We start from the raw sequence: 55,871 nt of genomic DNA on the forward strand, positions 1-55,871 counted from the left end.
GATAGCCCGACCTCGAACTTGAGACGAAGTACTTCGCGAATCTTACGCATGGATAAACGCTCCACGACGACCTCTCTGCTTCGAAAAAGAGGTCGATGGTAGTGAAGAAATCCTGCGTTACTGCCTGCCCGGTTGAGTGGCCGGATGGCCGTGGAATCAGTGGTCGGATACGCGTGGAATGGGTGGCCGGATCACCGTGGAATCGGTGGTCAGATGCTCATGGAATGGGTGGCCAGATGACCGTGGAATCCGCAGGAGCAGATGGATTACCGCAAAGCGTCTGGCCATGCCAATGCCGGCCAGAACTCTCTTTATAGCCCGAGGCGCTTGCACTGGGAATGCACAAACGGGAGGATTGGCGCTTCCGAGGATTCCTTTCCCTTTGATCGATGCCTGGCGGGTGTCCGGGCGCTTGGATGAAGTCACACCATGAGCATGTCGTTGCGCGACCAGTTGCTGAAGGCCGGGCTGGTCAACGAAAAACAGGTCAAGCAGGCCGAGAAGCAGAAACAGAAGCAGCAGCGTCTGGAGAAGAAGGGCCAGGCTGAGGCGGACAAATCCAGCAAGCTGGCTGCCCAGAAGGCGCTCGCCGAGAAGGCCGCCCGCGACCAGGAGCTGAACCGACTGCAGCAGGAAAAGGCGCAGAAGAAGGCCGAGGCGGCACAGATCAAGCAGTTGATCGAGCGCAGTCGACTGCCCAAGCTGAACACCGAGGACTACTACAACTTCGTCGACGACAAGAAGGTCAAGCGCCTGTCGGTCAACGACATGATGCGTGACAAGTTGAGCCGCGGCTCCCTGGCCATCGTCCGCCACGCCGGTGGCTATGAGGTGATCCCGCGCGAGGCGGCGCTGAAGATCCAGCAGCGAGACCCTGCTCGCATCGTCCTGCTCAACACCCCTAGCCAGGCTCCCGATCCGGACGACCCCTACGCCGCCTATCAGATCCCCGACGATCTGATGTGGTGAAGCATCGGGAAGCCGGGCCGGTCGTCCGGCTTTTCCGTTCCGGCCGGCTGCGCCGGAGCCGGGACTGGCAGGTCTTTCGCTCCGCCGGGCTGGTATACTGGCGCGCCTGTTGAAAGGAGTGCCCGATGGCCGACGATATCGAACTCAACCGACTCTTTTGGCACAGCCGCCGCGGCATGCTCGAGCTGGACGTCCTGCTGGTGCCCTTCGTCAAGGAGGTGTACTCGGGCTTGGATGCCGAGGATCAGGCGCGTTACCGCAAGCTGCTGGAATGCGAGGATCAGGACCTGTTCGGCTGGTTCATGCAGCGCGAAGAGCCGGAGGATCCCGATCTGAAGCGCATGGTGCGCATGATTCTGGATCGTGTCCAACCCCGGTAAGAGCTTCGAATGCCGCTGGCGGCCTTCGCGGCTGGTGCTGCTGCTCTATCTAGGTGTGCTGGCGCTGACGGTGCCGGCGCTGCTGGCGGCGGACATTCCCCTCTGGTGTGCCGGGCTGGGACTGGCCCTGTGCCTGGCGCACGCGGCCTGGGTGCTGCCCGGGCCGATTCTCCTTCGCGATGAAGGCGCCTTCCGTGGCCTGCGCCACGACGACTCGGGCTGGCAGCTGTGGAGTCCGCGGGACGGCTGGCAGCCCGTGCAACTGCGCCCGGACAGCCTGGCCCTGCCGCTGGCGGTGATCCTGCGCTTTCGCCTTGAGGGCGAACGGCGCATCCGCTCCCTGTGCATTCCCCGCGATGCCTTGGATGCGCAAACGCACCGGCGCCTGCGCGTGCGCCTCAAGTTCGCTCGTCGGCGGTGGGCGGCACCCTGGCAGGGCTAGCACTCAGTCGTCGTCCGTTTCGAGGCTGTCGATGCTTGGGTCGAGGATGGTGTCCCGCGCCTCCGGAAGCTGCTGCGGGTAGTCGAGGCTGTAGTGCAGGCCGCGGCTTTCGTGGCGGCGCATGGCCGAGTGGATCATCAGCTGGGCGACCAGAGCCAGGTTGCGTAGTTCGATCAGGTCGCGGCTGACCTTGTAGTTGCTATAGAACTCGTCGATCTCGCTCAGCAGCAGGCGGGCGCGGTGATGGGCACGCAGCAGGCGTTTGTTGGTGCGCACGATGCCCACATAGTCCCACATGAAACGCCGCAGCTCGTCCCAGTTGTGGGCGATGATCACGTCCTCGTCGGAGTCGGTCACCTGGCTGGCGTCCCAGCTCGGCAGCGGGCCGGGCATGGCTACCTGGGGCAGTTGCTCGACGATGTCGGCGGCGGCCGAGCGGCCGTAGACGAAGCACTCCAGCAGGGAGTTGCTGGCCATCCGATTGGCCCCGTGCAGGCCGGTGAAGCTGGTCTCGCCGATGGCGTAGAGGCCAGGGACGTCAGTGCGTCCGTGCTGGTCGACCAGCACGCCGCCGCAGGTGTAGTGGGCGGCCGGTACCACCGGGATGGGCTCGCGGGTGATGTCGATGCCGAAGCTCAGGCAGCGCTCGTAGACGGTGGGGAAATGCGCCTTCACGAAATCCGCCGGTTTGTGGCTGATGTCCAGGTAGACGCAGTCGATCCCTAGGCGCTTCATTTCGTGGTCGATGGCTCGTGCCACTATGTCGCGCGGCGCCAGCTCGGCGCGCTTGTCGAAGCGTGGCATGAAACGTTCGCCGTTGGGCAGCTTGAGTAGGGCGCCTTCGCCGCGCAGCGCCTCGGTGATCAGGAAGCTCTTGGCCTGTGGATGGTAGAGGCAGGTGGGGTGGAACTGGTTGAACTCCAGATTGCCGACTCGGCAGCCGGCACGCCAGGCCATGGCGATACCGTCGCCGCAGGCGCCGTCCGGGTTGCTGGTGTAGAGATAGACCTTGGCGGCGCCGCCGCTGGCCAGCACTGTGAAGCGCGCACTGAAGGTGTCTACCTCGTCGGTGGCACGGTTCAGAACGTAGGCGCCCAGGCAGCGCTTGCCGGGCAGGCCCAGCTTGGGCTCGGTGATCAGGTCGATGGCGACGCGCTGTTCCATCAGCTCGATATTCGGCCGCTGCCTGGCACGTTCCAGCAGGGTGTTGAAGATCGCGGCGCCGGTGGCATCGGCGGCATGGATGATGCGCCGGTGGCTGTGCCCGCCCTCGCGGGTCAGGTGATATTCGAAGCCGCCGTCCTCGCGGGAAGTCTTGTCCTCGCGGGTGAAGGGCACGCCCTGATCGATCAGCCACTGGATGGCCTCGCGGCTATGCTCGACGGTGAAGCGCACGGCATCTTCGCGGCACAGGCCGGCGCCGGCGACCAGGGTGTCGGCGACGTGCGACTCGACGGTGTCGGTGTCGTCCAGCACGGCGGCGACGCCGCCCTGGGCCCAGTAGGTGGAGCCGTTGGCGAGGTCGCCCTTGCTGATCACCGCGATGCGTAGGTGCGAGGGGAGGGTGAGGGCGAGCGTCAGGCCGGCAGCCCCGCTGCCGATGACCAGGACATCATGTTGGTGGTGTTGATTCATGCCGAAGCCCCGCAAAAAAGCGGCCTCTAGTATATAGAGGGGGGCGACGGCACAATAGCTTTGCCTTGGTGCGCCGTTTCGGAACTTTCCTTGCCGTCGAGGTTCCTATAGCGAGTTGTCACGAGAGGCGTGGTGTCTGCTTGTCGATGCGGGGCCTGGTGGTTTGCAGGTGCCTTTGTCGGCCGTCCATGTCAGGCGAAAAGATTTCTTGCGCAGCATAGCCAGAGGCCGTGCTGCGCAGTTTCGTGCAGGACTGAAAGCGATCTGCAGGAAGCTTGCTTGGGGGGAGAACTTTTGCGCGGGACCCGAGTCTATCTTGGCAACAAGATGATCGACTTGCTGGCGCAGCGACCCTCCAGGCTCATTGAGGAGAGTTCATGCTAACCCAGGAAGACGATCAGCGGCTGGTCGAGCGCGTACAGCGTGGCGACAAGCGAGCCTTCGATCTGCTGGTGCTGAAGTACCAGCACAAGATTCTCGGGTTGATAGTGCGGTTCGTGCACGATGCCCACGAGGCTCAGGACGTAGCACAGGAAGCCTTCATCAAGGCTTACCGTGCGCTGGCGAATTTTCGCGGCGACAGCGCGTTTTATACTTGGTTGTATCGAATTGCCATCAATACGGCGAAGAACCATCTGGTATCGCGCGGTCGGCGTCCGCCGGATACCGATGTGAGCGCCGAGGATGCCGAGTTCTACGAGGGTGATCATTCCCTCAAGGACATCGAGACGCCCGAGCGGCTGGTGTTGCGGGACGAGATAGAGAATGCCGTTCATCGCACCATCCAGCAGTTGCCGGAGGATTTGCGCACGGCGTTGACCCTGCGTGAATTCGATGGGCTGAGTTACGAGGACATTGCGAACGTCATGCAGTGTCCGGTGGGAACGGTGCGTTCGCGAATCTTTCGGGCTCGCGAAGCCATAGACAAAACCCTGCAGCCTTTGCTGCAGGAAGCCTGAGTCAGCGGCGAAAGCCAAGAGAGGAAACGCCATGAGTCGTGAAGCCCTGCATGAATCGCTATCAGCGGTCATGGACAACGAAGCGGACGAGTTGGAGCTGCGTCGGGTGCTGAACGCCGTCGATGATGCCGAAGTGCGTGACAAATGGGCGCGCTATCAGCTCGCCCGGGCCGTCATGCACAAGGAGCTGCTGGAACCGCGCCTCGACATCGCCGCGGCGGTATCGGCGGCTCTGGCCGAGGAGCCGGCTCACCATGTCACGCCCCCGCAGGCCGTGGCGAAGCGCTGGCGCCTGCTTGGTCGCGTGGCGATCGCCGCTTCGGTGACCGTGGCGGTGCTCGCCGGGGTGCGTTTCTACAACCAGGACGGTCTTGGCGAAGGGACACCGCAGTTGGCCCAGCAGGCCGTCCCTCACTCGTCGGTGGCGTCGGCCGTGCAGGGGGCCGCGGTGCTCGCCGGCTACAGCGAGGAAGCCGTCGAGCTGGCACCGTCCATCACCGCACCGCTGCAGAGCGGGCCGACCTGGCAGGAGCAGCGTCTGCCGTCATACCTGCGCCAGCATGCCCAGCAAGCGGCGATGAGTGCCGGAGGTGAGGGCGCCCTGCCTTATGCCCGCGCGGCCAGTCTCGAGGCTCGATAAGGATCGTCATGCGCGCCATTTCCTTATTGTTGCTGTTGGGGGGGTGGCTGGTGTCGCCAGCCCATGCTACCGAAGCGCAGGACTGGCTGCTTCGCATGAGCGCCGCGGAGCGCACTCAGAGCTTTCAGGGGGCTTTCATCTACCAGCGTAGCGGTAGTTTCTCCTCCCACCGTATCTGGCACGGTGTCGACGCTTCCGGACAGGTGCGCGAGCGCCTGCTTCAGCTCGACGGTCCGGTGCAGGAGGTCCTGCGCATCAACGGCCGGGTTGCCTGTGTCAAGGGCGCGCTGGCCGAACAGGTGGCCGCCGAGCAGGCCTGGCCGGTCCGGGAGTTCGATCCCAAGCAGCTGCAGGAATGGTACGACCTGCGCGTTGCCGGCGAGTCGCGTGTCGCCGGGCGACCGGCCGTGGTCCTCGCCGTCGCGCCGCGTGATCAGCATCGCTATGGCTTTGAGCTGCACCTGGACCGCGAAACCGGCCTGCTGCTCAAGTCCCTGTTGCTCAACGAAAAGGGGCAGTTGCTCGAACGCTTCCAGTTCTCCACCTTCGAACCCGGCCAGCCGGCCGACGCCGACCTCCAGGGTGGCGCGGACTGCCGGCAGGTGCAGATCGCCGAGACGAGCGAAATGCCGCCGAACAACTGGCGCTCGGAATGGCTGCCGCCAGGCTTCACTCTGAACAGCGTGCTGGAACGCAGGAGCGCCGTTTCCAAGGAGATGGTGTCCTGCCTGGTGTACGGTGACGGCCTGGCGCGCTTCTCCGTATTCCTTGAGCCCTTGCGCGGGGCTGTCGCCGAGGATGCCCGCAGCCAGCTTGGGCCGACCGTGGCGGTTTCCAAGCGCATGTCGACCGACGAGGGTGACGTGATGGTCACCGTGGTCGGCGAAATTCCCCTGGGGACTGCCGAAAGGGTGGCCCTGTCGATGCGTTCCGGACTTGCTCAGAACACGCCATGATCGAAGAGACCGGACGGGTGGTTGCGGTGGAGGCCGGTGCTGTCTGGGTCGAGACGCGACGCCGGAGCGCCTGTTCCGGATGTGCGGCGAATGCCGGTTGCGGCCACGGGCTGATGGATCGTTTGGGCGTCAGCGAGCGGCGGGGGCATGTGCGCGCCCTCTGTGATCTCCAGCTGGCCATCGGCGATACGGTGGTCATCGGCGTGCGCGAGGAGCTGCTGTTGCGAGCTTCGCTGCTGGTATACCTGCGGCCGCTGCTGGCCTTCTTCGCTTTCGCCCTAATGGCCTATTGCCTGAGCCTGTCCGAGCCGCTGATCATTCTGTCCGGTCTGGGTGGTTTCGCCCTGGCCCTGATCACCGTGCGCATGCGCAGTCGGCGCATGGCTAACGATCCTGCGTCGCAGCCGGTAGTGCTGCGCGCTTTGCTCACCGGACCAGCCGGCCCGTAGTGGGTTTCCTTCGCTAGAAATGACGGGGAGTGGTATGTCGATTCCGAGATTGAAATCCTGTTTGTCTGTAGTGGCCGGGCTGGTTCTGCTTGGTCAGACCCTGGTTGCCAATGCTCAACTGCCCGACTTCACCCCCTTGGTCGAGCAAGCTGCACCCGCGGTCGTCAACATCAGTACCCGACAGAAGATTCCGGATCGCCTGGCGGGAGCGCAGATTCCCGATCTGGAGGGGCTGCCGCCGATCTTCCGGGAGTTCTTCGAGCGCAGCTTCCCGCCGGGACTGGGTAAACCCGGTGGCGGTCGCCAGCGCGAGGCGCAGTCCCTTGGTTCGGGATTCATCATCTCCCGCGACGGCTACGTGCTGACCAACAACCACGTGGTCGCCGACGCCGACGAGATCATCGTGCGCCTGTCCGACCGCAGCGAGCTGCAGGCCAAGCTGGTGGGCGCCGACCCGCGCAGCGACGTGGCCCTGCTCAAGGTCGACGGCAAGAATCTGCCGACCGTCAAGGTCGGTTCGGCGAATGACCTCAAGGTCGGCGAGTGGGTGCTGGCGATCGGCTCGCCGTTCGGCTTCGATCATTCGGTGACCGCCGGTATCGTCAGCGCCAAGGGGCGCAGCCTGCCGAACGAGAGCTACGTACCCTTCATTCAGACCGACGTGGCCATCAACCCCGGCAACTCCGGCGGTCCGCTGTTCAACCTGAACGGCGAAGTGGTGGGTATCAACTCGCAGATCTTCACCCGTTCCGGCGGCTTCATGGGGCTGTCCTTCGCCATTCCGATCGACGTGGCCATGGACGTCGCCAACCAGCTGCGCACCGAGGGCAAGGTCAGCCGCGGCTGGCTGGGCGTGGTGATCCAGGAGGTCAACAAGGATCTCGCCGAGTCCTTCGGCCTGGACAAGCCGGCCGGTGCCCTGGTGGCGCAGATCATGGAAGGCGGCCCGGCGGACAAGAGCGGACTGCAGGTGGGTGACGTGATCCTCAGCATGAACGGCCAGCCGATCGTCATGTCCGCCGACCTGCCGCACCTGGTGGGCGCCCTCAAGCCGGGCAGCAAGGCGAGCATGGAGATCGTCCGCAAGGGTTCGCGCAAGACTCTGAACGTGACCGTTGGCGCCCTGCCGGCGGAAGGCGAGGAGCTGGCCAGCATCCAGGGTGGCGAGCGCAGCAGCAATCGCCTGGGGGTGGTGGTCGCTGAGCTGAGCAGTGAGCAGAAGCGTGCCCTGGACATCCGCGGTGGCGTGGTGATCAAGGAGGTGCAGAACGGTCCGGCGGCGCTGATCGGCCTGCGTCCCGGCGACATCATCACCCATTTGAACAACCAGGCCATCGACTCCACGGCCACCTTCGCCAAGGTCGCCCAGGCCCTGCCGAAGAACCGCTCGGTGTCGATGCGCGTGCTGCGCGAAGGGCGTGCCAGCTTCATCACCTTCAAGCTGGCCGAATGACGCCAGATCCTTGACGTGGAAAGGGCGGCCCTGGCCGCCCTTTCTTGTGTCCGGCGGTCACGAGTGGACGTGACGGGGTGCCTGCCATTCAGGTAGAATCCCCCGCTATTTTGGGTGGGCAGCCTGCCCCTCTTGGCCTTTCGAGTGTCTGATCCGTGAGTGACCTGAGTCATATCCGCAATTTCTCCATCATCGCCCACATCGACCACGGCAAGTCGACCCTGGCAGACCGTTTCATCCAGATCTGCGGCGGTCTTTCCGACCGCGAGATGGAAGCACAGGTGTTGGACTCCATGGATCTTGAGCGTGAACGCGGAATCACCATCAAGGCCCATAGCGTGACCCTGCACTACAAGGCGCAGGACGGCAAAACCTACCAGTTGAACTTCATCGATACCCCCGGCCACGTGGACTTCACCTACGAGGTGAGTCGCTCCCTGGCCGCCTGCGAGGGCGCGCTGCTGGTGGTGGATGCCGGCCAGGGCGTGGAGGCGCAGTCGGTGGCCAACTGCTACACCGCCATCGAGCAGGGCCTCGAGGTCATGCCCGTGCTGAACAAGATGGACCTGCCTCAGGCCGAGCCGGAGCGGGTCAAGGAGGAGATCGAGCAGATCATCGGCATCGATGCTTCCGAAGCGGTGCCCTGCAGTGCGAAGAGCGGCATGGGCGTGGTGGACGTGCTGGAGAAGCTGGTCCAGGTGATCCCGCCGCCCGAGGGTGAGATCGAGGCGCCGCTGCAGGCACTGATCATCGACTCCTGGTTCGACAACTACCTGGGCGTGGTCTCCCTGGTGCGGGTCAAGAACGGCCGGGTGAAGAAGGGTGACAAGATCCTGGTGAAGTCCACCGGGAAGATCCACCAGGTGGACAGCGTCGGCGTGTTCACCCCCAAGCACACCGTCACCGAGGACCTCAAGGCCGGGGAGGTGGGCTTCATCATCGCCGGCATCAAGGACATCCACGGTGCTCCGGTGGGCGATACCCTGACTCTCTCAAGCACCCCGGACGTGGAAGTGCTGCCGGGCTTCCAGCGCATCAAGCCGCAGGTCTACGCCGGGGTGTTCCCGGTTAGCTCCGACGACTTCGAGGACTTCCGCGAGGCCCTGCAGAAGCTGACCCTCAACGACGCCGCCCTGCAGTACGAGCCGGAAAGCTCCGAGGCCCTGGGCTTCGGCTTCCGCATCGGCTTCCTCGGCATGCTGCACATGGAGATCATCCAGGAGCGCCTGGAGCGCGAGTACGACCTGGATCTGATCACCACCGCGCCCACTGTGGTCTACGAAGTGTTGATGAAGAACGGCGAGACCGTCTACGTCGACAACCCGTCCAAGCTGCCGGACCTCTCCTCGATCGCCGAGATGCGCGAGCCCATCGTGCGCGCCAACATCCTGGTGCCGCAGGAGCACCTGGGCAACGTCATCAATCTGTGCATCGAGAAGCGCGGCGTGCAGCGCGACATGCACTTCACCGGCAATCAAGTGCAGGTCAGTTACGACCTGCCGATGAACGAGGTGGTGCTGGACTTCTTCGATCGCCTGAAATCGGTGAGCCGTGGCTATGCTTCGCTGGACTACAGCTTCGACCGCTTCCAGGCTGCCAACCTGGTCAAGCTGGACGTGCTGATCAATGGCGAGAAGGTGGACGCCCTGGCCCTCATCGTCCATCGCGACCAGGCCCACCACAAGGGCCGGGTGCTGACCGAGAAGATGAAGGAGCTGATCCCCCGGCAGATGTTCGACGTGGCGATCCAGGCGGCGATCGGCGGGCAGATCGTCGCGCGGACGACCGTCAAGGCGCTCAGGAAGAACGTTCTGGCCAAGTGCTATGGTGGTGACGTGACGCGCAAGCGGAAGTTGCTGGAAAAGCAGAAGGCCGGTAAGAAACGGATGAAGCAGGTCGGCAGCGTGGAAATCCCGCAGGAAGCCTTCCTCGCTGTGCTCAAGGTGGATAGTTAGGTTCTATGTCGATCAATTTCCCGCTGTTGTTGGTGCTCGCCGTGGCCGTCTGCGGCGCACTCGCCCTCATCGATCTGCTGGTGCTGGCGCCGCGCCGGCGCGCCGCCGTCGCCGCCTATCAGGGGCAGGTCGGCGAGCCCGACCCGGCGGTGATCGACCGTCTCAACAAGGAACCGGTGCTGGTCGAGTATGGCAAATCGCTCTTCCCGGTGCTGGCCATCGTCCTGGTGCTGCGCTCCTTCCTGGTCGAACCCTTCCAGATCCCTTCCGGCTCGATGAAGCCGACCCTGGAGGTGGGCGACTTCATCCTGGTCAACAAGTTCGCCTACGGCATCCGTCTGCCGGTGCTGGATACCAAGGTGATCGAGGTGGGCGATCCGCAGCGCGGCGACGTCATGGTGTTCCGCTACCCGAGCGACCCGAACATCAACTACATCAAGCGGGTGGTCGGTCTGCCCGGCGACGTGATCCGCTACACCAGCGACAAGCGCCTGTTCATCAACGGCCAGCTGGTGGCCGAGACCCTGCTCGGCGAGGAGCCGGGCAGCCTGGGCACCAGCGTGCTGTACCGCGAGAAGCTCGGCGAGGTGGAGCACCTGATCCGCAAGGAGATGGGCCGCTACCGCATCGAGCCGGGCCGTGAATGGCGGGTGCCGGCGGGGCACTACTTCATGATGGGTGACAACCGCGACAACTCCAACGACAGCCGCTATTGGAGCGACCCGCAGATTCCCAAGGAGCTGCTCGGCATGGTTCCGGACCAGAACATCGTCGGCAAGGCCTTCGCGGTCTGGCTGAGCTGGCCCGATCCCAAGCTGCGCAACCTGCCGAACTTCTCTCGTGTCGGCCTGATTCACTGATTGGCTGGCGGCAGGTGAAGAAATGCGGCGCTGTTCACCCCGGCGCCGCCTGCCATATATAGTCTTGAGATTCCAATAACACAGACATCGAGGTCGACCATGGCATTTGCTCGTTCTCAGCGGGGGTTGTCGATTCTGGGCTGGCTGGTGGTGCTGGCGGTAGTGGCGTTCTTCGCCAGCGCGTTCTTCAAGATGGTGCCGCACTACATCGACTTCATGGCGATGGAAAAGGCCATCTCCTCGGTGGAAACCGACAAGGTCGCCGACGTGCGCAGCGTCCCCGACTTCTACAGCCATGTCAGCAAGGCCATGCAGGTCAACGGCATCCGTGACCTGAATCTGGAAGAGGCCCTGGCGGTGAAGCTCGAGAACAACGAGTTCCGTGCTCACCTCAAATATGAAAAGCGTGAACCGCTGATCCGGAATCTCGATCTGGTGGCGCGGTTCGATAAAGAATTCCGCGTGCGTCTACCGTGAGTCCATCTTCTTCAGCATTGAATCGTCTCGAGCGTCAGCTCGGTCATCATTTCAACAACCAGGACCTGATGGTCCTGGCCCTGACCCATCGCAGCTTTGCCGGGCGCAACAACGAGCGCCTAGAGTTCCTCGGTGATGCCATCCTCAACTTCGTGGCCGGCGAGGCGCTCTTCGCGCGCTTCCCGCAGGCCCGCGAAGGCCAGTTGTCGCGGCTGCGTTCGCGGCTGGTCAAGGGCGAGACCCTAGCCCGCCTGGCCCGCGGCTTCGAGCTGGGCGAGTACCTGCGCCTTGGCTCCGGCGAGCTGAAGAGTGGCGGTTTCCGCCGCGAGTCGATCCTCGCCGATGCCCTGGAGGCGCTGATCGGCGCCATCTATCTGGACGCCGGCATGGACGTGGTCCGCGAGCGGGTCCTGGCCTGGCTGAGCAACGAGCTGGACGGTCTGACCCTGGTGGACACCAACAAGGACCCGAAGACCCGCCTGCAGGAGTTCCTCCAGTCGCGCGGCTGCGAACTGCCGCGCTACAGCGTGCTGGATATCCAGGGCGAGCCGCACTGCCGGACCTTCGTGGTGGAGTGCGAGGTCGCCCTGCTCAACGAGAAGACCCACGGGCAGGGTGGCAGCCGGCGCATCGCCGAGCAGGTCGCCGCCACCGCCGCCCTGATCGCCCTTGGCGTGGAGAACGGCCATGACTGATGCACCTGTGTCCCGCTGCGGCTTCGTGGCCATCGTCGGCCGTCCCAACGTCGGCAAGTCCACGCTGCTCAACCACATCCTCGGCCAGAAGCTGGCGATCACCTCGCGCAAGCCGCAGACCACCCGCCACAACATGCTGGGGATCAAGACCGAGAACGGTGTCCAGGCCATCTACGTGGACACCCCCGGTCTGCACAAGCACGACGACAAGGCGCTCAACCGCTATATGAACCGCAGCGCCTCCTCGGCGCTCAAGGATGTCGACGTGGTGGTCTTCGTGGTCGACCGCCTGCGCTGGACCGAGGAGGACCAGATGGTCTTCGAACGGGTCCGCCAGGTGCGCTGCCCGGTGCTGCTGGCGGTCAACAAGACCGACCGGCTGGACGACAAGACTGTGCTGATCCCGCACCTGGCCTGGCTTCAGCAGCAGCTGCCGGAGGCTGAGATAGTGCCGATCTCCGCGCTGCACCAGCACAACCTGGACACCCTGGAGCGCCTGGTCAACGAGCGCCTGCCGGAAGGCGAGCACATGTTCCCCGAGGACCAGATCACCGACCGCTCCAGTCGCTTCCTGGCTGCCGAGCTGGTCCGCGAGAAGGTCATGCGCCAGCTCGGTGCCGAGGTGCCCTACCAGGTCACCGTGGAGATCGAGGAGTTCAAGCAGGAAGGCCGCCTGTTGAACATCCATGCGCTGATCCTGGTGGAACGGGAAGGGCAGAAGAAGATCATCATCGGCGAAGGCGGCGAGCGCATCAAAAGGATCGGCACCGAGGCCCGCAAGGACATGGAGAAGCTGTTCGACTCCAGGGTGATGCTCAACCTCTGGGTCAAGGTCAAAGGCGGCTGGTCCGACGACGAGCGCGCCCTGCGCTCGCTGGGCTACTCCGACTTCTGACGCTATGCGGGCCAGCCCGTCGCCGGCGTTCGTCCTGCACACCAGGCCCTACAAGGAAACCAGTGCGCTGGTCGATTTGTTCACTCCCGGCGGGCGCCTGCGCGCGGTGCTGCGCAACGCCCGCGGCAAGACCGGCAGCCTGGCACGGCCCTTCCTGCCCCTGGAGATCGAGCTGCGCGGGCGTGGCGAACTGAAGACTCTGGCGCGCCTGGAAGGCGCCGGGATTCCTCACCTGCTGGCCGGTGAGCCGCTGTTCAGCGGCCTCTACCTCAACGAGCTGCTGATTCGCCTGCTGCCGGCGGAAGACCCCCATCCCGGCTTGTTCGAGCACTACGCCATGACCCTCCAGGCCCTGGCCGTCGGCCGGCCCCTGGAACCCTTGCTGCGTGCCTTCGAATGGCGCCTGCTGGACGAGCTGGGCTATGGTTTCGCCCTGGACCGCGATATCCACGGCCTGCCGGTGGCCGCCGACGGTCTCTATCGACTGCTGCCGGAGGCCGGCCTGGAGCGGGTCGAGCTGCTCCAGCCCGGGCTGTTCCATGGCCGCGAGTTGCTGGCCATGGCCGAGGCGGACTGGTCTGTGCCCGGCGCCCTGGCAGCGGCCAAGCGGCTGATGCGCCAGGCGCTCGCCCCCCAACTCGGCGGCCGGCCGCTGGTCAGCCGTGAACTCTTCATGACCTTCAAGGAATCACCCCGTGACTGATGCCAATCGAATCCTCCTCGGCGTGAACATCGACCACGTCGCCACCCTGCGCCAGGCGCGCGGCACCCGCTATCCCGACCCGCTGAAGGCGGCCCTCGACGCCGAAGAGGCCGGCGCCGACGGCATCACCCTGCACCTGCGCGAGGACCGCCGGCACATCCAGGACCACGACGTGCGCCGCTTCAAGGAAGCGCTGCAGACCCGCATGAACCTGGAGATGGGCGTCACCGAGGAGATGCTCGCCATCGCCGAGAGCATCCGTCCCGAGCACGTCTGCCTGGTGCCGGAGAAACGCGCCGAGCTGACTACCGAGGGCGGCCTCGACGTATTCGGCCAGGAGGAGCGCATCCGTGCCGCGGTAGAGCGTCTGAGCCGGGCCGGCTGCGAGGTGTCGCTGTTCATCGACCCGGAGGAGCGACAGATCGAGGCGGCCAGGCGGGTCGGCGCGCCGGTCATCGAGCTGCACACCGGCCGTTACGCCGACGCCCACGACAAGGCCGAGCTGGCCCGCGAGCTGGCGCGCATCCGCGACGGCGTGGCCTGCGGGCTGGCTCACGGCCTAGTGGTTAACGCCGGCCACGGCCTGCACTACCACAATGTCGAGGCGGTGGCGGCCATCCCCGGGGTCAATGAGCTGAACATCGGCCACGCCATCGTCGCCCATGCACTGTTCGTCGGCTTCAAGGCCGCGGTGGCGGAGATGAAGGCGTTGATCGTCGCGGCCGCCGAACGCCGCTGAGCGCCCGCCGCGCTCAGCGGCGCAGCAGATTGACCAGCAGGCTGAGGACCAGGCTGATCACCAGCATCGAGGTGATCGGGATGAACACTCGGCTGCGTTCCGACTCGATACGGATGTCGCCGGGCAGCCTGCCGAACCAGTTGAGCAGCCAGGGTGTGTAGTGCAGGGCGACGCCGAGCAGGAGCAGCGCGGCGCCGATGATCATCAACCAGCGGGCCATGGTGATCCTCCGCAGTCTTGCCTGCCTGCGACTATAGGCCGGGACGGTCCCTTGCTCAGGGTTTGCGGGCGACCAGCACGGCACGCGCCGGCGCCGGCAGGCCTTCGATGGTGCGTGTGTGATCGCGTGGGTCGAGGAAGTCGGGCAGCGACTGGAAGCGCATCCACTCGGTGCTGCGCTGCTCCTCGACGCTGGTGTAGCTGACGTCCACGCAGCGCACCTCGACGAAGCCGGTGCGCCGCAGCCACAGTTCCAGAGCCGGCACCGAGGGCAGGAACCAGACGTTGCGCATCTGCGCGTAGCGATCCTCGGGGACCAGCACCTGCTGGGCATCGCCTTCCACCACTAGGGTTTCCAAGACCAGCTCGCCGTCGCGGCGCAGGCAGTCCTTGAGGGCCAGCAGGTGGTCGATGGGCGATCGGCGGTGGTAGAGCACGCCCATGGAGAATACAGTGTCGAAGCCTTCTAGGCGCGGCGGCAGGTCCTCCAGGGCCAGTGGCAGGTGCCAGGCCGGCAGCTCGGGGAGGAAGCGCTTGACGGCGAGGAACTGGCAGAGGAACAGCCAGTTGGGGTCGATGCCGATCACGCTGTCGGCGCCGGCGCCGAGCATGCGCCACATGTAGTAGCCGTTGCCGCAGCCGACGTCGAGGATGCGCTTGCCGGTCAGCTCCAGGTGCGGGGCGACCCGCGCCCATTTCCAGTCCGAGCGCCATTCGCTGTCGATGTGTACGCCGAACAGCCCGAAGGGACCCTTGCGCCAGGGGGTCAGCCCTTGCAGGGCGGTTTTCAGCGCGGCGCGGTCGGCTTCGTCGCAGGGGCCGTCGAGGGTCACGGCCTTGTTCAGCTCCACCTGCTCGGCGGTCAGCGGCGGCAGGGCGTCCACTGCGGCGCTCCAGCGCGCCAGGTCTCCGTGACCGTTGGCGAGCTTGCGGTCGAGCTGCTCGGGCAGGTCGGCGGCCCAGTCGTGCAAGGGGGTACCGAGCAGGCTCTGCTGCAGGGCGTCCAGATCGAGTTGGCGGATCATGGCAGGGCGATCAGCGAGGCGAAGTTCAGGCACTGGAACCAGGGCAGCACCTTGCTGAAGCCTGCGGCGCTGAGGCGCTCGCGATGCTGTTCGAGGCTGTCCGGCTTCATCACGTTCTCGATGGCGTTGCGCTTCTGGGCGATCTCCAGCTCGCTGTAGCCGTTGGCGCGCTTGAAGGCGACATGCAGCTCGGTGAGCAGTTCCTGCTCCTCGGCATCCTCGAAGCGCAGCTTCTCGGAAAGGATCAGCGCGCCGCCGGGCAGCAGGCTCCGGCGGATGTGGGTGAGCAGGGCGAGGCGTTGCTCCGGTGGGATGAACTGCAGGGTGAAGTTCATCGCGATCAGCGAGGCCGGCTGCAGCTCCAGGGCGAGGATGTCTGCCTCGATCGCCTCGGCCGGCAGTAGTTCCTGGAACATGGCGTCCTGGGCGTGCAGGTACTCGCGGCAGCGCGCCACCATGGCCGCCGAGTTGTCCACCGCGAGGATCCGGCAGCCCTCGGCCTGCACGTGGCGGCGCAGCGCCTGGGTGACTGCGCCGAGGGAGCAGCCGAGGTCGTAGAGGAGACTGTGTGGCTGGGCGAAGCGGCTGGCGAGCACGCCGATGTTCTCGACGATGGTCGGGTAGCCGGGCACCGAGCGCTTGATCATGTCCGGGAACACGCGCGCCACGTCCTCGTTGAACACGAAGTCGGGCACCTGATCGAGGGGCTGGGCGAAGAGGCGGTCGGGTTCCTGGCTCACGACGGCTTGCTGGGCTGAGGACGAGGGCCGGCATTGTAAGCCACGGGCGGCAGGCTTCAAGCGGCAGCGGATCTTGCGCTCACTTCAGTTGGTCGGAAAAGAACTCGCCGGCGCCCTGAATCGGCCCGAGCGGGTTCTTCTTCACTACCATGCGGCGTATGTTGGGTTCGCCGTTGCTGACCTTGTGTACCAGCACGTCGTCGACCAGTACGAACACGGTACGGAACGACCAGCCCTTCACCTCGCGGCGCTTGCTGAAGTTGAACAGGTCGGCCCAGAAGCTGCCGACCCGTTGGGTGTCGGTCTTGGAGAACTCGAAGGCGTAGCCGACGCAGCGATCCTTGGCCTCCAGACACTGGATCAGGCCGTCCGGCAAGTAGGAGATGGGGATGTTGGGCTGCACGAACATCAGCCGCACATCGACGAAGGAGAGCATCTTGCCGTTGCCCTGGCTCAGCGGGTCGAAGCCCAGCTCGAACAGCTGCGAGCGGGTGGTCTTGCCGGGAATGGCTTGGGAATAGCGGATCTCGGTGTCCAGATAGTCGCCGAACGGCGAGAGCGTCTCGTCGCGTTCGCTGGGCAGCAGGCTGCCGCACCCGGCAAGCAGAAGTGCGATCGGAGCCGCCATGCCACGCCATACCCTGTTCATTGTGCTTGTCTCCATGGGCTTCCCTCTTTCCTATAGTCGATAGGCGAGGGTTCTGCCGCCCGCTCGGACGGCAGCCTTCAGTCCGTTCGGCGACCGAAGACGGAGGCGGCGATGCCCCACTGGCCGAGCCAGTAGGTGAGGATGATGGCGTAGGGGGCGGCGGCGAAGGGGTGGACGAATCGGTTGACGCCGATCAGGGTGTCGGACAGCACGAACAGGGCGGCACCGCCGATTGCCAGCCAGGCCGAGTCGCGTCCGACGAACGGCGCGCCGAGGCGGGCCAGGGCGCGCCAGAGCATGGCGCTGATGGTCAGGCTGTAGAACGCCACCGGGAGCGCCAGATTCCCCAGGCCGTGACTGGCTAGGGTGGCGAAGATCGCCGTGCCGGTGAGCGCCGCGAGGAGCAGGAACGGCATGGCCAGGCGGCGCGTGTCGCCGAGGTAGGCGGTCAGGTAGGCGAGATGGGCGACTAGGAAGGCGCCTAGGCCGAAGACGAACAGGTCGCCCGGCCAGGCCAGCAGTAGGTCGCCGAGCAGCGACAGCAGCAGGCCGACGGCGATCCAGCGCCGGTAGGCGCCGGCCGGGGCGCCACGCAGCCAGAGCAGCAGGGCGATCACCGGCAGGGGTTTGGTGAACAGGCAGAGCAGGGCGTTTTCGGTCGCCGCGCCGTAGAGGAAGGCGGTGCCGCCGAGCAGGGCCAGGATCAACCAGGGCATTGCAGTCTCCTCAGCAGGGAAATGTCCGCACTATGCCCAAGGCCGCGGCCGCCTGCCCAGGCGGCAGGCGCCAGGACGAGGCGCATTTCGCGCCGACGATCACTGGCGCACGTTGACCGTACAATCGACGGTTCGCGCTGGCGGCACGTCGGTTTCCCAGGGGCGCTGGTAGGTGAGCAGCAGGCGCCCCTCGCCGGGGGCGCTGGCCTGGAAGCGCCAGGTGGATTCGCCGGCGCCACCGACCAGACCGGCGTCTTCTGGAGCGCTGTAGACCTCCGGGCTCAGGCTGCCCAGCACACCCGGAGCGGCTTCGTGGAGCTGCCAGCGGAATCCCGTGGTGGGATTGCTCGGCAGGATGAGGGTCAGGGTTTGTCCAACGACGAGGCGTACCGGCGAGCAGCTCTGGCGCTCGCCGGGTTGCAGGGTGACGTTGTTGGCCGGCTGTTGGGCGCAGGCGGTGAGCAGGGCGAGGCCGAAAGGCAGCAGCAAGCGGTGCACGGGCACAGGTCCTTTTCCGGTTGAGCGAGTGGCGAGAATAACCGGATTGTCGGGCTGGTGGGCAAGCCTGGCGGGGCGCTCGTACCTTGGTATGCATACCTGAGGCGCAGGACGGCTTCGACCTTGGTGGTATGGGCGGTCGTAGGGAGCTGACGTAAAACGGCTCCGTCCAGCTCCTGCGTGGTTACTGGATGGTGTTTTCCCATTCCTCTTTCGGAATGTCTGGCAAGGCGGTCCCGATGGGCCGCCTTTTTTTCTTGCAGACCGTTTGCCACGGGGCCTGGAGAGGTTTTCCGCAAGCCCGTCATCCGGCCTTGCGGGCCTACCCGGGTGACCATGGGGGGGAGGTGCTGGCCGCCGCCTGCCGCGAACATCCCTGGAAGCCTTCGGCTGCGCGGCCTGGCCCCCGGTCTGCAGGCCTCCGGAGCCTGGTGCATTTGCGTTAAGACCTTTGTCGTATGGTTGCGGGAGGGGGGTGTGGTTACAACTGTGCCCAGTCACAAGAACAACTGTCACCGAGGTTCAACCCCATGAGTGCTGCTTCCCTGTATCCCGTCCGTCCCGAGGTCGCCGCCAATACGCTGACCGACGAGGCCACCTACAAGGCCATGTATCAGCAGTCCGTGGTCAACCCGGATGGCTTCTGGCGCGAGCAGGCCAAGCGCATCGATTGGATCAAGCCGTTCACCAAGGTCAAGCAGACCTCTTTCGACGACCACCACGTGGATATCAAGTGGTTCGCCGACGGCACCCTCAACGTCTCCGCCAACTGCCTGGACCGCCACCTGGAAACCCGTGGCGATCAGGTGGCGATCATCTGGGAAGGCGACGATCCGTCCGAGCACCGTGAGATCACCTACCGCGAGCTGCACGAGCAGGTCTGTAAGTTCGCCAACGCCCTGCGCGGCCAGGACGTGCACCGCGGCGACGTGGTGACCATCTACATGCCCATGATCCCGGAAGCCGTGGTGGCCATGCTCGCCTGCACCCGCATCGGCGCCATCCACTCCGTGGTGTTCGGCGGCTTCTCGCCTGAGGCCCTGGCCGGGCGCATCATCGACTGCAAGTCCAAGGTGGTGATCACCGCCGACGAAGGCGTGCGCGGCGGCAAGAAGACCCCGTTGAAGGCCAACGTCGACGAGGCGCTGACCAACCCGGAAACCGCCAGCGTGCAGAAGATCATCGTGGTCAAGCGCACCGGCGCCGACATCAAGTGGCACACGCACCGCGACGTCTGGTATGAGGACCTGATGAAGGTCGCCAGCAGCACCTGCCTGCCCAAGGAAATGGGCGCCGAGGATCCGCTGTTCATCCTCTACACCTCCGGTTCCACCGGCAAGCCGAAGGGCGTGCTGCACACCACCGGCGGCTACCTGGTATACGCCTCGCTGACCCACGAGCGGGTGTTCGACTACCGTCCCGGTGAGGTGTTCTGGTGCACCGCCGACATCGGCTGGGTCACCGGCCACACCTATCTGGTCTACGGCCCGTTGGCCAACGGCGCCACCACCCTGATGTTCGAGGGTGTGCCGAACTACCCGGACGTGCGCCGTGTGTCGCAGATCGTCGACAAGCACAAGGTCAACATCCTCTACACCGCGCCGACCGCCATCCGCGCCATGATGGCCGAGGGCAAGGCCGCGGTGGAGGGCGCCGACGGCTCCAGCCTGCGCCTGCTCGGCTCGGTGGGCGAGCCGATCAACCCGGAAGCCTGGCACTGGTACTACGAGACCGTCGGCCAGTCGCGCTGCCCGATCGTCGACACCTGGTGGCAGACCGAGACCGGTGCCTGCCTGATGACCCCGCTGCCGGGCGCCCACGCGCTCAAGCCGGGCTCCGCCGCGCGGCCGTTCTTCGGCGTGCAGCCGGCTTTGGTGGACAACTTGGGCAACATCCTGGAAGGCGCCACCGAGGGTAACCTGGTGATCATCGACTCCTGGCCGGGGCAGGCGCGTACCCTGTACGGCGACCACGACCGTTTCGTCGACACCTACTTCAAGACCTTCAAGGGCATGTACTTCACCGGCGACGGCGCGCGCCGCGACGAGGACGGCTACTACTGGATCACCGGCCGCGTCGATGACGTGCTCAACGTCTCCGGCCACCGCATGGGCACCGCCGAGATCGAGAGCGCCCTGGTGGCTCACCCGGACGTCGCCGAGGCCGCGGTGGTTGGCGTGCCGCACGACATCAAGGGTCAGGGCATCTACGTCTACGTGACCCTGAATTCCGGGGTCGAGGCCAGCGAGCAGCTGCGTCAGGAGCTGCGCAACTGGGTGCGCAGGGAGATCGGCCCGATCGCCACGCCGGACGTCATCCAGTGGGCTCCGGGGCTGCCGAAGACCCGCTCGGGCAAGATCATGCGCCGCATTCTGCGCAAGATCGCCGTGGCCGAGTACGACTCCCTGGGGGACATCTCCACCCTGGCCGATCCTAGCGTGGTCCAGCACCTGATCGACACTCACCGCAGCATGCAGGCTGCCTGCGCCTGATCGGCCCCTGCAGCGCGACGCCCCGTCCGGTTCCTCCGGGCGGGGCGTTGTCGTTTTCGCGCGGGGGATTAGTTGGCGGAGGGCTGGTCGGCGGCTATGGCCACCAGGCTGAGTAGCTGATCGTCGAGACGGGCGAACTGCCCCTGTAGCTCGCGGCCTCTGGGCCAGTCTGCCGCTAGATCGCTAAGCAGGCGCAGGCGTGCCTGGCCGTCTTCCGACCAGTCCAGCAGCTCGGCGTGTTCGAAGTAGAAGCGCCTGCCCACCAGGGGGTAGAGGGCCTTGAACAGGCTCTCCTTGAGGGAAAAGCTCAGGGTCACCAGCAGCGCCTGGCGCTCCTCCGGCAGCCCGGCCAGGCGCTGCTGCTCGGAGGCGGTGAGCACCTCACGGGCCAGCAACCGGGCGCGCTTCGCCTCCAACAGGCGCTCCAGATCCAGGCCGAGTCCCAGCCAGTGTTCCTGGTGGGCCACCACGGCAGCGGCCCGGCCGTGACTGTGGGTGATGGAGCCGCTGATACCGGCCGGCCACTGCGGGGCACGGTCGTCGCCCACCGCCGGTACCGAAGCCGTGCCGGTCAGCCGCTGCAGGGCCGAGCGGGCGCACAGGCGGCCGGCGAGAAATTCCGCCTGGCGCTTGCTGATCCCGCGTGGGCGGGGGATGCCGCAGGCGGCGAAGTCTTCCTCGGCGAGCAGCGCCGGGTCGAAACAGGTGCTGACCAGGCAGGCGCCGGTCAGCGGACGGGGCAGCGGCCAGTGCTCGCGCAGCGGGGTGCAGCAGGCGGGGAGGGCGTTCATCGTGGCAGTTGGCCGGGGTCAGCCGCAGGACACCCGGGTGATCACCCCCTGCTGGTCGGTGAGCAGGTTCAGGCGCTGCGAGTTGTACTCCAGGGTGACGATGTCGTGCGGGCCGAGGGCCCGAGCGGTTTTCGCACCGGCACGCTGCATGGCCTGATCGAGCAGCTCGCGGCTGACCGGCTGGCCGACCAGCTGCTGCACCCGGCTGGCGTCGCAGCTGTCCGGGCGGGCGGCCAGGGTATCGGCGTCGCGGCCGTCCTGGCTGGCGCAGCCGGCGAGCAGGCCGGCGAGGAGGAGGGGGCCGAGGGTGAAGCGCGTGCTGGGCATGGGAACTCCTGATGAAGCAAGGAGTGTCCACCATAGCAGATCGGCCGGCCCGCGGGCGCTCACTCGGCGCGGTGCGCGCGGTAGGCTCCGGGGGTCAGCCCGGTCCACTTCTTGAAGGCGCGGTGGAAGGCCGAGGCCTCGGAGAAGCCGAGCTGCTCGGCGATGGCCTGGATGCTCAGGGCGTCGCGGCCCAGGTGGTAGATGGCCAGGTCGCGGCGCAGCTGGTCCTTGATTTCCTGGAAGCTGGTGCCTTCCTCGCGCAGGCGGCGGCGCAGGGTCTGCGGGCTGGCGTGCAGTTGGCGGGCGATCTGTTCCAGATCCGGCCAGTGGCGGCAGTCGCGGCCGAGCAGGCGGCGGATCTGGCTGGTCAGGCTGTCGCCGCTGTCTGGGCGGGCCAGTAGGTCGGCTGGGGAATTCTGCAGGAAGCGCTTGAGGGTGCGCTCGTCCTGCAGCAGCGGCATGTCCAGGTAGCGGGCCTGGAAGCGCAGGCAGGTGTGCGGCGCCGCGAACCGCCGCGGGCCGGGGAACAGCAGATCGTACTCGCCGGCGTGGGGCGGTTCGGGGTAGCGGAAGCTGCTTTCGAGCAGGCGGATGCGCTGGCCGATCAGCCAGCTGCCCAGACGGTGCCAGATCACCAGCAGGCTTTCGGTGAGGAAGTGGTCGGGGTCCCAGAGGGGGCTGGCGTCCAGCACCAGGCGGGCCTGCTCGCCGTCGCGCTCCAGGTGCAAGAGCGGGGCGTCGGGGAACAGGGCGTAGAACAGGGTGCCGCGTTGCAGGGCCTTCTCGAGGGTCGGGCAGTGGATGATGCTGTGACACATCATGGCGAAGGTGCCGCGCTTGCTGGGCTGGCGGCCGAAGCCCATGTACTCGTCGTCGAGCAGCTCCCAGATGCGCTGCACCAGGCAGGTGAACTGCTCCGGAGTGACCCGCGCGCGCGGCTCGTCGAGCAGCTCCGGGTGAATGTTCAGTTCGGCCAGCAGCGGGCGGCTGTCCAGCCCCCGGCGTGCAGCGCCCTGCAGGGCTGCCCGGACGAAGTGGCTGGCGATGGTGCGTTCGCGCATGAGGGACCATCCGGCAACTGGACCCGGCGATGGTACGCAGGCCGGCGCCGGGCCGACAACCCGAGCCGTGGTGGGGGGAATCCGCCACCTGCGCTTCCGGGCTTGGCGGGAATCCGCCGGAAAGGCCCGGTAGGACCTGCGCGATGCTTTCTCATCTCGTTGATTCACAAGGGTTTTATTCATTCTTGCGGGTGTGGCACGGGGCTTGCGATGGGGGCCCGACCTGCTCCGGCAGGTAAGGACAACAAATCCCTCCAGTGAGGAGGGTTAGCGTTTTGGTGGCGCGGCATCTGGACGGATGCCGGAGCGTCGCCCTTGAGGAAGCCTGTCATGACCCGTACCCCACTCTACAAGAGTCTGTACATCCAGGTTCTGGTGGCCATCGCCATCGGCATCATCCTGGGGCATTTCTATCCGGAAACCGGCGTCGCCCTTAAGCCGCTCGGTGACGGGTTCGTCAAACTGATCAAGATGGTCATCGCGCCGATCATCTTCTGCACCGTGGTCAGTGGCATCGCCGGCATGCAGAACATGAAGGCGGTGGGCAAGACCGGCGGCTACGCGCTGCTGTACTTCGAGGTGGTCTCCACCATCGCCCTGGTGATCGGTCTGGTGGTGGTCAACCTGGTGCAGCCCGGCGTCGGCATGCACGTCGACCCGGCCACTCTGGACGCCAGCAGCATCGCCGCCTACGCCAAGGCCGGCGAGCAGCAGACCACCGTCGGCTTCCTGCTCAACGTGATTCCGGGCACCGTGGTCGGCGCCTTCGCCAGCGGCGACATCCTCCAGGTGCTGTTCTTCTCGGTGCTGTTCGCCTTCGCTCTGCAGCGCATGGGCGAGTTCGGCAAGCCGGTGCTGGACTTCATCGACCGCATCGCTCAGGTGATGTTCGGCATCATCAACATGATCATGAAGGTCGCCCCGCTGGGGGCTCTCGGCGCCATGGCCTTCACCATCGGCCAGTACGGCGTCGGTTCGCTGGTGCAGCTCGGCCAGCTGATGCTGTGCTTCTACATCACCTGCCTGCTGTTCGTCCTGCTGGTCCTCGGCGGCATCGCCCGCGCCCACGGCTTCAGCATCCTGCGCTTCATCCGCTACATCAGCGAGGAGCTGCTGATCGTCCTCGGCACCTCGTCCTCCGAGTCGGCGCTGCCGCGCATGCTGGCCAAGATGGAGAAGCTGGGCGCCAAGAAGTCCGTGGTCGGCCTGGTGATCCCCACCGGCTACTCCTTCAACCTGGACGGCACCTCCATCTACCTGACCATGGCCGCGGTGTTCATCGCCCAGGCCACCGACACCCAGATGGATCTGGTCCACCAGTTGACCCTGCTGGCCGTGCTGCTGGTCGCCTCCAAGGGCGCCGCGGGCGTCACCGGCTCGGGCTTCATCGTCCTGGCGGCGACCCTCTCCGCGGTCGGCCATCTGCCGGTGGCCGGCCTGGCGCTGATCCTCGGCATCGACCGCTTCATGTCCGAGGCCCGCGCGCTGACCAACCTGATTGGCAACGGCGTGGCCACCATCGTGGTCGCCAAGTGGTGCAAGGGCCTGGACGAGCAGCAACTGGCCCGCGAGCTGGCCGGCGAGAGCCGTGCCGACGGCGTCGAGCAGGCGTCCGCGGACTCCAGCAAGCTGGCCTGACGACGGGCTGCTCCCGGCCGGGGCAGCCCCCGAGATGACCGACACCCTGCGCGGGGCGACCCTCGCAGGGTGTCGTCGTTTTCGGGCTATGCTCAGGCGCCGGCCAGGGGGACTTCCAGCACCCGGATACGCCCCGGCTCGGGGTAGTGCCAGCGCACCTCCACGTCCCACAGACGGGTGCCATAGCGGCGCTCGGGAGCGGGCTGCTGGTAGGCCGGGCGCGGGTCCTGGGCCAGGCACTGCTCGATCAGCTCCGTCAGGGGCTCGCCCAGGCGCGCGCCATGCGCCTGCGCGGCGGCCAGGGCGGCGGCGTCCCAGTCCACCGGAATGGCCGCCGGGGCCTGTTCGGCGATGGCGTTGCGGGCTTCCGCGAGGCTGTCGGCGTAGGGCACGTAGGGCTTGATGTCGAGCACCGGGGTGCCATCCAGCAGATCGATGCCGGACAGCCAGAGGCGCCCGGGTTCCACCTTCTCCAGACGCACCACCGACTGGCCGATGCCGTTGGGGCGATGGGTGGAGCGGGTGGCGAACACCCCCAGCTGGCGGTTGCCGCCCAGGCGCGGCGGGCGCACCTTGAGGCGCGGCTTGTCCTCCAGCGCCTGGTGGAACAGGAATAGCAGCCAGACGTGGCTGACCTGCTCCAGCCCGGCTACCGCCTCGGCGCGGTCGAAGGGCGCCAGCAGCTCCAACACGCCACGAGCGGCCGGGGCCAGGCGCGGCTGGCGGGGGATGGCGAACTTCTCCTTGAAGCAGGAGCGGACGAAGCCGATGGGGGTAACAGAGAAAGGCATAACGGCACACGTGCAGGGAGGTCCGCGCATGTTAGCGAGCGTGACCCCTGGTAAGCCATCCTGCTACAACGGCGCGGATTGGGCATAAGCAAAGCGTGCGGCCTGCCGCGGCCTGGTGGCTGTGTGGAAAGCAGCCATCTAGACATGCGCGGCAAGGTTTCGGCTTGGATGCTCATTCGACCGTGCATAAAAAAGCCCCGCAGCGGCGGGGCTTCCTTTGGGGGCGTCGATCAGACCGGCTCGGCCCAGAGGTCGTACTCGTCGGCGTCGGTGACCCGTACGCGGATTTTGTCGCCGGGCTTCACCGTGGTGCTGTTGACGAACACGCTGCCGTCGATCTCCGGGGCGTCGGCCCAGGAGCGGGCCACCGCGCCCTGTTCGTCCACCTCGTCGATCAGCACCTCGATCTCCTTGCCGATCTTGCGCTGCAGGCGCGCGGCGGAGATCGCCTGCTGGTGGGCCATGAAGCGTTCCCAGCGCTCCTGCTTGACGTCGTCCGGCACCTGCGGCAGGCCCAGGTCGTTGGCCGGCGCGCCCTCCACCGGGGAGTACTGGAAGCAGCCGACGCGGTCCAGCTGGGCTTCACTCAGCCAGTCCAGCAGGTAGAGGAAGTCCTCTTCGGTCTCGCCGGGGAAGCCGACGATGAAGGTGGAGCGGATGGTCAGCTCCGGGCAGAGTTCGCGCCAGCGCTTGATGCGCGCCAGGGTCTGGTCCTCGAAGGCCGGTCGCTTCATGGCCTTGAGCACTTTGGGGCTGGCGTGCTGGAAGGGGATGTCCAGGTAGGGCAGGATCTTGCCCTCGGCCATCAGCGGGATGACGTCGTCGACGTTCGGGTAGGGGTAGACGTAGTGCAGACGGACCCAGGCGCCCAGGCCGGAGAGCGCCTCGCAGAGCTCCTTCATGCGGGTCTTGACCGGCTGGCCGTTCCAGAAGTCGGTCTTGTACTTGAGGTCGACGCCGTAGGCGCTGGTGTCCTGGCTGATCACCAGCAGTTCCTTGACGCCGGCCTTGACCAGTCGCTCGGCCTCGCCGAGCACCTCGCCGACCGGACGGCTGACCAGCTTGCCGCGCATCGAGGGGATGATGCAGAAGCTGCAGCTGTGGTTGCAGCCCTCGGAAATCTTCAGGTAGGCGTAGTGGCGAGGGGTGAGCTTGACGCCCTGTGGCGGCACCAGGTCGATCAGTGGGTTGTGCTCGGCCTTCGGCGGCACCACCTCGTGCACCGCGCTGACCACCTGCTCGTACTGCTGCGGGCCGGTGACCGCCAGCACGCTGGGGTGCACGCCGCGGATGTTGTTCTCGTCCACGCCCATGCAGCCGGTGACGATCACCTTGCCGTTCTCGGCGATGGCCTCGCCGATCACTTCCAGGGACTCGGCCTTGGCGCTGTCGATGAAGCCGCAGGTATTGACCACCACCACGTCGGCGTCCTGGTAGGTGCCGACCACCTCGTAGCCCTCCATGCGTAGCTGGGTCAGGATTCGTTCGGAATCGACCAAAGCTTTCGGGCAACCGAGACTGACAAATCCGACTTTCGGCGTGGCGGGGGTGGACATGCTGGCTAACCTCTGGGCGCTCACGAGGCGCCTTGATCAAAAAACGCGCGATTTTAGCGACCGTCCCGAGCCTTGACCAGAGCCGGCTCGGCAGCTTCCGGCGGGGCCTGAAGCCGTGCCAAGTGTAGGCGGCCAAAAGCCTGGGGGCGCTTGCGGGGTGGATTGTCCGGCGGCGCTGTGACGCCCTTCTTGACACCGGTCATGGTCGATGGCGGGCAGGCCGGCACAATGGGAAACGACAAGGAGGGAAAATGACCTATCTGCTGCTGAAGTTCCTGCATATCAGTGCCGCCGCCTTCTTCATCGGCGGGGTGTTCTTCGAGGTGATGATCCTCAGCCACGCGGCGCGACAATTGGAGACGGGGCCGCGCGAGCAGTTGTCCCGGGCGCTTGGCCAGCGCGCCAGCCAGGTGATGCACTGGGTGGTGCTGGTGCTCTACGGCGCCGGTCTGGGGCTGGCCTGGCAGTATCGCGCAGCGCTGCATGCGCCTTTCGCCAGCAGCTTCGGCACCCTGCTGAGCCTGAAGATCCTCCTGGCGCTGAGCATTCTCTGCCACTTCCTTGGCGTGGCCTACCTGCTGCGCACGGGGCGCATGACTCCGGCGCGCTCGCGGCTGATCCACGTGAGCGTGCTGGTGCAGATGATCGCCATCCTGTTCCTCGCCAAGGGCCTGTTCCTGCTCACCTGGTAGGCTGCAGCGACCGACTGTCGCACGGGGGCGGCGGCGCCGATTGATCCCGGTCAAGGCGCGTCCGCCACGGCTGGCTAGAGTGGCCGGCGTTCCGGTCGCGGCTTGCGGCCGCGACTATCCCGAACTGCACGAGGAGCTGTTATGCACCTGGTATGTCCGGCCGGCAGCCTGCCCGCGCTCAAGGCCGCTCTGCGACAGGGGGCGGATGCCGTCTACGTGGGCTTCCGCGACGACACCAACGCCCGCCACTTCGCCGGGCTGAATCTCGATGAGCGCCAGCTGGAGAGCGGTCTGGACCTGGTGCGCAAGGCCGGTCGGCAGCTCTACGTGGCGGTCAACACCTACGCCCAGCCGGATGGCTGGATACGCTGGCAGCGCGCCGTGGATCGCGCCGCCGAGCTCGGCGTGGATGCCCTGATTGCCGCCGACATCGGCGTACTGGCCTACGCCAGTCGGCGGCATCCCGATCTCGCCCTGCACCTCTCGGTGCAGGGCTCGGCCACCAACCCGGCGGCCCTGGAGTTCTACCGCTCGCGCTACAACATCCGCCGTGCCGTGCTGCCGCGGGTGCTGTCCCTGGCCCAGGTGCGCCAGGTGGCGGAACGCACCTCGGTGCCCCTGGAGGTGTTCGCCTTCGGCAGCCTGTGCATCATGGCCGAGGGGCGCTGCCACCTGTCCTCCTACGTCACCGGCGAGTCGCCCAACCTCTGCGGGGTCTGCTCGCCGGCCAGGGCGGTGCGCTGGGAGCAGACCCCCCAGGGCCTCAATTCGCGGCTCAACGGCGTGCTCATCGACAGCTACGCCGACGGCGAGGCGGCCGGCTACCCGACCCTCTGCAAGGGCCGCTTCCTGGTGGACGGCCAGCGCTACCACGCCCTGGAGGAGCCGACCAGTCTGAACACCCTGGAGCTGATCCCGCAGCTGGCGGCCATGGGCATAGATGCAGTGAAGATCGAGGGCCGCCAGCGCAGTCCGGCCTATGTCGAGCAGGTCACCCATGTCTGGCGCCAGGCCTTGGATGCCTACCGGCGCGCGCCCGAGACCTTTGCCGTGCAGTCCAGCTGGCGCGCCGCCCTGGGCGGTCTGTCCGAAGGCAGCCAGACTACCCTGGGCGCCTACCATCGTTCCTGGCAGTGAGGGCTGCATGAAGCTCAGTCTAGGTCCCGTGCTGTTCTACTGGGAACGCAGGAAGCTGCTGGATTTCTACGCCGAGATGGCCCAGCTGCCGCTGGACATCATCTATCTGGGCGAAACCGTGTGCGCCAAGCGCCGCGCTCTGTCCCTGGACGACTGGCTGGGTCTGGCACGCGACCTGCGCGAGTGCGGCCGCGCCGAGCTGGTGCTCTCCGGGCTGACTCTGGTGGAGGCGGCGTCCGAGCTGTCCAGCCTGCGCCGCCTGTGCGACAACGGCGAGCTGCTGGTGGAGGCCAACGACATGGGGGCGGTGCAATTCCTCCACGAGCGGGGCCGGCCCTTCGTCGCCGGCCCGGCGCTGAACCTCTACAATGCCCATGCTCTGGCCGAACTGCAGGACTGCGGCATGCTGCGCTGGGTGCCGCCGGTGGAATGCTCGGCGCGCCTGCTGCGCGACTGCCTGGTACAGATGGATATGCTTGGCCGGCGTCGCCCCGCGGTGGAGGTGTTCGCTTACGGCCACCTGCCGCTGGCCTATTCGGCGCGCTGCTTCACCGCGCGGGCACGCAACCGCGCCAAGGACGACTGCCAGTTCGTCTGCCAGGAATACCCGGAAGGCATTCCACTGCTCAGTCAGGAAGGCGAGCGGCTGTTCACCCTCAACGGCATCCAGACCATGTCCGGCCAGGTGGGCAACCTGCTGCCCGAGTACCCGAAGTTGAGCGGCCTGGGTGTCGAGGTGCTGCGTCTGAGCCCGCGCGCCGAGGGCATGGCCGAGGTGGTGCGAGCCTTCGACGAGGTACGCTGCGGCGCGCTGCCACCGTTGGCGGTGGACGGCTGCAACGGCTACTGGCACGGCAAGCCGGGGATGCTGCGGGTCGAGGAGGTGGAGCTGTGAACTGGGCGCGGCTGGCCCTGCGCCTCGGCGAGCCGCTACTGCCCCTGGGGCGCCGGGTGCCCTTCGCGGTGCAGAAGCTGGTGCTGGAGAAGGCCTTGGCGCGGATCTTCGCCAGACCTTTGCAGGATGGCGCCTTCGACCTCCTGGAAGGCCGCTGGCTGCGTCTGGAGATCAGCGACCTGGGCCTCGCCTGGTGCCTGACCCGCACGCCCGGGGGGCTCAGGCTGGCCAGGCGGGCTCCGGTGGACGTGTGCATCCGCGGCAACTGGCGGGAATTCCTGCTGCTGGCCAGCCGCCAGGAGGACCCGGACACCCTGTTCTTCCGCCGCCGCCTGGTGATCGAGGGCGACACCGACCTGGGCCTGGCGGTAAAGAACCTGCTCGACTCTCTGGATCCCGAGGAACTGCCGCCGCAGCTGTGGCGGGCGATGCAGGAACTGGGAGCGGCGCTGCGCCAGTAGCGCCCCCATGCCAACCCTCTCTTCGGAGGGGCAGAGGTATTCGTGTTGCCGGTCGGGCTCTGGTGGCCGTCAATTTCTCCCCGTTTCCGCCTGCGGGAGCGGGGCCGGGAGAGAGGGCCGCTCCGGCACCTACCGCAGGCGCCGCTCGCGGAACTGCCCGGGCGTCAGGCCGAACTGCTGGCGGAAAGCGGCGATGAAGGCGCTGACGTTCTCATAGCCCAGGGCCCAGGCCACCTCCTTGACCGATTCGCCCTGCTCCAGTCGCGCCAGGGCCTGGATCAGGCGGGCGCGCTGGTACCAGCGGGAGAACGACAGCCCGGTCTGCTGCTGGAAGTGCCGGGTCAGGCTGCGCGGGCTCATACCGATGCGCCGCGCCCAGTCCGGCTGGCTGATGCGCTCGCCGGGGGCGGCGAGGATGGCGCGGCAGAGGTTGAGCAGGCGCGGGCTGCCGGGCAGGGGCAGGGCGTATTCGTGGCGTTCGGCGCCTTGCAGCTCGTCGACCAGCACGGCCAGACGCCGGTGCTGGGCCGGGGCGTCCCCGTCCGTGGCGGCGATCCGCTCGATCAGCGCGCAGGCCAGGGTGCTGGCCGCCACCAGGCGCGGCTCCGCCGGCAGGGCCGCCGCCTCCTCGGCGGAGAACCACAGCGCCAGGCCGCGCACCGCACCGCAGGTCAGAGCCTGATGGGCGCAGCCCGGCGGCAGCCAGCCGAGGTTGCCGGCGCTCATCGCCAGCTGCCGGTCGGCCAGCTCCAGCAGCAGAACCCCCTGTTCCAGCCAGTACAGCTGGCCCCTGGCATGGCTGTGCCAGGGCGTGAGGTGGCGCCCCGGGTGGTCGATCCGTTCGCTGCGCATCCTGGCCGAATAGCGTTATTGACTGGCGGAGTGCCGATACTACGCCAGGCTTCCCTGCCTGCACACTGGCCGCAGCCAAAGCGAGAGGAGTCAATCATGTCGCCCATGCAACTGATCAGTGAAACCCTGAAGTGTCTGGGCCGCCTGCATGCGCTCGCCCTGGAGGAGTTCGGTGCCGCCTTCGCCGCCGATTACCGGCAGTGCGTGGACGGCGTGGAGCTGGATCGGGCCGGCTTCCTGCGTCACCTCGAAGCCCTCCGGGCGGCTACCCGGTACCTGGAGGTACGGATCCTCGCTGCGGCGTCGGAGGGCGGCCAGGTGTTCACCCACCATCTGGTGGAGGTGGAGAAGACCGACGGCCACCGCGCCCGGGTGGAGGTGCTGGCCCGTTTTCAGGTGGCGGATGGGCTGATCCGCCGCTGCGACGAGCTGACCCGGTTGCTCGCCGGCAGCGCGGCGGATCGCGACCTGGGCTCGCGCTGCTGAAGACCCGCGCGCCTAGGCGAAGGGTGGCGCCTCCGGCACCTCGATCAGCAGTGGCCGGTCGGCCGGTGCGCCGCGCAGCAGCTCGGCCAGGTGGGCATGGTCGCGGGCACGTTCGGCGGCGCAGCCGAAGCCGCGGGCGATGGCCAGGAAGTCCGGGGTGTGGATGTCCACGCCGATCGGCGGGATGCCGCGGCGTTCCATGTAGCGCTTGATCTCGCCGTAGCCGCGGTTGTTCCACAGCAGCACCACCAGGCCGACTCCGGCCTCCACCGCGCTGGCCAGCTCCGGCAGGGTGAACTGCAGGCCGCCGTCGCCGATCAGGCAGACCACCGGGCGCTGCGGCTCGGCCAGCTTGGCGCCGATGGCCGCCGGCAGGCCGTAGCCCAGGGTGCCGTAGCCGGTGGAGGAGTTGAACCAGCGGCGCGGGCTGTCCAGCTCCACCAGGTGGTTGCCGCTGTACACGGTCTGGGTGGAGTCGCCGACGAAGCGCACCTCGGGCAGCGCAGCGAGGATGCAGTCGAACAGCCGTCGGTAGTGGGCCCAGCCGGCGAGGTCCTCGGCCAGCCGGGCGCGGACGGCCGCGGCACGGCGGGCGCCGGGGCTGTCCGGGTGCGCTTCCCCGGCCGGCAGCTCGGCCAGCAGCATGCGCATCGCCAGCCGCGCATCGCCCTGGATGGCCAGTCGCGGCAGCTGGTTGCGCGGCAGCTGACGGGCGTCGATGTCGATGCGGATCAGCGTGCCGCTAAGGGCGAAGCCGCCGTCGAACACCACGTCGTAGTCGGTTTCGCCTAGCTCGGTACCGATCGCCAGGATCACGTCGGCGTCCCGCGCCAGGGCGCGCACGGGGGCGAGCGACTGGTTGCTGCCGAGCAGCAGGGGATGTCCGGGCGGCAGCAGGCCCTTGGCGTTGATGGTCAGGGCGGTCGGCGCATCCAGGGACTGGGCCAGGGCGCGGGCCTCGGCCGGGGCCTCGACGCAGCCACCACCGAGCAGCAGCAGGGGCCGTTCGGCGTTCTTCAGCAGCGCCAGGGCCTCGCGGATCAGGCTGCGGTTCGGCGCCGGGCGGCGCAGCTCCGGCAGGGCGGTCAGACGCAGGTGGTCGGCCGGGGCGGTGATGATGTCCAGCGGCAGCTCGATGTGTACCGGGCGCGGCCGCTCGCTGGCGAACACCGTGAAGGCGCGGGCCAGCACCGCCGGCAGTTCGTCGACGTTCATCAGGGTGTGGCTGAAGGCGGTGACGCCGGCGGTCAGGCCGCGCTGGTCGGGCAGCTCATGCAGATAGCCGTTGCCCAGGCCGAGGCGCTCGCGCTCGTTGACGCTGGAGATCACCAGCATGGGGATGGAGTCGGCGTAGGCCTGGCCCATGGCGGTGAGGATGTTGGTCATGCCCGGGCCGGTGATGATGAAGCACACCCCGGGCCTGCCGGTGACTCGCGCATAGCCGTCGGCCATGAAGCCGGCGCCCTGCTCGTGGCGCGGGGTGACGTGGCGGATGCGGCTGCCGGGCAGGCCGCGGTACAGCTCGACGGTGTGCACGCCGGGGATGCCGAACACGGTGTCGACGCCCCAGGCTTCCAGTTGCTTGACGAGGAATTCGCCGCAGGTGGTCATCGCAGGTAGCTCCCTGTGGAATCGGGAAGGATGGCGGTGATTCCGCCCGCGAGAGCGGAATCACCGGTGCGGGGTTCAGGCCGGGCTGGCGGCCGGGGCCTGCCTGCGGCGGCTCAGCAGGCTGATCGCCACGAAACTCGCGGCTCCGGCGGCCAGGCCGTAGTAGATCGGGGTGTTGGCGTCCAGACCGTCCTTGAACATGAAGATCGCCGCGGCCAGGCTGCCGAGCAGCATGCTGGCGATGGCCCCGGCGGTGCTGGCTCGCTTCCAGTAGATGGCGCCGAGCAGCGGGATCAGCATGCCGCCGACCAGCAGGTTGTAGGCCATGGTCAGGGCGCCGATCACGTCGCTGACCACCAGGGCGATGGCCAGGGTGGCGACGCCTAGCAGCAGGGTGAAGGTACGGTTGACGTGGGCGCTGCCGTCGCCCTGCTCGCGCCCGCTGAGCAGCGGCCAGAGGTCCTGGGCGGCGGTGGTGGAGGCGGCCAGCAGGCCGGCGCTGGCGGTGGACATCAGCGCCGCCAGGGCGGCGGCCACCACGAGGCCGCGCAGGCCGTCCGGCAGGCCCAGCTGTACCACGCTGGCGAAGGCGTTGTTGACGTTGTCCAGATCCGGCAGCAGAACCCGGGTGGCCATGCCGATCAGCGCCATGGCCAGGCCGTAGAGGATGCAGTAGAGCCCGGCGGCGCTACCCGCAACCTGGGCGACCCGCGCATTGCGCGCGGTGAACACCCGCTGCCAGATGTCCTGGCCGATGAAGATGCCGAAGAAGTAGATCAGGAAGTAGGTGACGATGGTGTCCCAGCCGATCGCGGTGAAGTCGAAGGCGCTGGCCGGCAGGGCGGCGACCAGGGCGTCCCAGCCGCCGGCATCGTAAATCGACAGCGGCATGAGGATGAACACCAGACCGACGGTCATGACCAGGAACTGCACGATGTCGGTGAGGGTCAGCGACCACATGCCGCCGATGGTCGAGTAGAGCACCACGATGCCGCCGCCGATCAGCACCGCAGTCCAGAACGGCAGGCCGAACAGCACCTCCATCACGGTGCCGATGGCGATGGTCGAGGTGGCGGCGATCATCAGCGCGTAGACCAGCATGATGGCCGCGCTGGCGTGCCGGGCCGCCGGGGTGTAGCGGCGTTCCAGCACCTGGGTGACGGTGTAGATCTTCAGTTTCAGCAGCGGCTTGGCGAGCAGCAGGCTGATGCCGATGATCCCCAGGCCGAGCGCGGCGCACAGCCAAAAGCCGGAGATGCCGTGCACGTAGCCGAGGCGCACGCTGCCGATGGTGGAGGCGCCGCCGAGCACGGTGGCGGCCATGGTGCCGAGGTAGAAGCCGGGGCCGAGGTTGCGCCCGGCCACTAGGTAGTCCTCGCGGGTCTTGGCGCGACGCATGCCGTACCAGCCGAGGGCGAGCATGGCGGCGACGTAGAGCAGAACGACGAAAAGATCCAGAGCCATGGGAAGTGTCTCTCTTGTAATTGTGCAGGGTAGGGCGGGCCGGCCGGCCCGCTCACGGTACTACGGGAAGGGTCAGGTCGTCTGGCCCAGGCCGGTCGGCTGACGGGCGACGCCGCGCGACCAGCGCGGGCCCTGGGGGCCGTACACCTCGGCGGGTTCCGGGAACAGGGCGAGCAGCGTCAGGTAGAGCAGGGCGGCCAGGCCGAGGGTCAGCGGCAGGCTGATGTCGATGCCGCCGGCCAGCTCGCCGAGCGGCCCGACGAACTGCCCCGGCAGGTTGACGAAGCACAGGCCGAGGGCGGCGCTGGGAATCCAGGCGCCCAGGCCGCGCCAGTTCCAGCCGTGGTGGAACCAGTAGAGCCCGCCGCGCAGGCCGCGGGTGAACACCTGCAGGTCGTCGGCGCAGTAGAAGCCGCGGCGGTCGAGCAGGCCGATGAGCATGATCACGATCCACGGGCTGGTGCAGGTGACGATCAGCACCGCGAAGGTGGAGACGCTCTGCACCAGGTCGGCGACGAAGCGGCCGATGAAGATGAAGGCGATGGCCGCCAGGCCGATCAGCACGGTGGCGCGCACCCGGGTCAGCAGGCGTGGCAGGATGCTCGACATGTCCAGGCCGGTGCCGTACAGCGCGGTGGTGCCGGTGGACATGCCGCCGATCACCGCAATCAGGCACACCGGCAGGAAGTACCAGGCCGGGGCGATGGCCAGCAGGCCGCCGACGTAATTGTTCTGCTCGATGTACTCCGGGGCCTGTACGGCGACGATGCTGGCGGTGGCCAGGCCGAACACGAAGGGGATCAGGGTGGCCAACTGGGCGCCGATCACCGCCGCCATGATCCGCGGCTTGGCGGTTTCGCGGGGGATGTAGCGCGACCAGTCGCCGAGGAAGGCGCCGAAGGATACCGGGTTGCTCATGGCGATCAGCGCGGCGCCGAGGAACGCCGGCCAGAAGCCCTCCTGGCCGAGCTGCACGCTGCCCGCGTAGCCGCTGTCGAAGGGCCCGGCGAAGGCACCGATGCCGAGCAGGAACAGCAGGCTGGCGCTGACCACGGCGATCTTGTTGACCCACAGCATGAAGCGGAAGCCGTAGATGCACACCGCCAGCACCAGCACGGCGAACAGGCCGTAGGCCAGGCCCAGGTAGAGGTCGGTTTCCGGCAGGCCGAACAGTCGCCGCGCGCCGCCCACCAGTGCGTCGCCGGAGCTCCACACCGACAGCGAGAAGAAGGCTACCGCGGTGAGCAGCGACAGGAAGGAGCCGACGATGCGCCCGTGCACACCGAAGTGGGCGCCGGAGGACACCGCGTTGTTGGTGCCGTTCAGCGCGCCGAACAGGCCCATGGGGGCGAGGATCAGCGAGCCGACGACGACGCCCAGCACGATCGCCCAGAGGCCGGCCTCGAAGGACAGCCCGAAGAGCACCGGAAAGCTGCCCAGCACGGCGGTGGCGAAGGTGTTGGCGCCGCCGAAGATCAGGCGGAACAGGTCTAGGGGGGTAGCGTGGCGTTCGTGGTCGGGGATCTGTTCCACCCCGAAGGTCTCGATGCGGGTGATGGCCTGCGGCCCGTGGTTGGACGACATGATGGTTTCTCCCGGGGGACGCCCGTCAGGTTGGCGGCAGGTTCCGGCAGGGCCGACAAGTCAGCGTCCGGGCCGCCGCCGGGCGGCCCTGATTGTTGTTATGGGTGCAACCAGTGAGTGCGTTCAGCGGCGCTGCACGCCGGGCAGAGCGCAGAGCATCTCGTACAGCAGATTGGCGCCGAGCAGCGAGGTGCTGCCGGTGGTGTCGTAGGGCGGCGAAACCTCCACCAGGTCGCAGCCGACCAGGTCCAGGCCCTGGCAGCCGCGGATGATTTCCATGCCCTGGATGGTGGTCAGTCCACCGATCTCCGGGGTGCCGGTGCCGGGCGCCCAGGCTGGGTCGATGCCGTCGATGTCGAAGGACAGGTACACCGGCCCGCCGCCGACCTTCTCGCGCACCTCGGCCATCAGCGGCTCCAGGGACCGGTGCCAGCACTCCTCGGCCTGCACCACACGGAAGCCCTGGCGGCGACTCCAGTTGAAGTCGTCGGCGGTGTAGCCCTGGGCGCGCAGGCCGATCTGCACCACCCGCTGGCAGTCCAGCAGGCCTTCCTCCACGGCGCGGCGGAAGGTAGTGCCGTGGGCGATCTTCTCGCCGAACATCTCGTCGTTGACGTCGGCGTGGGCGTCCACGTGGACCAGCCCGACCTTGCCGTGCTTCCTGTGGATGGCGCGGAGGATCGGCAGAGTGATGGTGTGGTCGCCGCCCAGGGTCAGCGGCTTGATGCCGTAGTCGAGGATCTCGTCGTAGGCCGCCTCGATGATGCGCACCGCCTCGGCCAGGTTGAAGGTGTTGATCGCCACGTCGCCGATGTCGGCCACGTTGAGGGAGTCGAAGGGCGCGGCGCCGGTGGCCATGTTGTAGGGGCGGATCATCACTGACTGGGCGCGGATGTCGCGCGGCCCGAAGCGGGTGCCGGAGCGCAGCGAGGTACCGATGTCCAGGGGCACGCCGACGAAGGCGGCATCCAGCTGGCGCTTGTCTTCGGCGGACTGGATGTAGGGCAGGCGCATCATGGTGGCGATGCCGCCGAAGCGCGGCATTTCGTTGCCGCCCAGGGGCTGATGGAAGGTCTTTTCCACGGCTGGCCTCACGGTTTGTTGTGATTGTTGAAAGGTCGTTGAGCGGATTCTTGGCCGGGCGCGCGCCGGGAAAAATCGCCGGAGGAAAATAATCACTTCAGGAATTTCTAAACTAACTGGCGTGGGGTAGGCTGGAGCGCAGTCCGTCTTCCGCCCGGAGTCGCCCATGCAGAGCGCCCTGCCCGATCTCAAGCTGCTGCGCATCTTCGCTGCCGTGGTGCGCCACCAGGGCTTCGCCGCCGCGCAGCAGGAGCTCAACCTGTCCACTTCAGCGATCAGCACCTACATGAGCCAGCTGGAGAGCCAGCTCGGCATTACCCTCTGCCATCGCGGTCGCGGCGGCTTCAGCCTGACCAGCAAGGGCGAGCTGTTCCACCAGGAGACCCTGCGTCTGCTCGGCGAGCTGGAGGGCTTCGAGCGCTACGCCGCGGCGCTCAAGGGCGAGCTGCGTGGCACCCTGAACCTCGGCGTGCTGGATTCCACGGTGAGCGACCCGGCGCTGCCCCTGGCCGAAGTGATCGGTGCCTACAGCCAGGAGCACCCCGGCGTGCACCTGCACCTCTCGGTGATGAGCCCCTACGAGCTGCAGCTGGCGGTGCTCGACAACCGCCTGGACCTAGCCATTGGCGCCTTCTCCACGCGGATGAACGGGCTGGTCTACCAGCCGCTGTACCGCGAGCAGCACTGGCTGTACTGCAGCGAGCGCCACCCGTTGTTTGCCCAGCGCCGCGTTCCGGCCGAAGTGATCACCCAGCAGCGCATGGTCGGCCGCGGCTACTGGAGCCAGGCCGAGCTGGCCCGCCACGGCTTCAAGCACAGCGCGGCGACCGTGGAATCCATGGAGGCACAGCTGATCCTGGTGCTCTCCGGCGCCTACATCGGCTACCTGCCCGAGCACTACGCACAGTCCTGGGTGGAGCAGGGCCGCCTGCGCGTGCTGCTGCCGGCCACCTTCGGCTACCAGGCGCCGTTCTCGCTGATCCTGCGCCGTGGCCGCAGCAGGGAGACGCTGATCCAGACCTTCCGCGACCTGCTCAAGGCACAGCTCAACCAGCCGCGCTAGGGCGGATACTTCAGTTTCCTCTGAAGTGAGCGAGGCCTGGTTGCGGTGCCCGGCTCACGGCGGGATGGGACTGCTGCCGGAAACCTCTCGTGAGTCGGCGCGGCCCGCTCCGTCAGGCGTTCCTGCCTGCCGGCTGCCCCGCAGTTGATTCTGGAGGAGTGCGCCGCCTGTCGCTGGCGGCGCGCCCCCCGGCTCGACTGTCTCATGAAGCGTGCGTGCGCAGCCGTCGGACTTAATGGCGCTCAGCCGAGCAACTCGTAGGGACCGCCCCGGTCCAGTGCCCGCTGGTAGGCCGGTCGCGCGTGGATGCGCTGCAGAAAACCGAGCAGCCGCGGGTAGCGTTCGTCCAGCCCGCCGCGGGCCCGCGCCGCCTCCAGGGGGAAGCTCATCTGGATGTCGGCGGCGCTGAACTCGTCGCCGGCGAACCAGGCGCTGCCGGCCAGGGCGCCTTCCAGGTAGGCCAGGTGGCTGTCGATCTGCGGCTGGATGAAGCTGCTCTTCGCCTTGCCGGCGATGAGCCTGGCGAAGGGCTTGACGAAGAACGGCAGCGGGCCGTTCTCGATGCGGTCGAACACCAGCTTGAGCAGCAGCGGCGGCATCGCCGAGCCCTCGGCGTAGTGCAGCCAGTAGCGGTACAGCAGGCGCGCGCCGGGGTCGGCCGGCTGCAGGCGGCCTTCGCCGTAGCGTTCCACCAGGTACTCGATGATCGCCCCCGATTCGGCGAGCACCAGCGGACCGTCGCTGATCACCGGCGACTTGCCCAGTGGGTGCACGGCGCGCAGCTCCGGCGGGGCGAGCAGGGTCCTGGGGTCGCGCTGGTAGTACTCGACGTCGTAGGGCAGCTCCAGCTCTTCCAGCAACCAGAGCACGCGCTGCGAGCGGGAGTTGTTGAGGTGATGGACGGTAATCATCGCGGCTCCAGGGAAGATCAGCGGCCTTCCAGCGGTGTCCTGAGGGTTTCCAGATTGCGCCGGACCCAGTCGGCGGCGAAGCCGGCATCGTCCATGTCCGGTTGGCGAAACAAAGTAAAGACCAGATCGCAGCCCTCGCCATTGGCGAGCACTCGCATGGGGACGCAGACATCCACCCCGCGGCGGTGCGGACAGGGTGGCCGAGCACGCCGTATTCGCTCTCTGCACAGAAGCGGATGCGCACCTCGCCGCCGGGCGTGCCGGCGAGCCACTCGCCGTCCGGCTCGCGTGGCGCGGAGCCGAGGCCGGAGGCCCTGAGGCGGGACGCCGTGAGACAAAGGCACGCGGACCGGGTGGCGGAAGTACGCGCCGAGGGTGAGCGACGGATGCATGGGCTGAGCACTGGGGCTGTGGCACACTGAGTGCCATGCCCCGCCCATCCTGTAGCCGCTGCTACCGCCCCCTGGACCGCTGCCTGTGTGCGCTGATCCCCGCGCTGGACAGCCGTACCCGGGTGCTGATCCTCCAGCACCCCAGCGAAACCCGCCATGCCCTGAACACCGCACGGCTGGCGGCGCTCGGTCTGCGCAACGCCGAGCTGCTGGTTGGCGAGCGTTTCGCCGGGCTGGTCGAGCGCCAGGCCCGTCCCGGCCTGCGGCCCTGCCTGCTGTTTCCCGGTGACGGGGCGCAGCCCCTGGGCGGCCTGGCGACGTCGGCGGCGGAGCCGCTGCTGCTGGTGGTGCCGGACGGCACCTGGCGCAAGGCGCGCAAGCTGCTCTACCTGAATCCCGAGCTGGCGGCCCTGCCGCGGGTCGCCTTGCCGGAGGGGCTGAGCTCGCGCTACCGGCTGCGCAAGGCGCCCATGCCCGGTGCGCTGTCCACCCTGGAGGCGATAGTCGCGGCGCTGGAGATCGTCGAGGCGCCGCAATCCTTCCAGTCCCTGCTGGTGCCCTTCGATGCGCTGATCGACGGGCAGATCGCTGCCATGGGCGAGGATACCTTCCGTCGCAACCACCAGCGCTGAAGCGGCCGCCTCAGCGCTCGCGCAGGGCTTCCCAGCGGGCCTTCAGCACCGGCTTGAGGAGGTAGTCGAGGACGCTCTTGCGGCCGGTGATGATGCCGACGTTGGCGACCATCCCGGGGATGATCAGCAGCGGCTTGTCCTCGGTGCCCAGGTGGCTCTTCTCGGTGCGCAGCTGGATCAGGTAGAAGCTGTTGCCCTTGTCGTCGGTGACGGTGTCGGCGCCGATCAGTTCCAGGCGTGCCTTGAGGCCGCCGTAGATGGTGTAGTCATAGGCGGTGAACTTGACCATGGCCTCCTGGCCGGGGTGCAGGAAGGCCACATCCTGCGGGCGCACCCGCGCCTCGATCAGCAGGTTGTCCTCCAGCGGGACGATTTCCAGCATGTCGCTGCCCGGCTGCACCACGCCGCCGATGGTGTTCACCTTGAGCTGCTTGACCACCCCGCGCACCGGAGAGACCACGGTGGTGCGGCTGACCCGGTCCTCGATGGCGACCCGCGAGGCGGTGATCTTCTGCAGCTCGGTGCGCGCCTCGTTGAGTTCCTTGGCCGCCTCGGAGCGGAAGGTCAGGTCGCTGCTCTCGATCTTGCTCCTGATCTCGGCGATCGCCGCCTCGGCGCGGGGAATCGCCAGGTTGGTGGCCTCCAGCGAGCCGCGCATTTCCACGGCGCTGCGTTTCAGGCGGAGGATCTCCACCTCGGAGATGGCCCCGGCGCTGACCAGCGGGCTGGACATGTTCAGCTCCTGCTGGATGAGGCCCAGGCTGGAGCGGTACTGGGCGGCCTTGGACTTGAACTCGGCGAGTTCCTGGGTCTTCTGGCGCAGCTGCTCGTTGAGGGTGCGCTTCTCGCTCTCCAGGCGACGCTGCCGCGATTCGTAGAGGGCCAGCTCGTCGGCGCCCAGCTGCGGCGCCTCGCGCTCGATCTCCGCGGGCAGGCGCATCGGGCGGCCCTCGCTTTCTGCCTCCAGGCGCTCGATGCGGGCGATCAGTGCCAGGCGTTCGGCCTCGGTCTCGTCCTTGTTGGACTGGAAGCGGGTGTCGTCGAGGCGCAGCAGGCGGTCGCCCTTGTCCACCACCTGGCCCTCGCGCACGTAGATCTCGCTGACGATGCCGCCCTCCAGGTTCTGGATCACCTGCACCTTGCTGGAGGGGATGGCCTTGCCCTCGCCGCTGGTGACCTCTTCGAGCACCGCGAACCTGGCCCACAGCAGCGCCACCACGAACAGCGCGGCGATCGCCCAGATGGTCAGACGTGCCAGGCGCGGCGAGTCCTCGAAGACCACGCCGTGCACCTCGGACATGAACTCGGTGTCCTCACTGCGACCGCGGAAGCGGGACAGGAACTCGCGCATCTCTCTTTCCTCAGCTGGCGACCGGGCGGATGTGGCCCTTGCGCAGCGCCTCGATCACCGCTTCCTTGGGCCCGTCGGCGACCAGGCGGCCGTTGTCGAGGACCAGCAGGCGGTCGACCAGAGCGAGCATCGAGGCGCGGTGGGTGATCAGCAGCAGGGTCTTGTCCTGGGTGCAGCTCTGCAGGCGGGCGCGCAGCTGTTCCTCGCTGGTGTTGTCCATGGAGCTGGTCGGCTCGTCGAGGAGCAGGATCGGCGGGTCGAGGAGCAACGCGCGGGCCAGCAGCACGGCCTGGCGCTGGCCGCCGGAGAGCAGCTGGCCGCGCTCGCCCACCGGGCGGTCGAAGCCCTGCGGATGCTGGCGGGCCAGCTCGGCCACCCCGGTGATCTCGGCCACCTCGAGCATGCGCTCGTCGCTGACGTGGCGGGCGCCGAGGGTCAGGTTGTCGCGCAGGCTGCCGGCCAGCAGCGGCAGGTCGTGGGCCACGTAGCCGATCTGGCTGCGCAGGTCGGCGACGTCGAGCTGCCGCAGGTCGAGGTTGTCGATCAGGATCTGCCCCTCATCGGGGGCGTAGAAGCCCATCAGCAGGCGCGCCAGGGTGCTCTTCCCGGAGCCGCTGCGGCCGATGATGCCGACCCGCTCGCCGGGCTTCAGGCGCAGGCTGATGCCGGCCAGCGCCGGAGTGCTCTGGCCGGGGTAGCGGAACACCACCTGGGCGAGGTTCAGCTCGCCGCGCAGACTGGTGCGCTCCAGCGGCCGCTGGCGGCTCTCCCGTTCCTGGGGCAGGGCCATCAGCGCGTCGGTGCTCTGCATGGTCAACTGGGCCTGCTGATAGCGGGTGATCAGCCCGGCGATCTGCCCGAGCGGGGCCAGCACCCGGCTGCCGAGCATGTAGCAGGCGACCAGGGCGCCGACGCTCAGCGCGCCGTCGAAGATCGCGTAGACACCGGCGACCAGGGTGGCCATGCCGGCCAACTGCTGGATGAACAGGGTGCCGTTGCTGGCCAGCGCGGAGAGGAAGCGGGCGTGGGTGTCCAGACGGGTCAGAGCGCCGTGGGTCTGTTCCCAGCGATGCTGGCGCTCGCCCTCGGCGCCGCAGCTCTTCAGGGTCTCCAGGCCGCCCAGGGTCTCGATCAGCAGGGCCTGCCGCTCGCCGGCCAGGGCCAGGCTCTTCTTCACGGTGTCGCGCAGGCGTGCCTGGATCAGCCCGGCGAACAGGATGGTGATCGGGAAGGCGAGCAGCGGAATCATCACCAGCCAGCCGCCGAGCAGGCCGATCACGGCGATCATCAGTAGGACGAAGGGCAGGTCGATCAGGCTGGTCAGGGTCACTGCGGTGAGAAATTCGCGCAGGCCCTGGAAGTCGTGGATGCTCTGTGCGAAGCCGCCGATGGTTCCCGGGCGGGCCTTCATGGCCATGCCGGTGATGCGCTCGAACAGGGTGGCGGAGAGCACCACATCGGTCTTCTTGCCGGCGATGTCCAGTAGCCGGGCGCGCAGTACCCGCAGCAGCAGCTCGAACAGGGTAGCGAGCAGCAGGCCGAGGGCGAGCACCCAGAGGGTCGCGGTGGCCTGGTTGGGTACCACCCGGTCGTAGGTTTGCATGACGAACAGCGGCAGCAGCAGGCCGAGCAGGTTGATCAGCAGGCTGGCCAGCAGGGCGTCGGCGTACAGCCAGCGGGACAGCTTGAGGGTATCGCGGAACCAGGCCTCGACCCGCGGTACCAGCGGTGTGCGCAGCTCCTCCAGCTCGTGGCGGGGGCGAGCGAACAGCGCCTGGCCGGTGTAGTCGGCGGCCAGGGCGTCCAGATCCACCCACTGCTCGCCGCCATCCGCCTCGCTGGGCAGGATCAGCGCCCGGCCGTCCGTGCCCATGCGGGTGAGCACCGCGCTGCGGCCGTCCTTGAGGAGCAGCAGTACCGGCAGGCTGAGTGGCGCGATAGCGGTCAGTTCGCGGCGCAGCAGGCGGGCCTGCAGGCCGGCTCGGGCCGCGGCGCGCGGCAGCAGCTCGGGGCTGAGGCGCTGCTGCGGCAGCGGCAGGCCGGCGCTCAGGCTGCCGCGGCTGGCTACCCGGCCGTGCAACCGGCAGAGCAGCAGCAGGCCATCGAGCAGCGGGTCGTCCTGGCCGAGGCACGCCCCCGTGCCCACGGCTGCTTGCATGCTGGTCACTTCGCTATCTCCCGCAAGGGCCGAGTGCCGGACCGGAGCGTCAGCGCATTTCCGGCAGGCGGGCGTCGGTGCGGACTTCGCTCAGGGCCACCGCCTCGGCCGGCAGGGTGATGTTGTGCCGGCGCAGCAGTTCGCCGGTGGCGGCCAGCAGGCGGTACATGGAGTACTCCTCGGTGTAGCGCACCTCGACGTAGCGGCGATTGGCGGTGAACAGTTCGTTCTCGCTGTCCAGCAGGTCGAGCAGGGTGCGCTGGCCGAGGCTGAACTGCTGCTGGTAGGCCTCGCGGACCCGCGCGGTGTAGTCGGCGTACTCACGGGCCTTCGGAGTCTGCCGGCGGGCGTTCTCCATCGCATTCCAGGCCAGAAGGACGTTCTCGTTGATCTGCCGCAGGGCGTTGTTGCGGATGTCCATCGCCTGGTTGATCTGGTGGGCGGCGGACTGCAGGCGGGCCTTGTCGCGCATGCCGTTGAACAGGTTGTAGTTCATCGCCAGCCCGGCGCGCCAGCCGGTGTCGTGGCCTTCCTGGCCGCCGATGTCGTTGTTGGCGCGGGTCGCCAGTTCGGCGTCGAAGCGCGGGTAGAAGGGCGACTTGGCCGCCTCGTACTGCTTCTCGGCGGCCGCCACGTCGGCCTGTGCGGACTTCAGCAGCGGGTTGTTGTCGAGCACGGCCTGCCGGGCGCTCGCCAGGTCGGCGGGAATCGCGCCGCGGACGCTGGCCGGGATGACCAGCTCGTCGGGCATGCGGCCGACCACGCTGAAGAAGTTGGCCTCGGCGTCGGCCAGGTTGATCTCCTCGGTGTAGAGGTTGTTCTGGGCCAGGGCCAGGCGCGCCTCGGACTGGTCGAAGTCGGCCGTGCTGCCGACGCCACGTTCCTTGCGCAGGCGGATTTGGTCGTTGATGCGGGTGTGGGCCTGCAGGTTGTTCTTCGCCAGGTCGAGCATCTCGCGGCGCTTGAGCACCTCCAGGTAGACCTCCACGGTGCGCAGCGCCAGGGCCTCGGCGGTGCCCTGGATGTAATAGGCTCGAGAGTTGGCCACCGCCTCGGTGCGCTTCACCTCGTTGGGGGTGTTGAAACCGTCGAACAGCATCTGCCGCAGGCGCAGCTCGGCGGTGCCGTAGTTCAGGGTTTCCTTGTGGTGATCGCCGCGAGCGCGGGTGTCCGGGGTGTCGCTGCGCTCGCGGCCGTAGCCGGCGAGCAGGTCCACGGAGGGGAGATAGCCGCCGCGTGCGTAGCGGATGTCCTCGTCCGAAGATCGCCGGCTGTTCACGCTGGCACTGATTTCCGGATGGTTCTCGACGGTGGTCTGGATGGCCTCGGCGAGGGTCATCGCCTGGGAAGAGGCGCACGACATCGTCAGCAGCATTGCGCTGCAGATGGGGGTCAGGACGCGCATGGACTACTCCCTCCTTGTCGGTGCTCTTAAATCCTGTTGCCAATTTTTTGGCTTTTTTTGTTGGGCTGGTGTTGGCTTCCGTAAGTACGTATCTAAGAACAGTTTCTCTCGTATCTCATAAGAACAATTGTCTATGCGTGTTATTCAGAAAAAGTCTTATGCGATTTGGTAAAGCCGGGACATTGTTTTTAGGGAATGGGCCAGGATTCACAAAATTCGTGGTCTTGCCCGTGAACAACAAGGTGGTCGACACGATTCTGGAGCGATTGGGCGGGGTGCGAATCGGCTGGTGGCGTGCGACGTTTCGGGTGAGTCATGTTTTTGACTGTTGACGAAATTGCCCGGACCATGCCGCCGGCTTCAGCCGGTAGTCGTCTTCTCCGGACCCACTGTTTCGAGGGATGAGCCGACCTTATGCAGGAGTGCCGGCCACAGCCGGCAGCAGCGAGGGAGGAACGGGCCATGGCTACTTCGGTCGGAGTCGTCAGGCAGGTCATTGGTGAGGTCTATGCGGTTGCCGGCGATGGAGCGCGGCGACTGCTGATCGAGGGAGATCGCGTCTATCTCGGTGAACAGCTGGTGACCGGCGCCTCGGGAGCCGTCGCGGTGGTGCTCGGTGATGGACGGGAGCTGACCCTGGGACGTGACAGCAGCCTGGCCCTGAGCCGGCAGCTGCTGTCCGGGGATCAGGCTGGCGCAGCGGCGGCCACCCCCAGCCAGGACGGGCTCAGCGAGGTGGAGCGCCTGCAGGCGGCCATCGAGGCCGGCGCCGACCCGACCCTGGAGGCCGAGGCTACTGCCGCGGGTCCCGGCGAGACCGGTTCCGGCAAGGCCGGTGGCGGCCATTCCTTCGTGATGCTCACCGAAGTGGGCGGCGCGGTCGATCCGCAGATCGGCTTCCCCACTGCCGGCTTCGCCACTGTCCCGGAATTCCTTGTCGGCGAGGTTCGTGACTTGCCCGACCCCGAGGCACCGGTGCTGGTACCGCCGAGCGAGCCGCCGGTCACGCCTCCGGTCAATCCTCCCGTGAATCCCTTGGAGCCGCCGGTCAACGGGCTGCCGACGGCGGTCAACGATTTCCTGGTGCTCAACGAGGGCGATGCGGGCGGCTCCGGCAACGTGCTGGACAACGACGACAGCGGCCCCGACCTGCCGGCCAGCTTCGTGAGCTGGAACGGCTTGCCTCCCGATTCCGGGCTGGCCGCCGCGGCCGCTGGGGACGGCATGCGGGTCATCGAAACCCCCTACGGCGTGGTGTGCCTGGGGCCGGACGGCAGCTACAGCTTCGAGCTGGCCAACGGCTCACCGGCCGTGGAGGAGCTTGACGACGGCGAAGAGGTGCGGCTGACCTACGACTACAGCATGCAGGACGGCAACGGCGACCGTAGCAATGCCCAGCTGATCATCATCATCCGTGGCACCAACGACGTGCCCGAGGTGAAGGTCGGCTACGACGACCCGAAAGGTGACGGCGACCGCGCCTACGTCTACGAGGCGGGGTTGAATCCGCACGGCAGCGACGCCGATTCGGACCGCGAATTCACCGGCGGCACCTTCACCCTGAGCGACCCCGACGGCCTGGATGACCTGACGGCGGTGACCATCAACGGCATCACGGTGCCTCTGCAGAACCTGGTCGGCGCCAGCTTCGCCGGCACCTACGGCACCCTGACGGTGACCGGCTACGACGCGACCACCGGCGTGGCCACCTACCGGTACGAGCTGACCTCGACCAGCGTCGACGGGCCGGGCGCCGAGACCGACGTGTTCACCCTCACGGTGACCGACGGCAGCGCCACCTCGGCGCCGGCGGCCATCACCATCGAGATCATCGACGACGTGCCCCGGGCCTGCGACGTCTGGGCGCCCGAGCTCCTTGACGACGAAGGGCTGGCCGGCGGTATCCAGGGCGGTCCCGGCGATGGGCCCGGGCGGGTCACCAGCTTCAGCGGCCAGCTGGATTACCAGGGTGGCGCCGATGGGGTGCAGTCGGTGACCCTGAGCGGCCCGGCCATGCTGGGTACCGAAGAGGTGACCGACTCCCACTGGGATGCCGCGACTCACACCCTGACCCTGTCCACCGCCCGAGGCGAAGTGATCAGGATGCAGGTCACCGACCTGTCCACCGGTGCTTATACCTTCGAGCTGCTGCAGCCGATCATGCATGCCCCGGGCGAGGGCGAGAACGACTTCGTTCTGGAGATCGGCTACCAGGTCACCGATGGTGATGGCGACAGCGCCTCGGCGGTGATGAGGGTCCGGATCGACGACGACAGCCCGGTGGCCTGCGACGTCTGGGCGCCCGAGCTCCTTGACGACGAAGGGCTGGCCGGCGGTATCCAGGGCGGTCCCGGCGATGGGCCCGGGCGGGTCACCAGCTGCACAAACCAAAGGGAGAACCAGGGTGGCGCCGATGGGGTGCAGTCGGTGACCCTGAGCGGCCCGGCCATGCTGGGTACCGAAGAGGTGACCGACTCCCACTGGGATGCCGCGACTCACACCCTGACCCTGTCCACCGCCCGAGGCGAAGTGATCAGGATGCAGGTCACCGACCTGTCCACCGGTGCTTATACCTTCGAGCTGCTGCAGCCGATCATGCATGCCCCGGGCGAGGGTGAGAACGACTTCGTTCTGGAGATTGGCTACCAGGTCACCGATGGCGATGGCGACAGCGCCTCGGCGGTGATGAGGGTCCGGATCGACGACGACAGCCCGGTGGCCTGTGATGACCATGCCGAAGCTGAGGTCGGCTCCAGCCTGCAGATCGCCCAGGGTAACGTGCTGGCCAACGACCATGCTGGCGCCGACGGCCTGGGCGGCATCCGCTCGGTATCGGTGGACGGCAAGACCTACAGCCTGGTCGATGGCGGCATCGAGGTCAGCGGCTCAGGCAGCGGGGCGAGCAGCTACAGCTACCACGACGGCCTGCTGACCCTGGTCACCGACGCCGGTACCCTGAGCCTCCGCCTGAAGGCCCGTGATGGCCAGGCGGTGGGCGACTACCGCTTCGAGCCCCGCGCCGACCAGCCGTTCGACGAGCACGGGCTGTCCAGCAAGGTGTTCAAGTACACCCTGGTCGACGGCGATGGCGACCCATCCACCGCGAGCCTGGAGATCTGCATCCGCAGCGACCTGTCGCTCCTGGTGGTGGGCACCAATGCCAGCGACAAGGGTGGCAGCAGCGTGCCGCACCACATTCCCAGTCCCCTCGATCCGGACGGGGCCGGCCCGGTCGGCGGCGCCCATGGGGATGACGTGCTGATCGGCGATGTCGGAGGCTCGCGGATCCAGGTACAGCCGGGACAGAGCTACAACATCGCCCTCATCCTCGATCACTCCGGCAGCATGGGCGACTCCTCGGGCACCATTTACGGTAGCCGGCTGTCGCTGCTCAAGGCGGCGGTGAAGAACTTCATCAATGGCCTTGAAGGGCATGCCGGCCAGATCAACCTGGCGCTGATCGGTTTCAATGCCTCCGCGGCGCTGCTGTTGTCCGGTGCCTTGGACACGGTGCTGGCCAAGCTGGACGAGACCGGCAATGCTCTGGACAGGCTGACCGCCAGCGGCGCCACCAACTACGAGGCCGCCCTGCAGGAGGCCAACGCTTGGTTCGCTGAGCACGAAAGCAACGGCTACCAGAACCAGGCCTACTTCCTGACCGACGGTAACCCGACCGTGCGCAACGCCAGCCCCAATAGCTCGGGCAGCACGGTCAATTTTTACGACGTCTACGATGCGATCGACGATGCGGCCGAGCTGATGGCTCGCGCCGAGCTGCATGCCATCGGCATAGGCACAGGGGTTTCCGAACGGATCCTGAGCTTCTTCGATAACACCAATAGTGCCGGTACGGCCACCTACTACTCCGAGGGACGCTCCTTCACTGCGGCCGTCGGCCAGCCGGCCATAGTCACCACCGATAAGCAGCTGTTCGCCGAGCTGGACAGCGGCGGCACCATCCAGGTGCCGGCTCCTCTGGGCAACGATCTGCTGACCGGTGCGGAGGGTGACGACTTGCTATTCGGCGACTCGCTGAACACCAGCTGGCTGCCGGGCGAGCATGGCGCGAAGATCCCCGGTTACCAGGTGCTGGTCGATTACCTGACCGCACAGAAGGGCAACGTGGCGCCGACCCAGGCCGAGCTGATGGACTTCATCCGCGCCAACGCCATGAAGCTGGGCTCCTCGGTGCCGGACTCCGGGGGAGACGACACCCTGATAGGCGGCGCCGGCAACGACTGGCTGTTCGGCCAGGGCGGCAACGACCTGCTGATCGGCGGGGCGGGCGACGACCTGTTGTTCGGCGGTACCGGCAAGGACGTGTTCAAGTGGCTGGCCGGGGACAGCGGTCACGACCGGGTCGTCGACTTCACCCTGAGCGGACCGGACAAGGACGTCCTCGACCTCAGCGACCTGCTGCAGGGCGCCAACCCGCTCGACGGGCTGCTCTTCAGCATCGTCGGCGGCAACTCGGTGATCAGCGTGAGCACCTCGGCCGGCGGGCCAGCGGTGCAGACCATCGAACTGGAGGGCGTCGACCTGGCCACCCGCTACGGGGTCACCCCGGGCAGTGGAGGTCTGGTTACCGATACCGCGACCATCATCAACGGCATGCTCGACGACCAGATCCTGAAGGTGGATACGGTCTGAGTCCGGGCTGAACGCCGGCCCGGTCGGGGTTGGTGGACGAGGCGGCCAGGGTGTCTCTGCACCCTGGCCGTTTTGTTTCGGGCTCCCGCTATTCCGCCCGGAGCTGCGGCGTGCCGATCGCCCGGCCCATGGCGCCGTGGATGCCCAACCGTTCCAGCACCTGCAGCTCGCCCTCGGTTTCCACCATCTCCGCGATCAGCGGCAGGTCGATGCTGTGGGTAGCGCGGCGGATCGTCTCGATGAACAGGCGCTTGTCCGGCTCGCGGTCGATGGCACGGATGTAGCTGCCGTCGATCTTCAGGTAGGCGAGGCCAAGGCGGGTGAGGTTGCCGATCAGGCTGAAGCGTCCGCCGAAGTGCTGCAGGCCCAGCCTGTAGCCGGTGCGGCGGATCGCCTGGCAGAGCTGCTCCAACTCGTCGGCTGGTGGCAGGTGGCGCTCGTCGATCTCCAGAGTCAGCAGGTGGGCGCAGGCGGGCTGTTTGTCCAGCATGGCCAGCAGGCGCTCCAGGTTTCCGGCGTCCTGTAGGCTGGCGGCCGACAGGCTGAGGGCCAGCGGTTGCGGATACCGCTGCAGGTGTTCCAGGCAGCGCTCGAGCATGGCCATGTCGAGACGTGCCGCCCAGCCGAAGCGCTCCACCCAGGGCAGGAAGCGGCCGGCCGGGACGGTCTCGCCCTGAGCGTCGTGCAGGCGGGCCAGCACCTTGTGGTGCAGCAGTTCGCGTTCGCCCGCGCAGCGCCGCACCGGCTGGAAGAACAGCTGCAGATGGCGTCCGGCAAGCGCAGCGTCCAGCCAGGTGCGCCAGTGCTCGTGGCCGTGGGCCGGAGCGGCGCTGAAATCGTCGATGCGCGCCCAGGGCCGCTGCGCATGGCGCTGTGCCTCGGCCAGGGCCTGGTCGGCGCGTTCCAGCACCTGTTCGGCGCTTTCCCCGGGACGGAACGCGGCGAGGCCCAGGTGTGCCACCGGGCTGCAGTCGCTGGCGCCGGTCCGCCCCAGGCTATCGAGGGCATCGCAGAGTTGCGCGGCGAGGCGTTCGGCTTCCTCGGCGCTGAGGCCGGGGGCGAGCAGGCTGAATTCGCCGCCGCGGTTGCGCGAGGCCTGCCAGTCGCCGTGCCCGGCCTCGACGCTGCACTGCCGCAGGCGCTCGCCGATGGCTGCGAGCAGGGCGTCGCTGTGCTGGGCGCCGAGGCGCTGGTTGAGGCCGGCGAGGTCGTTGACCCGCAGCAGTAGCAGGTAGCCCTCGGCGTTCTGCTCGTTGACGATCAACTGGTTGGCCAGGCGGATGTCGAACAGCCGGCGGTTGGCCAGGCCGGTCAGGCTGTCCTGATAGGCGCTCTCGCGGAGCTGCTCGCTGCGCGCGGCCTCCTCGGCGAACAGGGTGCGTAGCTTGTCGACCATCTGGTTCATGGCCAGCACCACGCGCTTCAGTTCCGGGGTGCGTGGCACTTTCGGCAGGCTGTGGAGCTCGCGGCGGCTGATCGCCTGGGCCTGCTGCACCAGGGCGTCCAGCGGGCGCAGCTGGGCGCGCAACAGCCAGGCGCCGAGCAGGGCGCTGACCAGCCCGCAGCCGAGCAGCCAGAGCAGACTGGCCAGCGCGCTGTCCCACAGCCGGGCGAGGGCGAATCGCGGGTGGCTGAGCACCTCGACCCGCGCCGCCTGCTCCCAGCCGCGCATGATCAGAGCATCGCCGCCCTGGGGCTGGAGGTCCACCAGGCGGGCGAACCAGTCCGGCACCTTGTCCGCCGTGGTCGTGCTACGCCGTTCCACCAGCACCTCACCGCTGGGGATGGCCACCACCCGGATGCTCGCGAAGTAGCCGCTGTCGAAGATGGAGCTGACCATCAGCTCGAGCATCGCCGGGTCGTCCACATGCGGGGTCAGGGACAGGCCGAGGGCGGTGGCGGCGTCCTGGGCGTGGGAACGCAGCTGAGCGAGCGACTGCTCCCGGGAATGCTCCACGCCGGCGATGAAACTGCCGGTGAAGGCCACCACCAGGAACAGGCAGATGGCGATGAACAATTGCTTCAGCAGTGACATGCTCCGTTCTCCTTATCCATCGCCGATGGCGAAACCTTCCGCGCGCATCTTCCCGAGCAGCTCCTGCCAGCGCGACAAGCGCTTGCTGTCGCCGCTCCTGACCGGCCTGCCGGGCAGGTACAGGCCCTCGGCGTTGAAGGCGTAGACCGGCAGCAGATCCGGGCGCTGCGAGGCGGGGCGGATCTCGTCGATCAGGTTGTCGAGTACCAGTGGCTCGGCGTCCGGGCTGCCGTAGTAGGTCAGCACCATGTGCGCCTGGCCCTGGACGAGCGCCTTGACGTAGGTGATGCGCAGCTTTTCGCTGGAGACCCCCAGGCGGCGCAGGGTGAAGTATTTGGCGATGGCGTAGTCCTCGCAGTCGCCGGCGCCCTTGACCAGGGACTCCACCGGGGTCGCCCAGTAGTCGGTCTGCCGCCAGGTGCGGTTGTCGTCGACGAAGTGCAGCTGGCGGTTGAAGAAGGCGTTGACGGTCTGCAGCTTGTCGGCTTCGGTCAGCTCGCCGCTGCTCTCGATCAGCCGGCCCCAGGCGAGAATGCGCTCGCCGGCGGCGCCGAGTGGGCCGTAGCGCTGTTCCGCGTTGCGCAGGATCAGATCGAAGTCCCAGTCGGCGGCCAGCGCCGCCAGGCCCAGCAGCAGGCCCAGCAGCAGGCCCAGCAGCAGGCCGGGGCGTACGCCGCGGGGGCACCAGTGCCATCCATGAACAACGGGTTGCCGAGCCTGCATGCATCGATCTCTGCGGGGAATGGACCAAGTGTAGGGCACAAGGCCAGCAGTGTGACGTGAGGCAGTCAACGGGAGGGCAGGGTCTTCTGCCGGAGGATGTAGAGGGTCACTAGGCTGGCGCTGGCGAGCATGAACGTCCAGGCCCAGGGGCGCTGCACCAGGTAGCCGGAAACCAGGATGCTGGTCCACATCAGGCCGATGGCATAGACCTTGCCCTTCAGCGGAATGCCTCTGCCGTCCAGGTAGTCGCGCACCCAGGGGCCGAGCTTCGGGTGGTCGACCAGCCAGTGGTAGAAGCGCTGCGAGCTGCGCGCGAAGCAGGCCGCGGCCAGCAGCAGGAAGGGGGTGGTCGGCAGCACCGGCAGGAAGATGCCGATCACTCCGAGCAGCACGCTCAGCCAGCCGACCCCCAGCAGTGCGTAGCGCAGCCAGGGATGGCCGTTGAGCGGCTGCAGACGCGCCATGCCGTCAGTGGTGGCGCGGCTTGAGCAGGGCGGGCTTTTCCTCGGGGGCATTCAGCAGCAGGAACAGTGCGGTGAGGGCTTCCGGGATCTGCGCCACCATGTCGTTGGCCAGCTCCTGGTCGCGAGCGATGTCGGCGAACTCCGGCTGCTCGTCGAACAGCCCGGAGCCGACCATGATCGGCAGCAGCAGCTCGCTGACCTCGTCCTCGGCGTTCTCGAACCAGGTCGCCTCGCGCAGGAACACGCCTTCCATGAAGCCGATGCACCAGCCGCGGATATCCGAGTCGTCCGGCTCGTCGCCGAGGTCCAGCTCGCAGGGCAGCACCAGATCGTCGTCGCTGGCCAGCTGGCGGGCGATGTGCGCCTTGAGCTGCATCAGGGTGGACTCGATGGCCTCGCGCTCGACCTCATCCTTGTAGTGCGGCGGCTCGGAGAACAGCGCGTCGATCCACTCGCGCTCCGGCACCGGCTCGGGGCAGATGGACAGCGCGGTCAGGTAACCGTGGGTTGCGATGTAGTCGAGTGCCTCTTCATGCAGCTCATCGGCATCGAGGAAAGCTTGCAGGCGGGTCAATTGCTCGGCGAAGGACATCTACGGCTACCTTGAGAAAGTTGAACAGCGAGGATTCTAGCCCGGATAGGGCCGTGAGCGCCCGTCCGCGTGGATTTTTTTCCGCGCCGCCGGCGAACCTCCCCGTCCGACACGATGGACGTCGGCCATCCCCGTGCCCGCCTCGCGTATACTCCGCAGCTTTATCCGCGACCGTCACGGCAGCGCGGCAGATTCATCGCTCACGGGGTTTTCATGCTCGAACCGGCTCTGCGCATCCTCAAGGACGTCTTCGGCTACGATCGCTTCCGCGGTCAGCAGGCGGCGATCATCGAGCGGGTGGCCGGCGGCGGCGATGCGCTGGTGCTGATGCCTACCGGCGGTGGCAAGTCGCTCTGCTACCAGGTGCCGGCGCTGCTGCGCGAGGGCCTGGCGGTGGTGGTCTCGCCGCTGATCGCGCTGATGGAGGACCAGGTCGCTACCCTCAACGAGCTGGGCGTGCCGGCGGTGGCGCTGAACTCCATGCAGACCCCGGACGAGCAGCGGGAGATCGCCGCGCGACTGCGCAGCGGCGAGATCAAGCTGCTCTACCTGGCCCCGGAGCGCCTGGTCCAGCCGCGCATGCTGGCCTTCCTGCAGCGCCTGCGGATCGGCCTGTTCGCCATCGACGAGGCGCATTGCGTGTCCCAGTGGGGCCATGACTTCCGCCCCGAGTACCTGCAGCTCGGCCAGCTTGCCGAGCTGTTTCCCGAGGTGCCGCGCATCGCCCTGACCGCCACCGCGGACAAGCGCACCCGCGAGGAAATCGTTCAGCGCCTGCATCTGGAGAACGCCGAGCGCTTCCTGTCCAGTTTCGACCGGCCGAACATCTTTTACCGTATCGTGCCCAAGGACAATCCGCGCAAGCAGCTGCTCGGCTTCCTCGCCGAGCGCAAGGGCGATGCCGGCATCGTCTACTGCCTGTCGCGCAAGAAGGTGGAGGAGGTGGCCGCCTTCCTCAGCGAGCAGGGCTACCCGGCGCTGCCGTACCACGCCGGGCTCTCCAACGAGCTGCGCGCCTACCATCAGAAGCGCTTCCTTAACGAGGAGGGGCTGATCATGGTGGCGACCATCGCCTTCGGCATGGGCATCGACAAGCCCAACGTGCGCTTCGTCGCCCACCTGGACCTGCCCAAGTCGCTGGAGTCCTACTACCAGGAGACCGGTCGCGCCGGGCGCGACGGCCTGCCGGCGGACGCCTGGATGACCTACGGCCTGCAGGACGTGGTGTTCCTCAAGCAGATGCTCGCCAACTCCGAGGGCGACGAGCGCCACAAGCGTCTCGAGCAGCACAAGCTGGAGGCCATGCTCGGCCTCTGCGAGCTGGTTAGCTGCCGGCGTCAGGCGCTCCTGGCCTATTTCGACGAGGAGCTGGCGGAGCCCTGCGGGCACTGCGACAACTGCGTCGACGAGGTGGAGACCTGGGACGCCACCGAACCGGCCCGCCAGGCCCTCTCGGCCATCTACCGCAGCGGCCAGCGCTACGGCGTCGGCCATCTGGTGGACATCCTGCTCGGCCGCGACAACGAGAAGATCCGCGCGGTCGGCCACCAGCACCTGTCGGTGTTCGGCGTCGGCAAGGCGCTCTCCGAGGCCGAGTGGCGCTCCCTGTTCCGCCAGTTGGTGGCCCGCGGCCTGGCCGATGTCGACCTGGAAGGCTACGGCGGCTTGCGCCTCTCGGAGCGCTGCCGGCCGCTGCTGCGCGGTGAGACCAGCCTGGAGCTGCGCCGCGACTTCAAGCCCCAGCAGGGCGCCCGCGGTCAGGCGAAGAGCGCCGCCAGCCAGCTGGTGCGCGGTGAGGAGCGCGAGCTCTGGGAGGCCCTGCGCAGCCTGCGTCGCAAGCTGGCCGAAGAGCACTCGGTGCCGCCCTACGTGATCTTCCCCGATGCTACCCTGCTGGAGATGCTGCGTAGCCGGCCGCGCTCGCTGGCCGAGCTGGCCCAGGTCAGTGGCGTCGGCGCGCGCAAGCTGGAGCGTTATGGCGAAGCCTTTCTGGAAGTGCTCAACGATGTCGGTGCGGAGGCGGAGCCGCGCCAGGTCGTGGATTTGCGCCATGAGCTGGTCAGTCTGGCCCGTGCTGGTATGACCCCAGCGCAGATCGCCAGCCAGCTGCGCTGCACCGAGAAGAACGTCTATACCCTGCTGGCCGAAGCCATCGCTCAGCAGCAACTGAGCCTGGAGCAGGCCCTGGATCTGCCCGAGGATCTGCTCGGCGAGATCCAGGATGCCTTCCTCGATGGCGACGGCGAGCTGCCGGCGGTGGCGGAGATCGCCGGGGCGTTCGCCGGACGGGTGCCGGAAGGCGTGCTGCACTGCGTGCGTGCCGCCCTGGTGGCGGAGTTCGAAGTCTGACCCGACTCGCCATCCTCGTCCGTCTTTCCTTCCGCTGAGTCGCCCGCCTTAGCGGCTGGCGATATGGCCAAATGCCGCTCTTCTGCCACTATGGAGGCATAACCCGCCAAACGACTGGCGACAAGGTTGTGACGCTTGTGCTATGTGGACTATCGTCCCGACAGGCCTCAT

General features: G+C 67.4%; 52 protein-coding genes. 26 read left to right on the forward strand and 26 right to left on the reverse strand.

Annotation, left to right across the window (positions count from 1 at the left end; translation table 11 throughout):
• Nucleotides 1-429: 429 nt before the first annotated feature.
• The 3 genes from H165_RS0104090 to H165_RS0104100 all read left to right on the forward strand — a co-directional run bounded on the left by H165_RS0104090 (nt 430) and on the right by H165_RS0104100 (nt 1,791).
• On the forward strand, nt 430-969 hold the full coding sequence (locus H165_RS0104090; RefSeq protein WP_017937638.1) for a DUF2058 domain-containing protein: 540 nt from the start codon (nt 430-432) through the stop codon (nt 967-969).
• Nucleotides 970-1,094: 125 nt separating this feature from the next.
• Complete coding sequence (locus tag H165_RS0104095; protein ID WP_017937639.1) at nt 1,095-1,349, forward strand: FAD assembly factor SdhE; 255 nt, start codon at nt 1,095-1,097, stop codon at nt 1,347-1,349.
• Complete coding sequence (locus H165_RS0104100) at nt 1,333-1,791, forward strand: protein YgfX (protein ID WP_017937640.1); 459 nt, start codon at nt 1,333-1,335, stop codon at nt 1,789-1,791. The genes H165_RS0104095 and H165_RS0104100 overlap by 17 nt, the downstream gene beginning before the upstream one ends.
• 3 nt (nt 1,792-1,794) lie before the next feature.
• Here the strand turns inward: H165_RS0104100 and nadB are convergent, their stop codons facing one another.
• The gene (gene nadB, locus H165_RS0104105; RefSeq protein WP_017937641.1) at nt 1,795-3,426 is read right to left on the reverse strand and encodes an L-aspartate oxidase; all 1,632 of its coding nucleotides are present in this window, start codon (nt 3,424-3,426) and stop codon (nt 1,795-1,797) included.
• Between the two features lie 377 nt (nt 3,427-3,803).
• Between nadB and rpoE the strand changes: the two genes are divergently transcribed.
• The 12 genes from rpoE to pdxJ all read left to right on the forward strand — a co-directional run bounded on the left by rpoE (nt 3,804) and on the right by pdxJ (nt 14,207).
• Nucleotides 3,804-4,385, forward strand: coding sequence for an RNA polymerase sigma factor RpoE/AlgU (rpoE, locus tag H165_RS0104110; protein WP_017937642.1), 582 nt, complete (start codon nt 3,804-3,806; stop codon nt 4,383-4,385).
• A 31-nt stretch (nt 4,386-4,416) separates the two neighbouring features.
• Nucleotides 4,417-5,025: a sigma-E factor negative regulatory protein gene (locus H165_RS0104115; RefSeq protein ID WP_026146341.1), complete on the forward strand. Its 609-nt coding sequence runs from the start codon at nt 4,417-4,419 to the stop codon at nt 5,023-5,025.
• An 8-nt stretch (nt 5,026-5,033) separates the two neighbouring features.
• Complete coding sequence (locus H165_RS0104120) at nt 5,034-5,981, forward strand: MucB/RseB C-terminal domain-containing protein (RefSeq protein ID WP_026146342.1); 948 nt, start codon at nt 5,034-5,036, stop codon at nt 5,979-5,981.
• The gene (locus tag H165_RS0104125; protein WP_026146343.1) at nt 5,978-6,430 is read left to right on the forward strand and encodes a SoxR reducing system RseC family protein; all 453 of its coding nucleotides are present in this window, start codon (nt 5,978-5,980) and stop codon (nt 6,428-6,430) included. Before H165_RS0104120 ends, H165_RS0104125 begins: the two co-directional genes overlap by 4 nt.
• A 40-nt stretch (nt 6,431-6,470) precedes the next feature.
• The gene (locus H165_RS0104130; protein ID WP_026146344.1) at nt 6,471-7,883 is read left to right on the forward strand and encodes a DegQ family serine endoprotease; all 1,413 of its coding nucleotides are present in this window, start codon (nt 6,471-6,473) and stop codon (nt 7,881-7,883) included.
• Between the two features lie 155 nt (nt 7,884-8,038).
• Entirely contained in the window at nt 8,039-9,838 is a 1,800-nt protein-coding gene (gene lepA, locus H165_RS0104135) for a translation elongation factor 4 (RefSeq protein ID WP_017937647.1), read from the forward strand.
• A 5-nt stretch (nt 9,839-9,843) separates the two neighbouring features.
• On the forward strand, nt 9,844-10,698 hold the full coding sequence (gene lepB, locus H165_RS0104140; protein ID WP_017937648.1) for a signal peptidase I: 855 nt from the start codon (nt 9,844-9,846) through the stop codon (nt 10,696-10,698).
• Nucleotides 10,699-10,797: 99 nt separating this feature from the next.
• On the forward strand, nt 10,798-11,175 hold the full coding sequence (locus H165_RS0104145; RefSeq protein WP_026146345.1) for a DUF4845 domain-containing protein: 378 nt from the start codon (nt 10,798-10,800) through the stop codon (nt 11,173-11,175).
• A complete protein-coding gene (rnc, locus tag H165_RS0104150) occupies nt 11,172-11,870 on the forward strand; it encodes a ribonuclease III (RefSeq protein ID WP_036987253.1) in 699 nt (232 codons plus the stop codon). The genes H165_RS0104145 and rnc overlap by 4 nt, the downstream gene beginning before the upstream one ends.
• Nucleotides 11,863-12,765, forward strand: coding sequence for a GTPase Era (gene era / locus H165_RS0104155; RefSeq protein WP_026146346.1), 903 nt, complete (start codon nt 11,863-11,865; stop codon nt 12,763-12,765). The genes rnc and era overlap by 8 nt, the downstream gene beginning before the upstream one ends.
• 4 nt (nt 12,766-12,769) lie before the next feature.
• Nucleotides 12,770-13,468 carry a DNA repair protein RecO gene (gene recO / locus H165_RS0104160; RefSeq protein WP_017937652.1) on the forward strand — a complete coding sequence of 233 codons (699 nt, stop codon included), beginning with the start codon at nt 12,770-12,772 and terminating at the stop codon, nt 13,466-13,468.
• On the forward strand, nt 13,461-14,207 hold the full coding sequence (pdxJ, locus tag H165_RS0104165) for a pyridoxine 5'-phosphate synthase (RefSeq protein WP_017937653.1): 747 nt from the start codon (nt 13,461-13,463) through the stop codon (nt 14,205-14,207). Before recO ends, pdxJ begins: the two co-directional genes overlap by 8 nt.
• Nucleotides 14,208-14,220: 13 nt before the next feature.
• Here pdxJ and H165_RS0104170 read toward each other — a convergent pair whose 3' ends face one another.
• The 6 genes from H165_RS0104170 to H165_RS0104195 all read right to left on the reverse strand — a co-directional run bounded on the left by H165_RS0104170 (nt 14,221) and on the right by H165_RS0104195 (nt 18,060).
• Nucleotides 14,221-14,427, reverse strand: coding sequence for a DUF2905 domain-containing protein (locus tag H165_RS0104170; RefSeq protein ID WP_017937654.1), 207 nt, complete (start codon nt 14,425-14,427; stop codon nt 14,221-14,223).
• Between the two features lie 55 nt (nt 14,428-14,482).
• Nucleotides 14,483-15,451, reverse strand: coding sequence for a tRNA 5-methoxyuridine(34)/uridine 5-oxyacetic acid(34) synthase CmoB (gene cmoB, locus H165_RS0104175; RefSeq protein ID WP_017937655.1), 969 nt, complete (start codon nt 15,449-15,451; stop codon nt 14,483-14,485).
• Entirely contained in the window at nt 15,448-16,191 is a 744-nt protein-coding gene (gene cmoA, locus H165_RS0104180) for a carboxy-S-adenosyl-L-methionine synthase CmoA (protein ID WP_017937656.1), read from the reverse strand. Before cmoA ends, cmoB begins: the two co-directional genes overlap by 4 nt.
• A 79-nt stretch (nt 16,192-16,270) precedes the next feature.
• Entirely contained in the window at nt 16,271-16,840 is a 570-nt protein-coding gene (locus tag H165_RS0104185) for a hypothetical protein (protein WP_051059482.1), read from the reverse strand.
• Between the two features lie 77 nt (nt 16,841-16,917).
• Nucleotides 16,918-17,556 (reverse strand): lysoplasmalogenase, encoded by a 639-nt coding sequence (locus tag H165_RS0104190; RefSeq protein WP_017937658.1) that lies wholly within the window; start codon nt 17,554-17,556, stop codon nt 16,918-16,920.
• 99 nt (nt 17,557-17,655) lie between these two features.
• A complete protein-coding gene (locus tag H165_RS0104195) occupies nt 17,656-18,060 on the reverse strand; it encodes a protease inhibitor I42 family protein (RefSeq protein WP_017937659.1) in 405 nt (134 codons plus the stop codon).
• A gap of 524 nt (nt 18,061-18,584) precedes the next feature.
• Between H165_RS0104195 and acs the strand changes: the two genes are divergently transcribed.
• On the forward strand, nt 18,585-20,546 hold the full coding sequence (gene acs, locus H165_RS0104200) for an acetate--CoA ligase (RefSeq protein ID WP_017937660.1): 1,962 nt from the start codon (nt 18,585-18,587) through the stop codon (nt 20,544-20,546).
• Nucleotides 20,547-20,614: 68 nt separating this feature from the next.
• Here acs and H165_RS0104205 read toward each other — a convergent pair whose 3' ends face one another.
• Genes H165_RS0104205 through H165_RS0104215 form a run of 3 tightly spaced genes read right to left on the reverse strand, consistent with a single transcriptional unit; the run spans nt 20,615 to nt 22,725 of the window.
• Nucleotides 20,615-21,337, reverse strand: a complete 723-nt coding sequence (locus tag H165_RS0104205; protein WP_017937661.1) for a 4'-phosphopantetheinyl transferase family protein — start codon at nt 21,335-21,337, stop codon at nt 20,615-20,617.
• A gap of 18 nt (nt 21,338-21,355) precedes the next feature.
• Nucleotides 21,356-21,664, reverse strand: a complete 309-nt coding sequence (locus tag H165_RS0104210; RefSeq protein ID WP_017937662.1) for an I78 family peptidase inhibitor — start codon at nt 21,662-21,664, stop codon at nt 21,356-21,358.
• Between the two features lie 59 nt (nt 21,665-21,723).
• The gene (locus H165_RS0104215; RefSeq protein WP_017937663.1) at nt 21,724-22,725 is read right to left on the reverse strand and encodes an AraC family transcriptional regulator; all 1,002 of its coding nucleotides are present in this window, start codon (nt 22,723-22,725) and stop codon (nt 21,724-21,726) included.
• A 330-nt stretch (nt 22,726-23,055) separates the two neighbouring features.
• Here H165_RS0104215 and H165_RS0104220 point away from each other — a divergent pair, with 330 nt between their 5' ends.
• Nucleotides 23,056-24,363 carry a dicarboxylate/amino acid:cation symporter gene (locus H165_RS0104220; protein WP_017937664.1) on the forward strand — a complete coding sequence of 436 codons (1,308 nt, stop codon included), beginning with the start codon at nt 23,056-23,058 and terminating at the stop codon, nt 24,361-24,363.
• 92 nt (nt 24,364-24,455) lie between these two features.
• On the opposite strand, the gene tsaA is transcribed toward H165_RS0104220, so the two are convergent.
• Both tsaA and rimO read right to left on the reverse strand, forming a co-directional pair.
• The gene (gene tsaA / locus H165_RS0104225) at nt 24,456-25,154 is read right to left on the reverse strand and encodes a tRNA (N6-threonylcarbamoyladenosine(37)-N6)-methyltransferase TrmO (protein ID WP_017937665.1); all 699 of its coding nucleotides are present in this window, start codon (nt 25,152-25,154) and stop codon (nt 24,456-24,458) included.
• A 230-nt stretch (nt 25,155-25,384) separates the two neighbouring features.
• The gene (rimO, locus tag H165_RS0104230; RefSeq protein WP_026146347.1) at nt 25,385-26,710 is read right to left on the reverse strand and encodes a 30S ribosomal protein S12 methylthiotransferase RimO; all 1,326 of its coding nucleotides are present in this window, start codon (nt 26,708-26,710) and stop codon (nt 25,385-25,387) included.
• A gap of 251 nt (nt 26,711-26,961) precedes the next feature.
• Between rimO and H165_RS0104235 the strand changes: the two genes are divergently transcribed.
• From H165_RS0104235 to ubiT, 4 genes are all read left to right on the forward strand, one after another.
• Nucleotides 26,962-27,402, forward strand: coding sequence for a membrane protein (locus H165_RS0104235; RefSeq protein WP_017937667.1), 441 nt, complete (start codon nt 26,962-26,964; stop codon nt 27,400-27,402).
• A gap of 141 nt (nt 27,403-27,543) precedes the next feature.
• Entirely contained in the window at nt 27,544-28,539 is a 996-nt protein-coding gene (gene ubiU / locus H165_RS0104240; protein WP_017937668.1) for a ubiquinone anaerobic biosynthesis protein UbiU, read from the forward strand.
• A 7-nt stretch (nt 28,540-28,546) separates the two neighbouring features.
• Nucleotides 28,547-29,434: a U32 family peptidase gene (locus H165_RS0104245; RefSeq protein ID WP_017937669.1), complete on the forward strand. Its 888-nt coding sequence runs from the start codon at nt 28,547-28,549 to the stop codon at nt 29,432-29,434.
• Nucleotides 29,431-29,895 (forward strand): ubiquinone anaerobic biosynthesis accessory factor UbiT, encoded by a 465-nt coding sequence (ubiT, locus tag H165_RS0104250; protein ID WP_017937670.1) that lies wholly within the window; start codon nt 29,431-29,433, stop codon nt 29,893-29,895. Before H165_RS0104245 ends, ubiT begins: the two co-directional genes overlap by 4 nt.
• Before the next feature lie 129 nt (nt 29,896-30,024).
• Here ubiT and H165_RS0104255 read toward each other — a convergent pair whose 3' ends face one another.
• A complete protein-coding gene (locus H165_RS0104255; protein ID WP_017937671.1) occupies nt 30,025-30,747 on the reverse strand; it encodes a helix-turn-helix domain-containing protein in 723 nt (240 codons plus the stop codon).
• A 96-nt stretch (nt 30,748-30,843) separates the two neighbouring features.
• Between H165_RS0104255 and H165_RS0104260 the strand changes: the two genes are divergently transcribed.
• Nucleotides 30,844-31,233, forward strand: coding sequence for a nuclear transport factor 2 family protein (locus H165_RS0104260; protein ID WP_017937672.1), 390 nt, complete (start codon nt 30,844-30,846; stop codon nt 31,231-31,233).
• A 12-nt stretch (nt 31,234-31,245) separates the two neighbouring features.
• Here the strand turns inward: H165_RS0104260 and H165_RS0104265 are convergent, their stop codons facing one another.
• From H165_RS0104265 to speB, 4 genes are all read right to left on the reverse strand, one after another.
• Complete coding sequence (locus tag H165_RS0104265; protein ID WP_017937673.1) at nt 31,246-32,844, reverse strand: 5-guanidino-2-oxopentanoate decarboxylase; 1,599 nt, start codon at nt 32,842-32,844, stop codon at nt 31,246-31,248.
• A 75-nt stretch (nt 32,845-32,919) separates the two neighbouring features.
• Complete coding sequence (locus tag H165_RS0104270) at nt 32,920-34,308, reverse strand: sodium:solute symporter family protein (protein WP_017937674.1); 1,389 nt, start codon at nt 34,306-34,308, stop codon at nt 32,920-32,922.
• Nucleotides 34,309-34,380: 72 nt separating this feature from the next.
• A complete protein-coding gene (locus H165_RS0104275) occupies nt 34,381-35,892 on the reverse strand; it encodes a purine-cytosine permease family protein (protein ID WP_017937675.1) in 1,512 nt (503 codons plus the stop codon).
• 123 nt (nt 35,893-36,015) lie between these two features.
• Nucleotides 36,016-36,975, reverse strand: a complete 960-nt coding sequence (gene speB, locus H165_RS0104280; RefSeq protein ID WP_017937676.1) for an agmatinase — start codon at nt 36,973-36,975, stop codon at nt 36,016-36,018.
• 166 nt (nt 36,976-37,141) lie between these two features.
• Here speB and H165_RS0104285 point away from each other — a divergent pair, with 166 nt between their 5' ends.
• Entirely contained in the window at nt 37,142-38,038 is an 897-nt protein-coding gene (locus H165_RS0104285) for a LysR family transcriptional regulator (protein WP_017937677.1), read from the forward strand.
• A 242-nt stretch (nt 38,039-38,280) separates the two neighbouring features.
• Here H165_RS0104285 and H165_RS0104290 read toward each other — a convergent pair whose 3' ends face one another.
• Complete coding sequence (locus H165_RS0104290) at nt 38,281-38,949, reverse strand: glutathione S-transferase (RefSeq protein ID WP_017937678.1); 669 nt, start codon at nt 38,947-38,949, stop codon at nt 38,281-38,283.
• Between the two features lie 17 nt (nt 38,950-38,966).
• Nucleotides 38,967-39,107, reverse strand: coding sequence for a hypothetical protein (locus tag H165_RS19560; RefSeq protein WP_017937679.1), 141 nt, complete (start codon nt 39,105-39,107; stop codon nt 38,967-38,969).
• A gap of 269 nt (nt 39,108-39,376) precedes the next feature.
• Between H165_RS19560 and H165_RS0104300 the strand changes: the two genes are divergently transcribed.
• A complete protein-coding gene (locus H165_RS0104300; RefSeq protein ID WP_017937680.1) occupies nt 39,377-39,973 on the forward strand; it encodes a tRNA-uridine aminocarboxypropyltransferase in 597 nt (198 codons plus the stop codon).
• Between the two features lie 10 nt (nt 39,974-39,983).
• On the opposite strand, the gene H165_RS0104305 is transcribed toward H165_RS0104300, so the two are convergent.
• The 3 genes from H165_RS0104305 to H165_RS0104315 are packed head-to-tail and all read right to left on the reverse strand — an operon-like array spanning nt 39,984 to nt 44,887.
• Entirely contained in the window at nt 39,984-41,324 is a 1,341-nt protein-coding gene (locus H165_RS0104305; RefSeq protein WP_017937681.1) for an HlyD family type I secretion periplasmic adaptor subunit, read from the reverse strand.
• A gap of 10 nt (nt 41,325-41,334) precedes the next feature.
• Complete coding sequence (locus H165_RS0104310; protein WP_155943579.1) at nt 41,335-43,482, reverse strand: type I secretion system permease/ATPase; 2,148 nt, start codon at nt 43,480-43,482, stop codon at nt 41,335-41,337.
• A 49-nt stretch (nt 43,483-43,531) separates the two neighbouring features.
• Complete coding sequence (locus H165_RS0104315) at nt 43,532-44,887, reverse strand: TolC family outer membrane protein (RefSeq protein ID WP_017937683.1); 1,356 nt, start codon at nt 44,885-44,887, stop codon at nt 43,532-43,534.
• Between the two features lie 462 nt (nt 44,888-45,349).
• Here H165_RS0104315 and H165_RS18355 point away from each other — a divergent pair, with 462 nt between their 5' ends.
• The gene (locus tag H165_RS18355; protein WP_017937684.1) at nt 45,350-49,537 is read left to right on the forward strand and encodes a retention module-containing protein; all 4,188 of its coding nucleotides are present in this window, start codon (nt 45,350-45,352) and stop codon (nt 49,535-49,537) included.
• A gap of 88 nt (nt 49,538-49,625) precedes the next feature.
• Here the strand turns inward: H165_RS18355 and lapD are convergent, their stop codons facing one another.
• The 4 genes from lapD to H165_RS0104340 all read right to left on the reverse strand — a co-directional run bounded on the left by lapD (nt 49,626) and on the right by H165_RS0104340 (nt 53,351).
• Complete coding sequence (gene lapD / locus H165_RS0104325) at nt 49,626-51,572, reverse strand: cyclic di-GMP receptor LapD (protein ID WP_017937685.1); 1,947 nt, start codon at nt 51,570-51,572, stop codon at nt 49,626-49,628.
• A 12-nt stretch (nt 51,573-51,584) separates the two neighbouring features.
• A complete protein-coding gene (gene lapG, locus H165_RS0104330; protein ID WP_017937686.1) occupies nt 51,585-52,295 on the reverse strand; it encodes a cysteine protease LapG in 711 nt (236 codons plus the stop codon).
• Between the two features lie 65 nt (nt 52,296-52,360).
• Complete coding sequence (locus H165_RS0104335; RefSeq protein ID WP_017937687.1) at nt 52,361-52,759, reverse strand: YbaN family protein; 399 nt, start codon at nt 52,757-52,759, stop codon at nt 52,361-52,363.
• Nucleotides 52,760-52,763: 4 nt separating this feature from the next.
• On the reverse strand, nt 52,764-53,351 hold the full coding sequence (locus tag H165_RS0104340; RefSeq protein ID WP_017937688.1) for a UPF0149 family protein: 588 nt from the start codon (nt 53,349-53,351) through the stop codon (nt 52,764-52,766).
• Nucleotides 53,352-53,564: 213 nt separating this feature from the next.
• Here H165_RS0104340 and recQ point away from each other — a divergent pair, with 213 nt between their 5' ends.
• Complete coding sequence (gene recQ / locus H165_RS0104345; protein ID WP_017937689.1) at nt 53,565-55,700, forward strand: DNA helicase RecQ; 2,136 nt, start codon at nt 53,565-53,567, stop codon at nt 55,698-55,700.
• Nucleotides 55,701-55,871 lie beyond the last annotated feature (171 nt).

The organism is Pseudomonas thermotolerans DSM 14292, from assembly GCF_000364625.1.
GTDB lineage: Bacteria > Pseudomonadota > Gammaproteobacteria > Pseudomonadales > Pseudomonadaceae > Aquipseudomonas > Aquipseudomonas thermotolerans.

What these genes read in the sequence shown, in the direction of transcription:
- H165_RS0104270 (WP_017937674.1), bottom strand. Translation starts at nt 34,308, where the DNA reads ATGGCTCTGGATCTTTTCGTCGTTCTGCTCTACGTCGCCGCCATGCTC.
- recQ (WP_017937689.1), top strand. Translation starts at nt 53,565, where the DNA reads ATGCTCGAACCGGCTCTGCGCATCCTCAAGGACGTCTTCGGCTACGAT.
- lapD (WP_017937685.1), bottom strand. Translation starts at nt 51,572, where the DNA reads ATGTCACTGCTGAAGCAATTGTTCATCGCCATCTGCCTGTTCCTGGTG.
- era (WP_026146346.1), top strand. Translation starts at nt 11,863, where the DNA reads ATGACTGATGCACCTGTGTCCCGCTGCGGCTTCGTGGCCATCGTCGGC.
- H165_RS0104190 (WP_017937658.1), bottom strand. Translation starts at nt 17,556, where the DNA reads ATGCCCTGGTTGATCCTGGCCCTGCTCGGCGGCACCGCCTTCCTCTAC.
- H165_RS0104335 (WP_017937687.1), bottom strand. Translation starts at nt 52,759, where the DNA reads ATGGCGCGTCTGCAGCCGCTCAACGGCCATCCCTGGCTGCGCTACGCA.
- nadB (WP_017937641.1), bottom strand. Translation starts at nt 3,426, where the DNA reads ATGAATCAACACCACCAACATGATGTCCTGGTCATCGGCAGCGGGGCT.
- H165_RS0104145 (WP_026146345.1), top strand. Translation starts at nt 10,798, where the DNA reads ATGGCATTTGCTCGTTCTCAGCGGGGGTTGTCGATTCTGGGCTGGCTG.
- tsaA (WP_017937665.1), bottom strand. Translation starts at nt 25,154, where the DNA reads ATGCCTTTCTCTGTTACCCCCATCGGCTTCGTCCGCTCCTGCTTCAAG.
- cmoB (WP_017937655.1), bottom strand. Translation starts at nt 15,451, where the DNA reads ATGATCCGCCAACTCGATCTGGACGCCCTGCAGCAGAGCCTGCTCGGT.
- H165_RS0104310 (WP_155943579.1), bottom strand. Translation starts at nt 43,482, where the DNA reads ATGCAAGCAGCCGTGGGCACGGGGGCGTGCCTCGGCCAGGACGACCCG.
- H165_RS0104090 (WP_017937638.1), top strand. Translation starts at nt 430, where the DNA reads ATGAGCATGTCGTTGCGCGACCAGTTGCTGAAGGCCGGGCTGGTCAAC.
- rimO (WP_026146347.1), bottom strand. Translation starts at nt 26,710, where the DNA reads ATGTCCACCCCCGCCACGCCGAAAGTCGGATTTGTCAGTCTCGGTTGC.
- H165_RS19560 (WP_017937679.1), bottom strand. Translation starts at nt 39,107, where the DNA reads ATGCGAGTGCTCGCCAATGGCGAGGGCTGCGATCTGGTCTTTACTTTG.
- lepB (WP_017937648.1), top strand. Translation starts at nt 9,844, where the DNA reads ATGTCGATCAATTTCCCGCTGTTGTTGGTGCTCGCCGTGGCCGTCTGC.
- H165_RS0104170 (WP_017937654.1), bottom strand. Translation starts at nt 14,427, where the DNA reads ATGGCCCGCTGGTTGATGATCATCGGCGCCGCGCTGCTCCTGCTCGGC.
- H165_RS0104120 (WP_026146342.1), top strand. Translation starts at nt 5,034, where the DNA reads ATGCGCGCCATTTCCTTATTGTTGCTGTTGGGGGGGTGGCTGGTGTCG.
- rpoE (WP_017937642.1), top strand. Translation starts at nt 3,804, where the DNA reads ATGCTAACCCAGGAAGACGATCAGCGGCTGGTCGAGCGCGTACAGCGT.
- H165_RS18355 (WP_017937684.1), top strand. Translation starts at nt 45,350, where the DNA reads ATGGCTACTTCGGTCGGAGTCGTCAGGCAGGTCATTGGTGAGGTCTAT.
- H165_RS0104265 (WP_017937673.1), bottom strand. Translation starts at nt 32,844, where the DNA reads ATGACCACCTGCGGCGAATTCCTCGTCAAGCAACTGGAAGCCTGGGGC.
- H165_RS0104185 (WP_051059482.1), bottom strand. Translation starts at nt 16,840, where the DNA reads ATGAACAGGGTATGGCGTGGCATGGCGGCTCCGATCGCACTTCTGCTT.
- H165_RS0104290 (WP_017937678.1), bottom strand. Translation starts at nt 38,949, where the DNA reads ATGATTACCGTCCATCACCTCAACAACTCCCGCTCGCAGCGCGTGCTC.
- H165_RS0104315 (WP_017937683.1), bottom strand. Translation starts at nt 44,887, where the DNA reads ATGCGCGTCCTGACCCCCATCTGCAGCGCAATGCTGCTGACGATGTCG.
- acs (WP_017937660.1), top strand. Translation starts at nt 18,585, where the DNA reads ATGAGTGCTGCTTCCCTGTATCCCGTCCGTCCCGAGGTCGCCGCCAAT.
- H165_RS0104255 (WP_017937671.1), bottom strand. Translation starts at nt 30,747, where the DNA reads ATGCGCAGCGAACGGATCGACCACCCGGGGCGCCACCTCACGCCCTGG.
- H165_RS0104210 (WP_017937662.1), bottom strand. Translation starts at nt 21,664, where the DNA reads ATGCCCAGCACGCGCTTCACCCTCGGCCCCCTCCTCCTCGCCGGCCTG.
- H165_RS0104235 (WP_017937667.1), top strand. Translation starts at nt 26,962, where the DNA reads ATGACCTATCTGCTGCTGAAGTTCCTGCATATCAGTGCCGCCGCCTTC.
- H165_RS0104220 (WP_017937664.1), top strand. Translation starts at nt 23,056, where the DNA reads ATGACCCGTACCCCACTCTACAAGAGTCTGTACATCCAGGTTCTGGTG.
- H165_RS0104300 (WP_017937680.1), top strand. Translation starts at nt 39,377, where the DNA reads ATGCCCCGCCCATCCTGTAGCCGCTGCTACCGCCCCCTGGACCGCTGC.
- H165_RS0104340 (WP_017937688.1), bottom strand. Translation starts at nt 53,351, where the DNA reads ATGTCCTTCGCCGAGCAATTGACCCGCCTGCAAGCTTTCCTCGATGCC.
- H165_RS0104275 (WP_017937675.1), bottom strand. Translation starts at nt 35,892, where the DNA reads ATGTCGTCCAACCACGGGCCGCAGGCCATCACCCGCATCGAGACCTTC.
- H165_RS0104260 (WP_017937672.1), top strand. Translation starts at nt 30,844, where the DNA reads ATGTCGCCCATGCAACTGATCAGTGAAACCCTGAAGTGTCTGGGCCGC.
- H165_RS0104095 (WP_017937639.1), top strand. Translation starts at nt 1,095, where the DNA reads ATGGCCGACGATATCGAACTCAACCGACTCTTTTGGCACAGCCGCCGC.
- H165_RS0104125 (WP_026146343.1), top strand. Translation starts at nt 5,978, where the DNA reads ATGATCGAAGAGACCGGACGGGTGGTTGCGGTGGAGGCCGGTGCTGTC.
- lapG (WP_017937686.1), bottom strand. Translation starts at nt 52,295, where the DNA reads ATGCAGGCTCGGCAACCCGTTGTTCATGGATGGCACTGGTGCCCCCGC.
- H165_RS0104215 (WP_017937663.1), bottom strand. Translation starts at nt 22,725, where the DNA reads ATGCGCGAACGCACCATCGCCAGCCACTTCGTCCGGGCAGCCCTGCAG.
- ubiU (WP_017937668.1), top strand. Translation starts at nt 27,544, where the DNA reads ATGCACCTGGTATGTCCGGCCGGCAGCCTGCCCGCGCTCAAGGCCGCT.
- H165_RS0104285 (WP_017937677.1), top strand. Translation starts at nt 37,142, where the DNA reads ATGCAGAGCGCCCTGCCCGATCTCAAGCTGCTGCGCATCTTCGCTGCC.
- H165_RS0104115 (WP_026146341.1), top strand. Translation starts at nt 4,417, where the DNA reads ATGAGTCGTGAAGCCCTGCATGAATCGCTATCAGCGGTCATGGACAAC.
- H165_RS0104305 (WP_017937681.1), bottom strand. Translation starts at nt 41,324, where the DNA reads ATGCGCGAGTTCCTGTCCCGCTTCCGCGGTCGCAGTGAGGACACCGAG.
- recO (WP_017937652.1), top strand. Translation starts at nt 12,770, where the DNA reads ATGCGGGCCAGCCCGTCGCCGGCGTTCGTCCTGCACACCAGGCCCTAC.
- H165_RS0104205 (WP_017937661.1), bottom strand. Translation starts at nt 21,337, where the DNA reads ATGAACGCCCTCCCCGCCTGCTGCACCCCGCTGCGCGAGCACTGGCCG.
- H165_RS0104245 (WP_017937669.1), top strand. Translation starts at nt 28,547, where the DNA reads ATGAAGCTCAGTCTAGGTCCCGTGCTGTTCTACTGGGAACGCAGGAAG.